This window comes from Haloferula sargassicola (assembly GCF_040362925.1).
In the GTDB taxonomy this organism is placed as follows: Bacteria; Verrucomicrobiota; Verrucomicrobiia; order Verrucomicrobiales; family Akkermansiaceae; genus Haloferula; species Haloferula sargassicola.
In genome coordinates, this window is sequence record NZ_BAABRI010000002.1 from 57672 (window position 1) to 115342 (window position 57671).

Consider the following 57671-nt stretch of genomic DNA (forward strand, 5'->3'; position numbering starts at 1 on the left):
TCGCCCCGCAGCCGCGAGCTGATCCGCAACTTCGGCGGTCAGTGGCTCCAGCTTCGCGACCTCAACCTCGCCCGCCCCTCGAACCGCTTCTACCGCGGCTTCGACCTCGCCCTGCGGGGCGACATGCGGCGCGAAACCGAGCTGCTGCTCGAGCACCTGATCCGCGACAACCGCCCGGTCACCGAGCTGCTCGACGCCGACTACACCTTCGTCAACGAGCGCCTCGCCCGGCATTATGGCATCGGCGGTGTCGAGGGCCGGAAGTTCCGCCGCGTCTCGCTCGAGGGCACCCACCGGCGCGGGCTGCTCGGGCAGGGATCGTTCCACCTGCTCACCTCGCTGCCGATCCGCACCTCGCCGGTCATGCGGGGAAAATACGTGCTCGAAAACCTCCTCGATACCGCCCCGCCGCCCCCGCCGCCGAACGTGCCGCAGCTGGAGTCGCCGCAGGGCGGAAAAAACCATCATCTCAGCCTCCGCGAGCAGATGGTGAAGCACCGCCAGGACCCCGCCTGCTCGGCCTGCCATGCGCTGATGGATCCGATCGGGTTCGGGCTGGAAAACTTCGACGCCGACGGCTCATGGCGGGACCAGGAAAACGGCAAGCCGCTCGATGTCAGCGGCGAGCTCGCGGACGGCCGCACCTTCAACGGTGCCGACGAACTCCGGCAGATCCTCGTTTCCGAGCACCGCGAGGACCTGATGCGCTCGGTGGCCTCGAAGCTGCTCACCTACGCCCTGGGCCGCGGCACCGATTGGTATGACAAGCCCGCGCTCGACCACATTCTCCAGCAAACCGAACAAGCCGGCGGCGGCCTGCGCTCCATGCTCCACGCCGTCGTCGAATCCGTCCCCTTCCAATATCGCCGGGGCGACGGGAACTAGATTGTAGATCGCAGATCGTAGATATTAGATAAAACTCCGCCGCAAAAAATCTTCAATCTTCAATCTTCAATCTTCAATCTTCAATCTTCAATCTACCATCTACTATCTACCATCTACCATCTACCATCTACCATCTTCTCCCATGAACTCGCGCCGACAATTCCTGAAAGGCGTCGCCGCCACGCTGGCGCTGCCTTCGCTCGATGCCTTCGGAGGCTCGCTTCCCGCCGCCGCTGCCCACCCGCGCCGGCTGGCCTTCGTTTACGTGCCGAATGGCGTGAACCTGAGCCGCTGGCTGCCGCCGGGTGAAACCTTGCAGTTCGCCGACTCGCTCGCGCCCTTGGCCGGGATGGAAAAGCACATCTCGTTGCTGCGTCATCTCGATCACGACAAGGCCCGCGCCAATGGCGACGGGGCCGGCGACCACGCGCGGGCGAACGCGACTTTCCTGACCGGCTGCCAGGCGCGGAAAACGGCGGGCGCCGACATCCGGGCCGGCATTTCCGTGGACCAGATCGCCGCCCGCCAGATCGGCCATGAAACGCGGCTGCCCTCGCTGGAGCTGACCACCGATCCCGCGCGGCGCTCCGGCCAGTGCGACTCCGGCTACTCCTGCGCCTATCAGTTCAATCTTTCCTGGCTGGATGAAGACACCCCCGCGCCCGCCGAGCGGGACCCGCGACTGGTTTTCGAGAAACTTTTCGGCTCCGGCAATGCCCGCGAGGACGCCGCCCGCCGGGTGCGGCGCAAGAGCATCCTGGATTTCGTCCGCGGCGATGCCAAACGGCTGCAGAGCCGGCTCGGCCCGACCGATCGCGGCAAGGTGGACGAATACCTGACCTCGGTGCGCTCGCTGGAGAAGCGGATCGAAAACGCCGAGAGGCACCGCCCGGCCAAGCCGCCGATTGAGCGGCCCGACGGCATCCCTGCGAGCTACGCCGAGCACATCCGGTTGCAGTTCGAGCTGATGGCGCTGGCTTTCCAGACCGACTCGACGCGCGTCTCGACCTTCCTGCTCGCCCACGACGGCTCGAACCGGCCCTTTCCCGAGCTGGGCATCGCCAACGGCCACCACGCCATTTCCCACCACCGCAACGATGCCGAGCTGCTCGACCAGATCGCCGTCATCGACCGCTTTTACGCCGAGCAGTTCGCGTGGTTCCTGCAGCGGCTGGAGGAAACGAAGGAGGGCGAGGGAAGTTTGCTCGACCACTCGATGATCGTCTATGGCAGCGGCATCGGCGATGGCAACCGCCACAACCACGATGACCTGCCCCTGCTCCTCGCGGGCGGCGGCGGGGGCTCGCTGAACCCGGGACGGATCGTCCGCGCCGGCGAAGGCACGCCGATGACCAACCTCCACCTCGCACTGCTCGACCGCATGGGCGTCCACGCCGAGCGAGTCGGCGACTCGAACGGCGTCCTCACGGGCATTTGACCCGTGGGGGGCGGCGGGCATCGACCGCCGGGCAGGGCGGGGGCAGTGCACCAGTTCTTCCAGCCGCTCCGAGGTCCCGAAACTTTGCCTTATAACCACTCTGACTCCTCAACCACCCACAGCTCCTCCACCCGCTCCGAAGTTATGAAACCAGGTCGGGGGCGGCGGGCATCGACCGCCGGGCTGGGCGGGGGCAGTGCATCAGTTCTTCCAGCCGCTCCGAGGTCCCGAAACTTTGCCTTATAACCACTCCGACTCCTCAACCACCCCACGCTCCTCCACCCGCTCCGAAGTTATGATACCAGGGCGGGGGGCGGCGGGCATCGACCGCCGGGCTGGGCGAGGGCAGTGCGTCAGTTCTTCCAGCCGCTCCGAGGTCCCGAAACTTTGCCTTATAACCACTCCGACTCCTCAATCACCCCACGCTCCTCCACCCATTCCGAGTTCCAGAAAACCCTGCCTTATAGAAACTCCCACCGACTCCTTGAACCCCCCCGCTCCACCCCCCTGCCCGGCGGTCGATGCCCGCCGCCCCCATTGATGCCCGCCGCCCCCATTGATGCCCGCTCCTCTCTCATGAAACCCATCCTGCTCCTGCTTGCCGGGCTGGCCTTCGCCCGCGCCGCCGAACGGCCGAACATCGTTTTCCTTTTCTCCGACGACCACGCGCTGCAGGCGATCAGCGCCTATGGCTCGAAAATGAACCGCACGCCGCAGATCGACCGTCTGGCGGAGCAGGGCGCGGTGTTTGAGAACTCCTTCTGCGCCAACTCGCTGTGCGGGCCGTCGCGAGCCTGCATCCTGACCGGCAAGCACAGCCACCTCAACGGCTTCCGGCGGAACTCGGACCGCTTCGATGGCGACCAGCCGACCTTTCCGAAAATGCTGCACGCGGCCGGCTACCAGACCGCGATCATCGGCAAGTGGCACCTGGTCAGCCACCCGCAGGGTTTCGACTACTGGGAGGTCCTGCCCGGCCAGGGAAACTACTACAACCCGGACTTCATCCAGATGGACGGCACGAAGAAGCGCTACACCGGCTACTCTCCCGACATCGTGACCGACCGCGCCACGAGCTGGCTGGACGGCCGGGATCCCGACAAGCCCTTCCTGCTGATGTGCCAGTTCAAGGCGCCCCACCGGAACTGGGCGCCGGCCCCGCGTTTCCTGGGAAACGAAGAGCCCGCCCGCGTGGCGAAGCCGGAGACCTTCGATGACAACTACGAGGGACGTAGTGGATTGCTGAAGGAGAACGAGATGTCGATCGTGCGCCACATGCACTGGGCCCACGACATGAAGTTCAAGGGCGGGAACCTGTTTCCCGATACCTTCGTGGACGGGATGGCCAATGGCGAATACCCGCGCATGACGCCGGAGCAGCGGAAGATCTGGGACGACTACTACGAGCCTCGTAACCAGAAGTTCATCGAGGACATGAAGGCGGGCCGGCTCACCGACGAGCAGGTGGCCGATTGGAAATACCAGCGTTTCATCGGCGACTACCTGAAGTGCGTGGCGGCGGTGGACGAGAATGTCGGCCGGGTGCTGGACTACCTCGACTCGCACGGTTTGGCGGAGAACACGATCGTGATCTACGCCTCCGACCAGGGATTCTACCTCGGCGAACACGGCTGGTTCGACAAGCGGTGGATGTTCGAGGAGTCGCTGAAAATGCCCTTCCTGATCCGCTGGCCGGGCGTGGTGAAGCCGGGGACTCGCTCGCAGGCGATGATCCAGAACATCGACTACGCCCCGACCTTTCTCGAGGCGGCGGGCGTCGAGGTGCCGGCCGACATCCAGGGGCGCAGCCTGCTGCCGGTGCTCGAGAACGCGGGCCGCGCGCCGTCGGGTTGGCGGGATGCCATCTACTACGCCTACTATGAGAACGCCGCGGTGCACGAGGTGCCGGTTCACGACGGCATCCGCACCGGACGCGCGAAGCTGATGTATTTCCCGCGAACACGGGAATGGCAGCTTTTCGATCTGGAAAAGGACCCGCACGAGATGCGGAGCGTGCATGCCGACCCGGAATACGCTCCGCTCCTCGCGGGGATGAAGAAGCGCTACTTCGACCTCAGGAAATTCTACCACGTGAACACGGCCACCATTCCCACCACCCGCGGCGACGAGCCGGGCTGGCGCGCGCGCAACCGTCGATTGAACGAGGACGCGAAGAAGGGCCCGTTCGACCTGGCCTTCATCGGCGACTCGATCACCGAGGGCTGGGAAGGCGCGGGCAAGAAGGTGTGGGACGAGCACTACGGCGCGCTCAAGGCGATCAACCTCGGCATCGGCGGCGACCGCACCGAGCACGTGCTGTGGCGGCTGGGCCAGGACCGGCAGATTGACGCGCGGCCGAAGGTCGCCGTGGTGATGATCGGGACCAACAACACCGGCCACCTCATGCAGGACCCGCAGGAGGTCGCGGACGGCGTGGAAAAGATTCTGGAGCTGATCCGTGGTGAGTCGCCGGAGACGAAGATCCTGCTGCTCGGGGTGTTTCCGCGCGGCGCGAAACCGATGGACAAAGGCCGGCTCAACAACGTCGCGATCAACCAGATCATCCGCCGTTTCGCTGATGGCGAAAAGGTCGACTACCTCGACCTCAGCGACGTGTTCCTCGACGAAAAGGGTGGCATTTCGAAGAGGATCATGCCGGACCGGCTGCATCTTTCCTCCAAAGGCTACCGGCTGTGGGCGGAGGCGATCGCGCCGAAGCTCAAGGAGATGGGCCTCTGAAAGACGGGGAAACGTCTTGCCGCGCCGCGGACGGACTGCGGGAATCGATCCTGCGATGCGTGTCCTCGTGGTCGAAGACTCCGAACGCCTGCGCAAGGCGGTGGCCAGGGCGCTGCGGCGCTGCGGATATGTGGTCGAGGAGGCCGACAACGGCGAGGACGGGCTGTGGCGGGCGGAGGAGCACGCCTACGATGCGGTGGTGCTGGACCTGATGCTGCCGAAGCTCGACGGCCTCGAGGTGCTGGCCCGCCTGCGGAATGGGGGCAAGCGGGTGCCGGTGTTGCTGTTGACCGCGCGCAACACGGTCGAGGACCGCGTGGCCGGCCTGCGCGGCGGCGCGGACGATTACCTGGGCAAACCCTTTGCGCTCGAAGAGCTGCTGGCGCGGGTGGACGCGATGTGCCGGCGGCATTTCGATCACCCCGCGACGGTGATCCACGCGGGTGACCTGGAGATCGATACCGATGCGCGCCGCGCCCGCCGGGGCGGCGACCGGCTGGAGCTCACGGCGCGCGAATACCGGCTGCTGCAGGTGCTGGCCCTGCAGCCGGGCAAGGTGCTGAGCCGCACGGAACTCGAGGAGCACCTCTACGACGATCTCGCCCCGCCGATGAGCAACGTGGTCGACGCCACCGTCTATCAGCTCCGTCGCAAGCTCGCCGCCGCCGGCAGCGGGCGGCCGCTCATCCACACCCGCCGCGGCCAGGGATACGTGCTGGAGGAGCTGCCATGAAATCGATCCGCAGACGGCTGACGGCGGGCTTCCTGGCGGGCTTCGGGCTGTTGTGGCTGGGCGCGGGCACGACCATCTACTATTCCTACCGTAGCGGCTTGATGGCGGGCATGGAGGCCGAGCTGCTGAACCTGTGCCGGCAGGTCAGGACGACGGTGGGCGGGCCGGGCCGCGGCTGGCGAGCGGAGCCGCCGATCGATCCGGAGGCGCTCGGGCCGGACGTGTTCTGGCAGGTCTGGGATGCCGAAGGGGCCGGGGTTTTCCGCTCGGGAAACCTCGCCGCCGACCTGCCGCGGTTGTCGGGAGACGGCGTCGAGCGGATGACTTTGGCGGACGGGACGCGGGTGATGATCGCCGGTCGCCAGTTCGGCGGCGGCGGTCGACGGGGGTTCGGCCGCGGGGCGATGGAGGTGACGGTGGCGAGACCGCTGGACGAGATCCGCGGCAAGCTCAACCGGCTGCTGGCCGGCCTGCTGGCGGTCGGCGCGGGCGGGGTGGCGGCCGGCTGGTGGTGCGTCAGTTTGTGGGTCCGCCGCGGCTTGGCACCGCTGGACCGGATCGCCGGGCAGGTGGCGGCGATCGATGTCAACGCGCTCAACGGCCGGTTCGCGGAGAGCGGGCTGCCGGCCGAGCTGCAGCCGATCGCCGGCCGGCTCGACGAGTTGATGGAGCGGCTGGGCGAGAGCTTCCGTCGCGAGCGCCGCTTCAGCGCTGACCTGGCCCACGAGATGCGCACGCCGGTGGCCGAGCTGCGGACGATCGCGGAATCGGCCGTGAAGTGGCCCGACGAGGGCGGCCCGGCGGCGTGGAGGGACGTGGTCGCCTCGGTGAAACGGATGGAGTCGGTGGTGCAGGCGATGCTGCAGCTGGCGCGGGTCGAGCGGGAGGCGGCGGCGGCGGAAACCCTCGGCCTGCGGGATCTGATCGAGGCCTTGTGGGCGGATCATCGCGCGTTGGCGGAGTCGCGCGGGGTGACCCTGCGGTTGGAATTTCCGACCGGCTTCGAGCTGACCGGCGACCGCGGGATGTGGTCGCACTTGCTGGGAAACCTGCTGGGCAATGCCGCCGAGTATGCCGACGCCCCGGGCGAGGTGGTGGTGGTGGCGGACAGCTCCCGGGTCATCGTGTCCAATCCGGCCCGGAAGCTGAAGCCGGAGGAGGTGGAGCGCCTGTTCGATCGATTCTGGCGCGGCGACGAGGCGCGGGGCGAGAGCGTCCACTGCGGGCTCGGCCTGTCTTTGGCGAGGGCCTGCGCGGAGGGCATGGGGCTGCGCCTGGTGGCGAGGCTCCGGGATGATGGCTGGTTGGAAATGCGGGCAGGCAAGTGAGCGGGCGGAAATTTCCCGTCGTCATCTTCCCGTCATCCGGCGTGAGCCAGGTTGGCTCGTGTCCGAGAGACACGACTTCAAAGCCACAACTCGAAACCATGAAAACGATCCTCATCACCCTCGGCCTGGCAGCGTTTTGCCTGGAAAATGTCGAAGCCCGCCACGGGCAAGCCTGGAGCCCGACCGGACCGACCGCCACCTGCCTCGCCAAGGGCGCCGGCAACGGAAACGGCAACCGCAACGGAAACGGAGTCCGCCAGTGCCCGCGCGATCCGGCCAAGCAGTGCGATGGCACCGGTCCGGGCCGCGGACGGTGCCGTGGCAACGGTCAAGGGCGTGGCCAAGGCCCGTGCCGCAACGGCGGCAATTGAGCGGTTTTTCGCAGCCGGGAAAAGCAAGCGGGCGGTGATCGGAAGATCCCCGCCCGCCGTGCGTTCAGGCGGCGCGCTTGCGGCGGCGCGGGCGGATCGGGCGCGGCTTGTCCGGGTGGTCGTCGCCATCGCGCTCCGGCTGCCACCAGCCAGGCTCGAGCGGCGGCAGGCCGTGGGCGGCGCGGGCGCGATCGCAGTCGGGATTGTGAATGCCGTTCTCCCACGAGGCGGCGAAGTCGCGGCAGGGCGTCGAGCGCGCCGGGTGGATGGTGCAGAAGACCGCCTCGCCGAGCGTGCCGCTGAGGGCGGTGCAGCGGGCGGGGCACGACAGGGTGCCGAGCATGGCGACGCGGTGCGGGGTGACCTGCGAGGTCATCTCCTCGGGCACGCCGCCAGGCTTGCCGGCCGTGGTTTCCGCCCAGTGGAACGACACGCGGAAGAACGCGCAGCAGGCGCCGCAGCTCATGCACGGGTTCGCCTGTTGGAGGGGGAGGATGGTCGGCGAAACGGCGTCCGGCATGGAGGTTGGCGCGCGACTCCCTAGCGGGTCCGCGGCGCGAAGCAAGCCTCACGCGCAGGCGGCAGGCCGGACATCGACACCCGCGGCGGCGAGCCACTGGCGCAGCCCGGCGTTCTGGTGGATGGCCGACACCGGCACCCGGGCCAGTGGGATGCCGTGGTGGAGGAAGAGTTCGTTGACGAGCTGGTCGCGCTGCTGGCGGCCCGGGCGCTCGTGCGAGGCGTCGTCGAGCTCGATCGCGCACCGCACGGCGCCGCTGGCATGGTCCATGACCACGAAATCGAGGTGCTTCTGGGAGACTTTGTTGAAGGCCGCGCGGCCACCTGAGGCCGGCTCGAAGACATCGGCCAGGCGGACCTTGACGCAGACCGTGCTGGCGGGGCCGACGACCGGCGCGAGGAGGTGGAAAAACTTCAGTTCGGCCGGCGTGAGGAGTCCCGGCACGTGGTAGTCGGAGGGCGCGAAGGCGGGCTCGGCCGGCGGCGGCGTGGCGGCGGGCGCCGGTTCGGACTTGCGTGATTTCCGGGAGCGGAGCAGGACGGCCGCCAGCCCCGCGAGCAGGGGCAGAAAGATCAGTCCTGCGAGCAGGCCGGCGGAAGGCGGCATGGCCGGCCGGCGGGGGGAAGTCGTGGCGATGGGTACCGGCGGCGGCGGCCGGGATGCCGGAGTTTCCGCCACCGCGGGCTGGATCAGCGATGGCAGGTGGACCAGCTCCTTGTTGACCTTTTCCAGCGAGGTTCCGGCGTCGGAGTGGGTGATCCACATGCCGCCGCGGCGCTCGACCTGGAGGACGCCGGGCAGGGCGGCGGGCCGGCCTTCCTGCCAGTCGCCCCAGGCGTTGGCAGCGCCGAGGGAGCGGTAGCCAGCGGCGGCGAGGGTCACCCGAAAGCGCGCGGCGATGCCATTGGCCTGGTCGTCGGCGCTCAGGGGATCGAACTCGATCTTGCGGTAGCCGAGGCCGCGCACCTCGAGCCAGCCGCGGTCGCCGGCGAGCGGAGCGCAGCAGAAGTTCTGCCCGTAGGGCCGGAGGAACTCAGTGAGGTGCTTGTCGGCCTGGCGGAACACCCGTTCGGTGTCCTCGGCGGACACAGGGGCGGGGGCCGCGACCGCCGCGGCGGCTTTTCTCAGCTCCTGAAACACGGAGCTGTCCGCGCGGGCGGCGGGGCCGAGCAGAAGGAGGACCAGGGGGAGGAGATGGGGGCGCATCGGGGGGGAGACGCCGTCAGCGTAACCCGGAACGCGGCCCGGCGCGCTGGCGCAATCGCGTGAGGGCGGACAGGCGCGGCATTTGACCGCAGGCGGGATCTGCCGAGCTTGGCTCATGCATGATCCGGTAATGTTGGGCTTGGGGCCGTTTTCCTGGCTGGAGCTCGCCTTGATGGTGGCGCTCGCCGCGGTGGCGTTCGCCTTTTGGCGGCTGACGCGGCACCAGGAGTGCGGCTTCGTCGGCGAGGCCGGCCCGGACATCACCGGGGGCCTGCGGGCGATGGCGGGATCGACCCACGGCCACCTGATCGAGGGCAATGCCGTGACGCTGATCCAGAACGAGGCGTTCTTCGACGAGATCGAGCAGGCGATCGATGCGGCGGAAAAGACCGTCCACTTCGAAACCTTCCTGTGGCACGCCGACGAGGCGGGCGAGCGGGTGACCCGGATGCTGGAGCGCGCGGCGCGGCGGGGCGTGACGGTGCGGGTGCTGATCGATGCCAGCGGCTCGGGCAAGCTACCGGTGAAGAATGACAAGCGGTTGGAGGAAGCGGGCGCGCGGGTGTGCCGCTTCCACCGGTGGCGCCTGGCGACGCTGGGGCGGCTGAACATCCGCGACCACCGGAAAATCCTGGTCGTCGATGGCCGCCTGGCCTTCGTGGGCGGGCACTGCGTTTCCAACAACTGGCTGAAGGACGAGCCGGACTTTCCGCGCTTCCGCGACATCACGGCGCGTATCCGCGGCCCGCTGGTGGCGAAGGTGCAGTCGTGCTTTTTCGAGAACTGGACCGAGCGGTCCGGGGAGGTGTTTGTGGATGAAACCACTTTCCCCGAGTTGGAGCCGGAGGGCGAGGTGACGGGCCACGTGGCCTACGTGCGCTGCGACCAGACGCCCGCGGCGGTGCAGGTGCTGCACCATCTGGCGGTGGGCTATGCCAGGAAGCGGATCTGGATCCAGAACCCGTATTTCATGCCGGACCGCCGCGGGGCGGACATGCTGATCCACGCGGCGAAGCGCGGGGTGGAGGTGCGGCTGATGGTGCCGGACCTGACCGCCACCGACTCGCCGGTGGTTTCGCGCGCGGGGCGGCGGCATTTCACCGAGCTGCTGAACGCCGGGGTGAAGATCTATCTCTATCAGAAGACCCTGCTCCACCAGAAGGTCCTCACGGTCGATGGCCTCTGGGCGGCGGTGGGATCGAGCAACTTCGATGACCGCTCGTTCGAGATCAACGACGAGATTACGATCGGCTACGCCGACGAACGCATCGCCCGGGAGCTGGAGGAGACCTTCGAGCGCGACCTCGAGGAGTGCAAGGTGGTGGACCTGGATTGGTGGAAAGGCCGGCCGCTGAAGGAGAAGGTGCTGACGCGGGTGCTGAGCGTCTTCGGCGAGCAGTTCTGAGGAGCCCGGCGGCCGTTTTTTCAGGAAACGACGGCCAGAGGAGCGGTGTTTTTCCACCCGCCGCGGGTGAAATCGGGGAAGTCCTGCGGCATGCCGTCCTCCGCCACGGACTTTTCGCTGAGCGGGCCGACGGCCGACCAGAAGCAGCCCTCGTAGACGTTCTGGTCGAGCGCCTCGCCCCGGCGCAGGCACTCGATGATGCGGCAGAGCATGAGGAAATCCATGCCGCCGTGGCCGCCCATGCGGCGGGCTTCCTCGCCGAGGCGGAGGTAGAGAGGGTGCTCGTATTTCGCGGCGATGGCCTCGAAATCATCGGACTCCGCCCACTCGTGGTAGCTGGCGGTGAGGCCCTCGACGGCGATGCGGTTGGGGAAGCCGGCGAGGGTCCCCTTGGTGCCCTGGATGAGGTTGTGCCGCGAATAGGGGCGCGGCGAGGTTTCATCCCACTGGACGAGGATGGTGCGGCCGAGCGTGGTCTTGATCAGCGAGGAGTTGAGGTCGCCGCCCTTGAACTCGAGCTTGGCGAACTCGGGCGTGGTGAGTTTTTCCGACTTCGCGGCGTAGAGGGCGCGGCCCCTCGCGGGGGTGGAGAAGGAAACCAACCGCCGGAACTGGTCCTCGGTGCGGGCGAGGTTCATGTACTGCGCCACGGGGCCGAGGCCGTGGGTCGGGTAGAGGTTGCCGTTGCGGCGGGCATACTCGTAGGTGCGCCAGCTGCCGGTGGAGTCGCCATTTTCCATCTGCCAGCGCAGCTCGTGGAGGTAGGCGGCCTCGCCATGGAGCAGCTCGCCGATCACGCCCTGGCGGACCATGTTCAGGTAGAGCAGCTCCTCGCGGCCGTAGTTGACGTTTTCCATCATCATGCAGTGGCGGCCGGTGGCTTCCGAGGCATCGACGATGGCCCACATGTCCTCGATCGTGGTGGCGATGGGGACCTCGCAGAAGGCGTGGGCACCGCCCTTCATGGCGCCGATGCTCATGGGTGCGTGGAGTTCCCACGGGGTGGCGATGAAGACGGCGTCGGGCTTCACTTCCGCGATCATGCGCCGCCAGGCATCCGGTCCGGCGTGGTAGATGGCGGGCTCGTGGCCCTTGGCACGGACCGCCTCGGCGGCGGCCTTGGCGCGGTCCTCGACCTGATCGCAGATGGCGGCGAACTCGACGCCATCGATGGTGGCGAGCTGCGCGGCATGGCCGGACCCGCGGGCACCCACGCCGATGATGGCGACCTTCACGCGGTCCATTTTCGGCGCGGCGAAGGCGCCCATGTAGCGGGCGCCGGAGGGGCGGGCGGGGAGCGATTCCGCGCGGGCGATCGCCCCGAGCGAAGCGCCCGCGGCACCGAGGGTTTTGAGGAAATGGCGGCGGCCGTGGGGCGGGGTCATGGAGGAAAGCTACGGCGGCTCCCCACCCGGACCTTCCACGGAAAAACCCCGCTACCGGATCGGGAAGTGGACCACGGTCGCGACCTCGGCCTCGCCGACTTGCTCCGGGTCGTTCTCGTAGATCTCGAACAGCGGCACGCCCCGCTTGAGGCGGAAGTGACCGGCCCGCGAGCGCATCATGCCGCTGGACCAGGCATTCCCGAGGTGCCGGTAGGGCCCGGTGTGGCGGATGCGATAGGTTTCGCCGGCGTCGATTTCCCCGCTTTCCCAGCCATCCGGCAGATTGGCGGGCGGCACCGGCAGCGGCAGCGCCATCAGGATCTCGCACCGGCCGCGGGACATGTCCCAGGTGTCGCAGAGCATCATCGGGCAGCCGGAGGGCTGAAGCTCGGACTCGGCCAGCCAGGCGCGGAGGACTTTCATGGCGGCGGCCGCCGTGTCGCCGACGGCGGCGATCTCGCACTCGTGCCGCACGCCGACATAGCGGGTGGTGGGAAAGCCGGCCGTGCCGTGAAATTCCAGCTTCGAGGGCACCGCTCCGAGCTCGATGAGGTCCTTCAGCATCTTCAGGCCACGCTCGAAGTCCGCGCCGACGAAGGTGGCCATCGATTTCGCCATGAAGAACAGGAAAAAGGGCAGCGAGCCGACCATCGACCACGTCACGCGGCTGCCGTCCTCATCCGGTTCGATCCGGAAGGAGGTGAGGTTTTTCGCGCGGAACGGCTTGAGGAAAACGAGGTCCATCTCGACTTCGGCGGGCGTTTCGCGGGTCACCGTGACCTCGCCGCAGCCGGTGATCTGTCCCTCCCAGCGGTAGAATTTGCCGTCGTCGGAGAAATCCAGTTTGGCGTCCGGCTCGGCGATCAGCCATGGCGACCAGGCCGGCCATTTCCGGAAGTCGTGGATCGCGGGCAGGATCTTCTCCGGCGGTGCTGCGATGGAGATGGAACGGCTGACATGGAACTTTGCCATGGTGGCGACCATGGGAGCGCCGCGGCGGAAGGTCGAGTGCCCAGCGCGTCCGTCAGCGGAATTGTTTCAGCTCCTCGCGGTAGCCGTAGCCGGCTTCGGAGAGGCGCTCGATCAGCTTTTCGCGGACGATGCCGTGGGTCTTGGTGAGATCGTCCAGGTCGGCGGCGTGGTTGCGCAGCTCGGTGTTGACCAGGCCGACGAGCAGATGCGGATCCATGCGCTGGTAGTCGGTGAGTCTCACGGGGCCCAAGCTGATGGCCGCGGCCCCGGTCGGCAAGGCCGCGGATCCCGGCGCGGGCTTTCATTTGGGAAAAATCCGCTCAACCGAAGATCACCCGCAGGTAGGCGAGGGCGGCCGCCGCGCAGATGATCAGCACGAAGGTCACCAGCAGGTTCGAAAACGAATCGGTGTTATTCACAGCCGAAAAATGAATGTGACGGACCTGTCACACAAGGGGGAATCCCGTCGTCAGGAAATTGTCACATTTCCCGCCCGGCGGCCTCCATGGAGGTGAAAACGCGGTCCGCTTCCGCGAAATGGATGCCGGCGGTGGTGCGGTTGGGGATCGCCCACGCGGTCAGCCCGGCCGCCTTGGCGGAGCGCACGCCGTTGAGTGAATCCTCGATGGCCAGGCCCCGGTCCGGCGCGATGCCGAGGCGGCGGATCGCCTCCAGCCACAGGTCGGGCTCGGGCTTGATGCGGGGGGCGTCGCCGCGGCAGACGACGGTGCCGAAGTAGCCCGCGAGTCCGAGTTTCTCCAGCCAGCCATCGACCCAGACGTGCGACGAGCTGGACACCACCGCCAGCCGGGTGCCGGCGGCCTGGAGGCGCCCGAGCAGCGGGACGACGCCGGGCATGGGGCCGGCCTGTTCGAGATCGCGGCGGATCTCGACCTGGCGGGCCTCGTCGAGCTGGTGCCAGTCGAAGCTTTTTCCGGTGAGGTCCTCGAGGTGGGCCTTCGGCGACCAGGTGTCGAAATCCGAGCCCACGCAGCGGACGTAGGTCGCCAGGGGGAGATCGTGGTCGTGGAGGCGGAAGGTGCGGAGCCACGCTTGGTAGATCGCCCACTCGGTATCGACCAGGATGCCGTCGAAATCGAACAAGACCGCTTCGAATCGCATGTGGGGCGAATGACCCGATCGGCGGCGCATGTCCAGCCCTGTCCGGTCGATGAGGTAGGCTCATTTAAGATGGTCTAACGGTCGCGCGCGATTCGCGTGCGGATGGGTGGACGGCGGGGTGCTTGGCATGCCGGGGGCTTTGGAACGGGATCGCATCCATTGGCTTGGAGGTTCCCGGAAGGCTTCGTTGCGCAGGCTAGGAAGGGGATGCTCCGCCGGCCGTCGGCAGAGCCCGGCGGTCGGAGCCGGCGGGCGCGGTCAGGATTTCGGCGGATGGGTCTGTGTGCGTGGAGCAGGCCCTGGGCACCGTCAGCGCGCCGGGCGAGGTGATGGCGAAAACCAAGGCCCTCCCCGGCGCGCCTCTTTTTCCCAGGAGGCGGGGGGGGCACCCGGGAGGGGGACTCGGCAAGGCCCGAAGCGGGCTCCATGCTCCGCCTCATGAGAGCCCTCTTCGGTTTCCTGCTGCTCGCCCTGGCCGCTCCGCTCGCCGCCGCGGACGACCGACCGATCGTCGATGACCGCGGCCAGAAAAAGGAGGACCGCGCGCGTCGCGAGCTGCCGACCTTGTGGATCGCCGGGGACTCCACGGTGAAGAGCAACGGCGCCCTGCGCGGCTGGGGCCAGGAGATCGGCGCCTTTTTCGACCCGGCGAAAATCAACGTCGTCAACCGCGCCATCGGCGGTCGCTCGTCGCGCACCTTTTACACCGAGGGTCGCTGGAACGAGATCCTCGGGCAGATCCGGCAGGGCGACTTCGTGGTCATCCAGTTCGGCCACAACGACGTCGGCCCGACCGATGCCCGCAGCAAGTTCCGCGGCTCCGTGAAGGGGATCGGCGACGAAACGGAGGAAGTCGAGAAGCCCGACGGCACCCTGGAGACCGTCCACAGCTATGGCTGGTATCTCAAGGAATACGCCCGCACCGCCAAGGCCAAGGGGGCCACCGTCATCCTCTGCTCGCCCGTTCCCCACAAGCGTTTCGATCGGAATGGCCACTACACCGGCGATTGGGAAGACTGGGCCCGGTGGGTCGGGGCTTGTGCGAAGGAGGAACAGGTCGAGTTCATCGACCTGGCGAAGCTGATCGGCAAAAAATACGAGCGCCTGGGCCTTGAGAAAGTCGAGCCCCTGTTCGCGGACAAGGGCACCCACACGACCGCGGAAGGGGCCAAGCTCAACGCCGAGATTCTCGTCGAGGCCCTCAAAAAGCTCCCCGGCAAGCCGCTCCGCCGCTCCTTCAACTAGCCTCGGGTCTGCATCGGTCTTTGCGAAAAAACTCCGGGAGGGCGGCGCAGGGAACGCCCGCGAGTGCGATCCCGGAGAGGTGTGAGATCGACCCTGGGCAGGGGCGAGGCCGGCCCTCAGGTGGGGTGCCAGGACACAGCGTCCCGTCGCAGACCCGCTCTCCGCAACCCCCTGAAGGGGGAACGACCGACAGCCTCCGACCCGCTCAAAGAACTCCGCCAGCATCTGCATGTTGTTCCCCCTTCAGGGGGTTGCACAGCCCGAGCGCCCCGTCGCCGACCCCCCCTCCGCAACCCCCTGAAGGGGGAACGACCGACAGCCCCCGACCCGCTCAAAGAACTCCGCCAGCATCCGCACGTAGTCCCCCCTTTAGGGGGTTGCACAGCCCGAGCGTCCCGTCGCCGACCCGCTCTCCGCAACCCCCTGAAGGGGGAACGACCTACAGCCCCCGACCCGCTCAAAGAACTCCGCCAGCATCCGCAGGTAGTCCCCCCTTCAGGGGGTTGCACAGCCCGAGCGCCCCATCATCAATCCCTTCTTCCCATCCTACCCCAGCCGTGTACCTCTGGCGGCATCTGACCCCCGCCAAGGGTGAGTTCGGTCCCGGGCAGGTGCGCGCTCGATCCAGACAGGTAATCATTCGTCCCCCAGTCAGGTGGGCTCCCGTCCCAAGCCCCAACGGGGCGCAGGGCAGAGGGTTCACCCCGTGGAAACCCCGCCCTTGGAAAATCCCAAGCCCGTAAGGGGCGTAGGAAGGCCCGCGCGATCGATCCCCGGTAGGTCCGCGTCCGGCCTCGGGCAGGTGCGCGTTCGACCCCAGGTAGGTCCGCGTCCGTCCCCAGTCAGGTGCGCGTTCGATCCCAGGTAGGTGCGCGTTCGACCCCAGGCAGGTGCGCGTCCGACCCCAGGTAGGTCCGCGTCCGTCCCCAGTCAGGTGCGCGTTCGATCTCAGGTAGGTGCGCGTTCGATCTCAGGTAGGTGCGCGTTCGATCTCAGGTAGGTGCGTGTTCGATCCCAGGTAGGTGCGCGTCCAACCCCAGGTAGGTGCGCGTTCGATCCAGAGTAGGTGCGCGTTCGATCCAGGGGAGGTGCGTTCGATCCAGGGTAGGTGCGCGTTCGATCCAGGGTAGGTGCGCGTTCGATCCAGAGTAGGTGCGCGTTCGATCCAGAGTAGGTGGGAGTCGGCCAAAATCGGTCTCCATGCCTCGCCCAACCGTTTCGATCCCGCGCAAGGCACCCGCCGCCGCCCTCCCGGGCCGTCTTCCATCCGCTCCCGTCACCTCTCCCCACCTCAGGCTGGCGCGTCCCGCCGGCACCCCCGCCGCCACCGTTCCCTCCACGGACACTCCTCCCCGCCGGCCCGGCCTCCCTCCCGCCCGCACTTTCCATTTGCCAACTGGAATCTCATATCTCAAATATGCAATATGCCGCAGGCGAAACTGGAAGCGTTTGATGAGATGGCGGTGGCCTTGGCGGGGTTCGGGAGGGCCCTGTCGCACCCGGCGCGGATTGCGATCCTGCGCTTCATGGCCTCACGCGGTGAAGCTCCGTGCCTCGACATCGTGGCCGCGCTTCCCTTGTCCCAGCCGGCCACCTCCCGGCACATCTCGGAGCTGACCAAGGCCGGCCTGCTGCAGGCCCGGCCCCACGGGAGCCACATCTACTACCGCCTCGAACGCAGCGCGCTGGAGGCCTTTTGCCGGGCCATGTCCGCCACGCTCCGGCCGTGAAACGCAGCGGCACCCCGCCCGGCAAGCCAACCTTTTCCCACCACGCATCCTCACCATGAAAGCCATCCGCATCGTCATCATCGGCGGCGTCGCCGGAGGTGCCTCGGCCGCCGCCCGCGCCCGCCGGCACAGCGAAAGCGCCCGCATCACCGTCATCGAGCGCGGGCCCGACGTCTCCTTCGCCAACTGCGGCCTGCCCTACCACATCGGCGGCGAAATCGAGGACCGCGGCGAGCTGGCCCTCCAGACGCCCGAGTCCCTGCGCCAGCTCCTCAACCTCGAGGTAATCACCCTGACCGAGGCCATCGCCATCGACCCGCAAGCCCGCCAGGTGACCCTGCGCTCGGTCGCCGATGGGAGCGAGTCGGTGATCGGCTACGACGAGCTGATCCTCTCGCCCGGCGCCAGCCCGCTGCGACCGCCACTGCCGGGGATCGACCACGACAAAATCCTCACCCTGCGCAACCTCCAGGACATGGACCGCATCAAGGCGGAGGTCGAAAAAGTCGATTCGGTGGCCGTCATCGGTGCCGGCTTCATCGGCCTGGAGATGGCCGAGCAGCTCATTCGCCTCGGGAAAAAAGTCTCGCTGGTCGAGTTGTTGCCGCAGGTCCTCCCGCAGCTCGATGCCGAGGTGGTCCGCCCCCTCCAGCGCGAGCTGGTCGCGCAGGGCGTCGAGCTTTTCCTCGGCGATGGCATCGATGGTTTCGAGGACCGAAACGGCCGTCCCGCCGCCTTGTTGAAGAGCGGCCGGGTGCTGGAAACGGGGCTCGTCCTCCTTTCCATCGGCGTCCGTCCGGAAAGCACGCTCGGCCGTGAGGCCGGCATCGAGCTGGGGCCGCGCGGGCACATCCGCGTCGATGCCTACCAGCGCACCAGCGCGCCGCACGTCTATGCCGTGGGCGATGTCTGCGAGTCGCCCGACCCCTTGCTCGGCGGGCACGTGGCGATCGCGCTCGGCGGCCCCGCCAACCGCCAGGGCCGGACCGCGGCCGACCACATTTTCCTCGGGGAGAGGGCGCTGCCCTTCCGCGGATCGATCGGCACCTCGATCGTCCGCGTGTTCGGGAAAACGGCCGGCATCGCCGGTGCCAGCGAGCGTCGCCTGCAAACGGCCGGCCTGCCCTACCGCACGGTCACCGTCAACGGGCCTTCCCACGCCTCCTATTTCCCCGGGGCGGAAACGATCACCCTCAAGCTCCTATGGTCGCCCGAGGACGGCCGCGTGCTCGGCGCGCAGGCGGTGGGCGGCGAGGGCGTGGACAAGCGCCTCGACGTCATGGCCACTGCCATCCACGGCCGCATGACCATCGACGACCTCGTCCACCTCGAGTTCGCCTATGCGCCGCCCTTCAACAGCGCCAAGGATGTGATCAACACCGCCGGCTTCGCCGCCACCAACCTGCGCGACGGCCTGCTGGTCGCGGTCGATTCGCTGGCCGATGCCGAAGGCCAGCCGATCATCGATGTCCGCCCGCCCGCCAGTGCCGCGGCCCTGCCGGTGCCTGGTGCCGTCAACATCCCGCTGCCCGCCTTGCGCTCTCGGCTGGAGGAAATCGACAAGAGCCGCCCGGTTTTCACCGTCTGCCAGATGGGCAAGACCAGCTACTTCGCCGCCCGCATCCTGGCCAACCACGGCTACGATGCCCGTAGTATTTTGGGCGGCGCCCACCACCAGGCTCCGCGCGAGGGGGACTGACAAGCGAACGACGGCCAGACGGGCAGCGGCCCGCCGGGCAGGATGCGGAGGCGGTGGGCAGGTGCCGGGGGCGGCGGGCAGGGTGCCGGGGCGGCGGGCAGGGTGCCGGGGCGGCGGGCATCGACCGCCGGGCAGGGTTGTGGCAGCGGGCGTGCCGGGAGAGCGGGTTCGAGTCCCTGAAAGCGATGGCTTCCCAGGTCACCAAGCCCGTCCACCTAACCCTCACCGTCGCCGCCCCGCCCGGCGGTCAATGCCCGCCGCCCCCCTTGTGGGCAGCGACCCGCCCTAGAGTTGCCATCGCTTCCAGGGTCCCATCGCTTCGCCCCGTCCTTTTCCAAGATTCTCCGACCGGCGGGCACCGCGTCGGGGGCGGCGGGCATCGACCGCCGGGCAGGGATTTTGCAGCGGGCGTGTTGGGAGAGTGGGTTCGAGTCCCTGAAAGCGATGGCTTCCCAGGTCACCAAGCCCGTCCACCTGTCCCTCTCCGTGGCCGCCCCGCCCGGCGGTCAATGCCCGCCGCCCCCCTGTGGGCAGCGACCGCCCTAGAGTTGCCATGGCTTGCAAGGTCTCCCATCGCTTCGCCCCGTCCTTTTCCAAGATTCTTCGACCGGCGGGCACCGCGTCGGGGGCGGCGGGCATCGACCGCCGGGCAGGGATTTTGCAGCGGGCGTGCCGGGAGAGTGGGTTCGAGTCCCTGAAAGCGATGGCTTCCCAGGTCACCAAGCCCGTCCACCTGTCCCTCTCCGTGGCCGCCCCGCCCGGCGGTCAATGCCCGCCGCCCCCCTGTGGGCAGCGACCGACCTAGAGTTGCCATGGCTTGCAAGGTCTCCCATCGCTTCGCCCCGTCCTTTTCCAAGATTCTCCGCCCGGCGGGCACCGCGTCGGGGGCGGCGGGCATCGACCGCCGGGCAGGGGTTTTGCAGCGGGCGTGCCGGGAGAGCGGGTTCGAGTCCCTGAAAGCGATCGCTCCCCGGATCACCAAGCCCGTCCACCTGTCCCTCACCGTGGCCGCCCTGCCCGGCGGTCAATGCCCGCCGCCCCCGCCAGGCGCGGCGCCCATTCCGCCTGGCCCGCCGCTGGTTCTGCCTCAGGGTTCTTCGATCCACTTGATCGCCTCGGCGAAATCCTTGGCCGGGGCGGTTTCGCCGGAGCCTGCAGGGCTTTCGATCAGCTTGAAGTCGAGGCCCTCATGCTCCCACTCCGCCGCCAGCCGCGTGGCCTCGGGCAGGTCGTCATCGTCCTTGGCCACGATCGCCACCCATTTCACATAGGCTAGCGGACGATTCAGAAAGTTCCGCTTGGCCATGCCGGGAAAGCCGCCGCCGTCATTGCCGGTCAGCGGCATCGCCTGGACCGAGCCCTGGCTGATGACGGCCGTGAACTCGGCCGGAAAAATCGCCGCCGTCAGCATGGCGGCATGGGCTGCCGGGCCGGATCCGCCGATGATACGGCGCGCCGGGTCGAGCTTGTAGGTGGCCGCCACGGTGGTGATGGCATCGACCGCCAGCATGGCGCGACGCAGCATCGGCTGGTCGTCGCCGGCCTGGTCGATGCTCAAGCCGATGAGGTGACGCGCGTCCATTTCCGGCCGCCAGGCTTCGGGGATGTCGCCCTCGCTGCCGCTCGGCAGGTGGAGGTAGAGGCCGAACTCCTGGCTGCCATCGTAGTCGCCGGGAACGTAGAGCCGATACGTGGCCTGCTGGTCGCCGCGGGCGATCCAGTCGTCCGCCTTGCCGGGATTTTGCTCCGGGAAGGCGCCTTCTTTCAGCGCCTCGAACACGCGCTGCGGCGTGCCGGTGGCGAAATACTCCGCGGTATCGTCGTGGAGCGGCTGGTCGATGGGCTGGCCGACCCGGTATCCCGTCGGAGGCGGCGGCGGCAGGTCCGGCTCCGGTTCGGCCGGCGGGGTGTCCGGAGTTTCATCCATCGGCGGCTCGGCTTCCTCCTCGGGCGGCGCGTTCTGCTCCGCCACCCAGTCCTGATCCGCCTGGGAAAGCTTCGACAAGGGGTAGGTCACCTCCTTTTCACCCATCTTGAAGACGACGTGGGTGCCGTCGCTGGAAATGTATTCGGCCTCGAGGGTGCGGCCGTCCGCGTTGGTCCAAGTCCGGGCCATCGCGCCGCCGAGCATCGCCAGGCCCGCCAAGGCGGCGAAAAAGCAGGGTTTCATGCCCTACCCATACGGTGCGGCCCCGCGGGCCGCCACCCGAAATCCGCCATCGTCCGCGCGGATTTCGTCAGCGTGGCCGCGCGCTCAGTGGCGGAGGTGGAGGCGCTTGCGCTGGGCGGCCAGCCAGTCCGCCCCCAGCTCCTGCAGCGGCTTGCCGGTCCATTTTTTCCACAGCTCCTCGTCGTAGCGGCCCTCGCGGCAGGCGGCGTTCATTTCGGGGATGATCCGCGGGTCGTAGGTTTCCGCGATGTAGTGGAAAAAGTTGGCCGTGATCCGGTAGCTGCCGTCGTAGCGGGCGGAGCCGATGTTGCCCTCGGTGATCTCGGCGCCCTTGCTTTCCGGCTCGTAGAGGAACCAGCGGACGTAGTCGGCGATGCCCTCGGTAACCCACACCGGGGTGTCCTTCGGGTGGCGGTTGACCTGCCGGGCGTAGCCGTAGTTCTGCACCACGTGGACCATTTCGTGAACCACGCAGCCCTTGGCCTCCCGGTCCTTTTCGCGGCGGAAAAAGTCGGCGCTGAGCGACAGGCCGTCGCCCGCGGCGTAGGCCGGGACGCCGTCGGGCATGTCGGACTTGAAGGTCAGGCTGAACTTTTCCGGCCCCTCGTAGCCCTTGCTCGGCAGCATGGCGTTGAGCTTCGGGTACCACTCCTCGCACATCGGGATAAGCTCTTTTTCCACCCACGGCACCATGTCGGGCGCCTGCGAGGCATCGACCACGAACTGATACTTGCCGTCCTTCGTCTCGTACTCGCGGACGACCTTCTTGTTCGAGTGCAGGCGCAGCGTTTCCTTGGCACCGGCGGCGACCACGTCGATCTCGGAAAAGAAGGTGTTGCTCGTGGCGCCGGCCTTCACCGGCGGGGCGATGTCGAACAGCAGGTAGCGGAAACGCCCGACGCCGCGGCTGCGTTCACCGCCGATCTCGACGCCTACCCGGCCGCCTTTTCCCTGGCTGGCGGAGCGGGTGTCGACGGTCGCCAGCAGCGTCCAGCCGAACTGCTTCGGGTCGCTGCCCGCAGGCGGCGCGATCTTGAAAGCGCCGGCCGTGCCGGTGGATCCGTAGAGCCGGTAGAGCTGGTCGGCCCGCTCGCGCGGGTGGCAGGAGTAGCTGCCGACCGACTCGATCTCGGTGGTTTCGCCGAGGTCGGCGACGAGCTTTCCGCCCGTGGTGCCGCTGAGGAAAAAATTCGCCCGCGGGTCGTCCTCGTTCTGCGGCACGGTGCCATCCGCCAGCACGGCGGTGTCGGCGGAAAAGTTGTCCTGCTCTCCGTCGACCAGCTTCCAGCGGGCTTCGGCGCCGGCGTCATTGATGGCGGGTGCGGGGATCTTCTCGAAGATGAAACCCTCGGCACTGGCCTCCATTTTCACCTCGGCCGCGGCCTGGCACCATGTGGTGGTGGCGAGCAGGAACAACGAAGCCGCGGGCCATCCGCGGCGGAGTGAATGGAGCGTTTTGGACATCGCAGTGGCCGCATACCGCCGGCTCCGGCCGGATCTTTCCGCGAAGACCGGCAGGGAAGACGGGATCGGGATTCGACAGCGGGGCGGCTTGGCGGACACCGAAAGAAAACCGATCTCGGCGGGATGGCGCTGCGACACGCGGGGGCTCACTCTTTTACCCCGAGATCCGGCTGGCCGAGGGCCTGGATCTCCTCGGGCTTGCAGAACTCGTCGAGGTTCTTGCGTTTTCCCGCCCAGGAAATGGAGCGCAAGAGGATGGCGCGATAGTTGGGGCGCTCGAAGGTAGTGTAGAGGTGGCCGGGGATGCAGACGACGGCGCGGTAGTCGCCCTTTTCGTAGGTCCACATCTGCGCCTGCTTGCGGGGGTGGCCGTCTTCGGTGTCGCTCTTGGCCAACACGGTGACGTCGGTCGAAATACTGAGGTCATAGTAGATTTCGTCGTCCATCGCGAAGTTCTTCGCGCCCGCAATGATCGGGTGGGTGCGGCCGCTGTCCTTGACGTATTCCAGCTCCATCGGGCCCTCCCGCCACTTGGTTTCACCGTGGACCCAGGCGCCGCCGACCACCGATTTCCACCATTCGGTGTCGGCTCCAACCACGGCCGTGTGGATGACCACGATCCCGCCGCCGCGGGCGGTGAAGGCGGCCACGTTGGCCTTTTCCTCGTCGCTGGCATTGGCTCCGTCCTGCGCATACATCACCAGCACGTCGGTCTTCGCAAACTGCTCGGCGGTCGGCCAGGCCTTGGCGCCATCGGTGACGGCACCGCGCTCGGCCAGCAGGACCTTCCAGTCGTTGAGGAAACGCTCGTGCTCGTGGGCCCCGGGGCCGTGCGTTTTTTCCCCGCCGCGGATGAAGACGCGCAGCGGCTCGGCGTGGACGACGAGGGCGAGGGCCAGGAAAAGGAGGAGCTTCATGGGTCGCGGGGATACTCGCCTTTCCGCCGCGCTTTTTCGAGGACTTCCCCCGCGGGTTGAAGTCGCGCGCCACCTCGAGCCCTCGATGCAGCTCCCCGTCATCCCGCGGATGGAGCCTGCCGTGGAGCGCCCGCCGGGACCATCGATCCGCTGCCGCAGCGTTGGCCGGGATGCTCGGGAACTTACGAGCCAAGCAACGCTTCTTCGCAAAATTCCGGCTCAATTCCGTTGACTTGACTGATTAGTCAACTACGGCTCCGCCCATGCCACCAGTGAGCCAGGCGCGGATGAAATTGCTCGAGGCGATGCTCGAGGCGATGTGGGAGCGCAGCTACGCGGCGATCTCGGTGGATGCCATCTGCGAGCGCGCCGGCGTGCGCAAGGGCAGCTTCTACCACTTCTTCCCCTCGAAGTGCGCGCTGGCGGTGGCCGCGCTGGAGCACAAGTGGCAGACCGAGGCCTCGACCTGCCTCGACGAGATGTTCGGCAGCGGCTTGCCGCCGCTGGAACGGCTCAGCCGGGTGGTCGATCACTGGTATGAAAAAGCCAGGGCAAGCCAGCTGGAGCACGGCCGGGTACTAGGCTGCCCGTACTTCAGCATCGCCTGTGAGACCGCCGGCGTGGAGCCGGAGCTGGCCGCCATGGCGCGCAAGATCCTCGATGGTTTCCAGGACCGGCTGGAGCGGACCCTGGCCGAGGCGCGCGACCGCGGCGACCTCGTGCTCGACGATCCCGCTGCCACCGCCGCATGCCTGTTTTCCCTGCTCGAGGGCGCCTCGACCCAGGCCCGGATCCACGACGATCCGGAGCGCGTGCGCCACCTCGCCCCGGCCATCGGCGGCCTGCTGGGCATTGATTTTCCGCCGGTCACTCCGGCCACCGCCTGATCTTTCCAATCATCCTTGTCATGTCCTCATCCCGAACTCCTCTGGCCTGGCTCGCGATCCTCGCGCTGCTGGGCGTCACCACCTACTTCGGCCTCAAGGCGCTGCGCGACGCGAAGCCGGAAGAAGCCGGCGCGGGTGCCGGTGGCTACCCGCCGAGCACCGTGATTTTCCGCCCGGCGGAGAAAAAGAAGGTCGTCGAAATCCTCGAAGTCACCGGTTCGCTGCGAGCCGTGCGCCGGTCCGAAGTGGCCGCCCGCGAGTCCGCCGCCGTGTCGGCGCTGGAGGTCGACGAGGGTGATCTGGTCAAGGAAGGCCAGGTCATCGCGCGGCTCGATCCGAGGCGGATGGAAGCCCAGCTGCAGGAGGCGGAGGCGACGCTGACCGCCGCCCGCGCCGAGCTGGCCCAGCGCGAGGCCGAGAACGAGCGGGCCGTGCGCGACGAGGAAATGATGCGCGGTCTGTGGGACGAGCGCGCCGTGGCGGAGCGCGAGTATCTCGACAGCGTGCGGGAAATGAAGGTCGCCGATGCGCGCGCCAACGCCGCCCATGAGGCGATCGAGGCTGCCCAGAAGCGGCTCGAACTGCTGCAGGTCCGCCAGGGCGACCTGGACGTGAAGGCGCCATTCGACGGCCAGGTCGTCGCCCGCCACGCCGAGCTCGGGGAGTGGCTGGCGGAGGGCACGCCGGTGGTGACCATGATTTCCACCGGCGAGGTCGAGGCGTGGCTGCAGTTGCCCGAGCGCTACGTCGGCCTGCTGCGTGAAGCCTCGCCGGAGTCGGTCGAGATCCACATCGCCGGCCGCCCGGGCTCGATCCGCGCCGACCGCATGTCGCTGGTGCCGGATGTCGATGGCCGCTCGCGCCGTTTCGTGCTGATCGCCCACATTCCGGATACCGAAGGTGCCCTGACGCCCGGGGCCTCGGTCCACGCCAGCGTGCCGCTAGGGCGCCCCGAGGAAAGGCTGGTCGTCGCCTCCGATGCCGTGATGCAGGGCTACGACGGCAATTTCGTGTGGACCACCGAGTCCGCTGGCGAAGGCCCGCCGATGCCGAAACGCGTGCCGGTCGAGGTCGCCTTCGAGCGCGATGGCGAGGCCGTGCTGTCCAAGGCCGAGCTCGAAGCCGGTGCGCCGGTCATCGTCGAGGGCAATGAACGCCTTTTCCCCGGCACCCCGCTCGATCCGCATCCGTGGTCCGAGACCCGCGCCGAAACGTCCGCAGCCCAAGCTCCGAAGCCGTGAAGTCCCTCATCGAATTCCTGCTCAAGCAGCCCATCACCATCGCGGTGGGTACGATGCTTGCCGTATTTACCGGCGTGCTCGCGATCACCCGCGTGCCGGTGCGGATGACGCCCGAGGTGTCGTCCGTGGTCATCGCCGTCACCACCAACTGGGAGAACGCCTCGGCCGAGGAGATCGAGTCCGACATCGTGGAGGAACAAGAGCGCGTGCTCGGCGAGGTCACCGGTTTGTCCTCGATGATCTCCACCAGCGCCGCCGGCCAGGGGACGATCCGCCTCGAGTTCGAGACCGGTACGGATATCGGCCAGGCCGAAAAGGAAGTGCTGCAGAAGCTCGACGAAGTCCCGGGGTATCCCGAGGCCGTGCTCCAGCCAGTGGTCGAGGACGTCGACCCCGAGTCGGCCGACTACATCGCGTGGATCGGTCTGTTCTCGACCGACCCGGCGTTCAGCACCTCGAAGCTCTACGATTTCATGGACCGCACCATGAAGCCGCAGTTCGAGCGCATCCCCGGCATCAGCCAGGTGCAGGTGCGCGGCGCGACGGCGTCCGAGCTGCAGATCGTGATCGACCCCGTGGCGCTGGCCCAGCGGGGGATCACCTTCGCCCAGTTGCGGCAGGGGATTTCCGCGGCCAATGCCAACTTCTCCGGCGGCAAGATCGAGCAAGGGAAGCGCGACTTCCGGATCCGCGCGACGGGTCGCTTCGACACGCCGGAGGCGGCGGCGGAAATGATCATCTTCCGCGACGAGGCGGGACCCGTCTATCTGGGCGACGTGTCCACGATCCGCAACGCGTGGAAGGAGCCGACCTCCTGGGTCCGTTCGCGCGGGCAGCGCGGGGCCTTCTTCAATTTCCAGCTCCAGCGCGGAGCCAACCTGCTGGAAACCATGCAGCTGCTCAACGACCAGGTGGCCGACTTCAACAAGCCCGGCGGCCTGCTCGAGGAAAAGGCGCGCCAGCTGGGGCTCGATGGCACCCTCGAGCTCGTGCAAACCTATGACTCGTCGACTTATGTCGAGGATGCCTTCGAGTTGGTGCGGTCGAACCTCGTTCTCGGCGGCGTGCTGGCGACGATCACGCTGCTGTTCTTCCTGCGCAGCCTGCGCGCGGTGGGGATCATCGCGATCGCGATTCCGGTCTCCACCATCGCCTCCTTCACCGTGCTGGTGCTGCTCGGGCGCTCGATCAACATCATCTCGCTCGCCGGTCTCGCCTTCGCAGTGGGCATGGTGGTCGACAACGCCATCGTGGTCATCGAGAACATCTTCCGCCACCTGGAGATGGGCAAGAAGCCCTTCGACGCCGCGCGCGACGGCACCATCGAGGTCGGCGGTGCGGTGCTCGCCTCAACGCTTACGACGGTCGTCGTTTTCGCGCCGATCCTGATGATCCAGGAGCAGGCGGGCCAGCTGTTCCGCGACATCGCGCTGGCCCTGATGGCGGCCGTCAGCTTGTCGTTCGTCGTTTCCCTCACCGTGATCCCGACCGCCGCCGGCAAGTGGCTGACGGGGCCGAACAAGGACGGCGGCCCCTCGGCCTTCGACAAGACCTTCGGCTCGCGCTTCTTCCGCATCCTCGGCGCACCGTTCCGCCCGGTGGAGCTGATGTTTGAAAAGATGCCCGACTGGTCGGCGGGCGCGGTTTCGTGGATCACGGCCACCTGGGCGCGGCGGCTGACGGTCATCGGCACCTTCGCCGTGGTCACCATCGTCGGCACGCGCGTGCTGCTGCCGCCGCTCGACTACCTGCCGCAGGGGAACCGCAACCTGGTGTTCGGCCTCCTTTTCCCACCGCCGGGCTACAACCTCGACGCGCTCTCGAAGATGGGCCAGCGCATCGAGGAGAACATCAAGCCGCTGTGGGACGCCACCGAGGACAAGTATCAGATCGAGACCCGGCTCAACGGCGGCGACCCCTCGCCGGTGGATCACCGCCAGCCGGTGCCGCTGATGGATGGCTCGGGGGAAACGGTGATCCCGCCCGCGCTCGAGAACTACTTCCTCGTTTCCTTCGAGGGCCGCATGTTCCACGGCGGCATTTCGGCGGACAAGAAGAAGGTCGCCGACCTGATCCCCGCCTTCCAGCAGGCCACCTCGGGCGTGACCACGCCGGACACCTTCGCGATCGCGCTGCAAATGCCGCTCTTCCGCGTGGGCGGGTCCACCGGGTCGGCGGTGCAGGTCGATTTCCGCGGCGCGAACCTCGACGCCGTCTCCGGCGCCGCCGCCGCCACCATGGGCGCGCTGCGCCAGCAGATGCCCGCTGGCTCCACGGTGAAAAGCGAGCCGCCGAACTTCCTCTTTCCCATCGATGAAATGCGCATCGTGCCGAACGACGAGCGACTGCGCGAGCTGGACATGACCCGCTCCGACCTCGGCATGGCGATCCAGGCCGGCGGCGATGGCATGCTGCTGTTCCGCGACTACGAGCAGAACGGCGAGCTGAAGGACATCAAGATCCTCATCGAGAAAGAAGAAGGCGAGCAGCCGCTCGACAAGCTGCTCGACATGCCGCTCGCCACGCCCAGCGGCGCCATCGTCGATCTGCGCTCGATCGCCAGCCTGCAGCGAGTCCGCGGGCCCGACCAGATCCGCCACGTCGACCGCCAGCGCGCCGTCACCATCGAGCTCACCCCGCCGGCCGGCGAGCCGCTGGAAACGGTGATCGACGACGTGAACCACATCATCGACGGCATGCGCAGCTCCGGCGCGATTCCGCCGGGCGTGAGCGTCAGCCTGGCCGGCTCGGCGGGTCAGCTGGCGGAGATCCGTCAGGCCCTGCTCGGCGATGGCACCGTGCTCGGCACCCTCGCCAGCTCCATGGCGCTGGCCTTCGTCGTCATCTACCTGCTGATGGTCATCCTGTTCCAGAGCTGGTCGTACCCGCTGGTCATCATGCTGAGCGTCCCGCTGGCCACCTTCGGCGGTTTCCTCGGGCTGGCGATGGTTCACAGCTGGAGCAAGCTCGACCGCTACATGCCGGTGCAGAATCTCGACATGCTGACCATCCTCGGTTTCGTGATCCTCGCCGGCGTGGTGGTGAACAACGCCATCCTCATCGTCCACCAGGCGCTCAATTTCGAATCCGAGGGCTACAAGCCGCTCGACGCCGTGGTGGAAAGCGTGCGCAGCCGCGTGCGCCCGATCCTGATGTCCACGCTGACCTCCGTCGGCGGCATGCTGCCGCTGGTGCTGATGCCCGGCTCCGGCTCGGAGCTCTACCGCGGCCTCGGCGCGGTGGTCGTGGGCGGCCTGACGGTCAGCACCATCTTCACCCTGTTCCTCGTGCCCGCCGTGCTCAGCGTGATCTTCGCGCTGAAGGAAACCGATGCCGCTCCCGCGGAAAGCCCGGCCGGCCCGCCGGTCGAAGCCTGAAATCCCTCCTGCCACCGTGAAATCTACGATTGTTCCCGTACTTGCCACCCTGTGGATCGCCGGCTGCGCCGTCGGTCCGGACTTCGAGGTGCCGCCGGAGAAAATGGAGGCCTCCTTCAAGCACGCCGGCTTCACCGAGCCCCCGGCCGCCGGCTCGTGGTGGTCGATGTTCGGCGATGCCGAGCTGGCGCGCCTGATGAAGGCGGCCGATGAAAACAACCCCGGAGGCCGCGCCGCCCTGGCCCGCTACGACCAGGCCCGCGCCGCGCTCGGCTTGTCGGCGGCCGATGCGTTTCCCGCCATCACCGGCGATGCCTACGCCCGTCGCCAGGGCGACAGCTCGAACAGCAACTTCTCCGCCGGCACCTACAACGACTACCGCGCGGCGCTGAACCTGTCGTGGGAGATCGACCTGTGGGGTCGCGTGCGCCGCCAGATCGGCGTCGCCGCCGCGCAGGCCCAGGCGGCCCGCTACGATTACCAGGGCGCCATCCTCTCGCTGCGCGGCGAGGTGGCGCGGGCCTACGTTTCCCTTCGTTTCACCGAGGCGGAAATCGGGCTGCTCGAGGAGACCGCCACGCTGCGGGAAAAGGCCAGCGGCCTGATGAAGAGCCGCTTCGAGGGCGGTGCCAGCAGCCGCATCGACTACGAACGCTCGGTCACCGAGCACCAGAGCGTGCTCGCCGAGCTGGAGCAGCTCCGCTCCCAGCGGACGAAGTACGAGAACGCGCTGGCCTACCTCACCGGCCGGAATGCCTCCGGCTTCCAGCTGGCCTCGACCGGCCGCGTCCCGCGCATTCCCGGGCCGGTCGCCGCGGTGCCGTCCGAGCTGCTGCGCCGTCGGCCCGACCTCGCCGCCGCCGAGCGCCGGCTGGCCGCGGCCAGCGAAGGCATCGGCCTGACCATCGCCAGCTACCTGCCGCGCCTCACGCTCAATGGCAGCACCGGCGTGCGCTCGCTCAACAGCAGCGACCTCTTCAACTCCGGCTCCAAGCTGTGGACGCTGGGCCCGGAGCTGAGCGTGCCGATCTTCCAGGGTGGCCAGTTGCTGTCCGATCGCAAACGCGCCGAAGCGGTCTATCGCGAAGCCCTCGAACAGTACCGCGACACCCTCCTGACCGCCGTGCGGGAAGCCGAAGACTCGCTGGCCGATGCCCACCATCTGGCCAAGGCCGCCTCCGCCCGCAGCACCGGCGCCCGCAGCGCCGACAAGGCCGCCGAGCTGACCCGCAAGCGCTACGAGCGCGGCATCACCGACTACTTCGAAGTCGTCGATGCCGAACGCACCGCCCTGGCCGAAAAGCGCGCCGCCTTGTCGGTCGATCTCGCCCGCGCCCTCGCCGCCACCCGCCTCATCCAGGCCCTCGGCGGCGGCTGGCAGCGGTGAAAGCAGGATCTCGATCCGTTCTTCGAGTGCGCAGTGGCGCAGCGAACCGATTTATCGCAGGGGCCCAGAGGAAAGGCATCAGTCCGCTGAGTTAGGATGAGCCAACGAGAGCTATACTCGCTCCGCATCCGACTCCCACCTCTTCGTTTTCCTCTATTTTCTCTGAGCGTCTGAGCGTCTGAGCGTCTGAGCGTCTGAGCGTCTGAGCGTCTGAGCCTCTGAGCCTCTGAGCCTCTGAGCCTCTGAGCCTCTGAGCCTCTGAGCCTCTGAGCCTTTGTGCCTTTGTGCCTTTGTGCCTTTGTGCCTTTGTGCCTTTGTGCCTCTGTGCCTCTGTGCCTCTGTGCCTCTGTGCCTCTGTGCCTCTGTGCCTCTGTGCCTCTGTGCCTCTGTGCCTCTGTGCCTCTGTGCCTCTGTGCCTCTGTGCAAACCGGGTTCATGCCACCTGGGAATCGCGTCCACCATCTCAGCGAGCGACTTCCTTGCGCCCCGGAGGGGCCCCCGGACATTAGCCGGTGGTGCAAGCCACCGGACTCCGGCCCCGCGCGAACCCCGCCCCGAAGGGGTGGTGGAATCGCCTCACCCAAAACACCGGTATCGCCTGCGGCGCGGGATCGATCGCGGCCCGCCATCTCAGCGAGCGACTTCCTTACGCCCCGGAGGGGCCCCGGACATGAGCCGGTGGTGCAAGCCACCGGACTCCGGCCCCGCGCGAACCCCGCCCCGAAGGGGTGGTGGAATCGCCTCACCCAAAACACCGGTATCGCCTGCGGCGCGGGATCGATCGCGGCCCACTATCTCAGCGAGCGACTCCCTTGCGCCCCGGAGGGGCCCACGGACATGAGCCGGTGGTGTAAGCCACCGGACTCCGTCGCCCTCGGTCCCACCTTGACGCCTCAGCTGCTCCTCCAGCCCGCAGGCCACGCCAAAATGATCCGACCGTTTGCAGGCGCGCGCCCTTTGTCTTGCCTGAGGTTTTAGGCCGGCCGATCGCCGAGAGGAAGTTGTCGCACTCATGGCTTGCTCTATCCGCATATTTTGCGCATAGCGCGAAGCGAACCTTGAAAGATTCTTATGCCCTACGCCAATCTATCCGCCGAGTTGAGTGATGCCGCCCTGCAAGAGGTGAAAACGAAGATCGCCGAGATCCAGGCCTTGCTGCCGTTCCTGATCGGACTCACCCCGGACGAGCGCCGGACCTTGCCGAAGATGACCACCCGCACGCGCTACTTCACCGCCGAGGCGCTGGAAGCCGCCCGGAACCATCCGAACCTGGTGCCTCCGTACGTCGACCTCGCCGAGCTGGAGCGGGACATGGGGCTCTTCGACCAGCTCGCCCAGATCCTCGCCCCGGTGGCCGCCCTTTCCCAACAACTGGACGACACCACCCTGGCGGCCGGCAGCGAGGCCTTCACCACCGCGCTGACGCTCTACAACACCTACAAGCGCGCGGCAAAAGACGGCGCCCCCGGTGCCCAGGCCCTGGCCGACTCCCTCTCCGCCCGCTTCGAGCAATCCACCCGGCCCCAGCCCACCCCTTGACCCCCACCTCGGAGGTGGGGGGTGGCACTCCGGAGGTGCCCTCCCCCACCTCCACCCTCCGCCACCGCAGCTCCGAACCGCGCCGTCCCAGCTCCGAACCGCGCCGTCCCAGCTCCGAACCGCGCCGTCCCAGCTCCGAACCGCGCCGTCCCAGCTCCGAACCGCGCCGTCCCAGCTCCGAACCGCGCCGTCCCAGCTCCGAACCGCGCCCTCCCGGCTCCGAACCGCGCCGTCCCGGCTCCGAACCGCACGGGTCCGCCTTCGGGCTGCAGGGTCGCTGCTACGAAATGCCAGGTTTCGCCTTTTCAAGGGGTTATCCTGATTCGAGGTATCACCTGGATACTCCGACTCCAGTTCCTCTCCCGGCCCATCGCGCTGTCCAGCTCGGTGGGATCCGTTCCCCTGACCGCTCGGGCTCTTCGCAAGACTCTGAATGGCAGCGGACAGCAGACCGAGGCGAGGCGCTGGTCTCGGACATTGACGCTCACGCAACGAACCGCTACCCCAGTGGAACCCTCAATCCGGGATATCCCCTATCGCTTTTCCCGGGATACCACGAGTCGAGGTAATACACTGTTCGACAAAATGAACCTTCGCGAATTCGTGATCGCAGCACTTGTTGGCAGCATGGGGTTCTTAGCCGCGGCAGAAGATCCAGAGCGGATCCCAATGCCGAAGACTCTTGAGCATACGGTCGCATTCTATGAGGCCGGAGGTGCCGGTCCCAAGCACAACAGGTATAAGTATGCCGACGGACTTTGGATCGATATCGCGCCGCTCGAAGATTCGACAGTGGTCAATTACTTCGGAGCGTATCCATCCTTGAGCCTGTTCGCCAAACGGGTCGATCAGCTTCTCACGTCCCAAAAGGAGCTGACCAACGATCTCGTTCCACAAGGCCCTGGCGCGAATAGTTCTCGGTATATTTTCGGCCAAGTGGAGCGGCATTCGATCGGTCGATTTCGTGGGTATAGCTTCATGGCGCAATACACCCAGGGTCCCGGCGATCACTCCCTGAAGAACGAAGACCTGTATTGGTCGCTTCATGGACTGATTTACTCGGAATCAGGGGAGAAGTTGTATGTGGTTCGCGGAGGCGTTGAGATCTCGCACAAGGTATTGGAGTCAGAGCGCCCCTATTCGGCCGGAGACCACGAACGGTCGAAGGAGGAGAGTCAAGCTCTCGACAAACTTGATCGGGCTGGCTTTAGCCCGGCGACCGACAAGCTTCACGCGCGGATCGCAGCAGTAATAAAAATGTTCGAACCCCAAAGATAGCTTCGGGCGGTCGCCCCGAAGTTATCGGTTGTTGAACGGGCCCAGGCGGGTTGGATGGGCGGTGTGGCTATCGCTCTTGCGGTTTCAATCCGCGTCTGTGGGTCAACGACTTGCCGTGATCGGGCGGCGGCGGATGGCCGTTTGACGACCTCCGCGGGGGCCGCAGGGCGAACCGCTCCGGGATTCGCCCGCGCCGGGAGAAGTGCGAGTCGCCGGCGGAGCGGGGTTTCCGGAAACACGGCGAAGCATGGGCGCTTTTACGGTGAAAGCCGTCGTTCGCAGCCGCTACTTCGGAGTGATCGGGAATTCGGTGCGTTTGTGGCAACTGCTGCATCACCTCCGGCGCTTGGCCTTCAAAGGGTGGAACCGCCGCAGCCAGCGGCGCAGCTTCACCTGGGCGGAGTTTGCCGAGGCCTGGGAGCGGTGGAAGATGCCGCGGCCGAAGATCTTGGAAACCCCCTTGCCCTGGAGCTGGCGGGAGGCTCGACAAGCCGGGAGAGCATGAGTAAACGATGAAGTCAGAAACCGAAACCAACGGCGTCGCGGAATCGAAGCGCGTCCATCCGAGGCGCCCGGTGCGGTAGTTCCGCACGCCGGGATCTGCGAGGGGGGCGCCGGATGACCGGCGTCCCTACCTCAATGGGCAAAAATTCATGAGATCGATAGTCGGTGCTCTGACCCTAACGCTGGTGGCCTGCCAGAGCCCCCCTGATGGTGGAGCGTATCAGAAGGCGACGTCAGGGCTGTTCGGGAAGAGTGCGAAGGAGGTGGAGCTTATGATGGGGCAACCAGCAGATGCATGGACAGCAAAGCCTGGCGGACCGTTTCCTGAGGTTACCCGAGTTCTAAGCTACTACACCGAAGACTCCGATGGAGCTATCCGACGACAAGATTACTGGATTGGGAGCAACGGTGTGTATTCCGCGCCGAACTGGAGCAAAGATGAGCGGATTCTATCCCCACAGATTGCAGAAGACCGAAGGAAGATCGAGGCCTTTCGTTCTGACCAACAAGAAGCCCAACAAGTCGGAGATGGCGACACCTGACAGCGGGCTTGTTGCAGAGCTGTTTTCGTGGTTCCATCCGGCAACGGGAATACTGCCACCGCCATGAGGGGCGGTGCGCCATTCCTCAGACGTTGGGCAAAAAATGATCGATCTACCAAAGCGCCTCAAATTCGCGGAAGCACTTCGGCAGCTCCTTGCTGGAACGATCACTAATATCGAGTTTGATCGTAGAGATTTCGAGGATACGGCGGATGCTGGAATCTATGCGATCTGGCATTCGATCTGGCTGTGCTACGATGATTTTCTCGTTCACCCACTCAAGATTACTGACGGGCAGAAGCTCGATTTTGAACGGTGCATTCTATTCCTCCATTCCGAAGTTGAATATGAGTGGCCGGATTCCGAACCATACTTCAGGCGGGCAGCGAAGGCGCTTAGTGATATTCTCCAGAGGCTATGCGGGAACTATCCGAAAGATTGTCGGCCCGAATTCGACTTTGGGGTGTGGCCGTTTTCGCGGAGAGAGGATTTTGAATTTGCCCTCGAGCATCCGAGGTTACTCGCAAAGAAAGCCCAACCCAAAGATAGCTTCGGGCGGTAGCCCCGAAGCTATCGGTTGTTGAACGGGCCCAGGCGGGTTGGATGGGCGGTGTGGCTATCGCTCTTGCGGTTTCAATCCGCGTCGGTGGGTCAAGGACTTGCCGTGATCGGGCGGCGGCGGATGGCCGTTTGACGGCCTCCGCGGGGGCCGCGGGGCGAATCGCTCCGGGATTCGCCCGCGCCGGGAGAGGTGCGAGTCGCCGGTGGAGCGGGGTTTCCGGAAACGCGGCGAAGCATGGGCGCTTTTACGGTGAAAGCCGTCGTTCGCAGCCGCACGTTCCCACGGCACGGCTTGCGGCGGTGCTTGGGTGAAGCTGGGGAGGATGAGGGTCATGGCCGCACGGTGGTTCGGATCGATGGTGGGCGGCATCGGGGAGCTTGAGCCCGCGAAGGTAGTTGCGGTGGGCCTGGGTCCAGTGGGTCTTGCCGTTGTAGCGGTAGCCGAGGCGGCGGAGCAGCGCGAGCAGGCGTGTCTTGGCGCGGCAGAGGTCGTCGACGGCGCCGGTGCGGGCGCGGCAGAGGTCGCGGATGGCTTCGTCGAGCGCGTCGGGGATATGGACGGCGACGAGGTCGTTGGCACGCAGCGAGCGGGCGAGCTTGGCGGCATCCCGCTTGTCGGTTTTCACGCGATCGCCGGAGCGCGTGGGGATGAGCGAGGGGGCGATGACCTCGCAACGCACGCCCATCTGCCGGAGCCTGCGGGCAATCCAGAAGCCGCAGCCGCTGGCCTCGTAACAGACGTGGAGGTCGAGGAGCTTGCGGCCCTGCTGTTTGGCGATGCGACGCACGGCGCGCTCCAGCGCATGCTGGGAGGTGGTGACCGATCCATAGAGACGGGGTTCCGCCTCGCGGGAGGCCTCCAGGATCGCGATGATCGTTTGTTCTTTATGGACGTCGAGTCCGAGGTAGAGTGTGCGGGTCGTGTCTGAGTTCGTTTTCATTCGCTCTAATCGATTGATGTTGGATAGGTCGCCGCGACCTCGTGTCGGGGCGATAGCCCACGGATTGAACCAGCCACGACACCTCCTTTCCCACCTTCAACCCACCCCGGAGGCGCCCGACTGCCTCAAGTCGCACCATAGGGTCTGGCAGAAACCATGAACAATTTATTCAAGATAATCGCGGTTACATGGGCTACCGTTGGCGTTGTGCTCTGTTCGGAGGAGATCGCTCTCCCGCTTGGTTCTGCGGATGTCCGGGGATTGTCCGACATAGCTGGCAACGTCAGAATCGTAATTAAGTCTCCCCGGGGAGGAATTGAATCGGTGAGTATCTCTGCTTTTGGTCGCGAGATATCCATTCCGGACAAAGAATTTGATAAGATTCGAGGGGAGCTCTATTCTGAGGTCTCAATTTCACATGAGGGAGGATATAAAGAATTTGGGGGGCACACGATTTACTTTTTCCTTCGCTACTTTGATTCATTCGGCGATCCGTTCGAAGGGGCACGGCTTCAAAGGCAAACAATCTGCATTGTGGTTCCCAAGACGCGACCGGTGAGGGTGACCAAAGAGCGAATGGAAATCAGCAGTATAAGAAAATAGGTCGAACCCCAAAGATAGCTTCGGGCGGTAGCCCCGAAGTTATCGGTTGTTGAACGGGCCCAGGCGGGTTGGGCGGGCGGTGTGGCTATCGCTCTTGCGGTTTCAATCCGCGTCTGTGGGTCAACGACTTGCCGTGATCGGGTGGCGGCGGATGGCCGTTTGACGACCTCCGCGGGGGCCGCGGGGCGAATCGCTCCGGGATTCGCCCGCGCCGGGAGAGGTGCGAGTCGCCGGTGGAGCGGGGTTTCCGGAAACGCGGCGAAGCATGGGCGCTTTTACGGTGAAAGCCGTCGTTCGCAGCCACTACTTCGGAGTGATCGGGAACTCGGTGCGTTTGTGACAACTGCTGCACCAGGTCCGGCGCTTGGCCTTCAAATGGTGGAACCGCCGCAGCCAGCAGCGCAGCTTCACCTGGGCGGAGTTTGCCGAGGCCTGGGAGCGGTGGAAGATGCCGCGGCCGAAGATTGTGGAAACCCCGTTACCCTGGAGCTGGCGGGAGGCTCGACAAGCCGGGAGAGCATGAGTAAACGATGAAGTCAGAAACAGAAACCAACGGCGTCGCGGAATCGAAGCGCGTCCATCCGAGGAGCCCGGTGCGGTCATTCCGCACGCCGGGATCTGCGAGGGGGGCGCCGGATGACCGGCGTCCCTACCTCAATCGGCTGAAAATGAACAAGGTCATTTGCGGCATCACATTGGCCATGCTGATTGGCCTGAGCGCGTGGCACCTCTTTTTGCGAGGAGGTCGGGTGATTGCAGTAGGCCCCGATGGCGCGCCGATCGAAGGTGCTGAAGTCTGGGTAAGTTATGTTTCGGCGCCAGCCCTTCTGCAAGGAGTGACTGATGCCAAGGGGCGCGCTGAGATTCCGCCTAAGAGGGTTCGTCGCGGCGGTTGGCACTCAATCATCGTGACGTGGGATGACCCGCAGGGGATTCGATACCTCGGTCAGAACTCTGAGGGCGATCCAAAGTTCCCACTGACGATCCCACTCACAAAGCGACCGTGAACTTCGCCCAGCAGCGGCGAATCCAACAATGCCGAACAAGCCGAAGCAGGGCGACCTCTCACAGCGGCCTTGTTGCGTTGCACTTTTGGTGGTTCCATCCGGCAACGAGAATCGGAGCGCCGCCATGGGTGTCGGGGCCGCCTGTTCTCAGACGTTGTGCCAAGATATAATGCCTGACGACTGGCCATTCGACGAAGCGCGTAACGTTGCCTGCTTCACAACGCACGCAGTTCTGGGCGGATCTCCGATCTTGGAGGTTTACCACGATTACGAGGATGGTGCTTGGCAGTTCCACGCCGCAGACACAGGCGAACCTGCCCTCGTCGCACTCGAAGAGATCTACGAGCGCGATCCGTCGATTGGCGACCTACACGACCTAGAGTGTGGATGGCGGGCTATCCGCGCTAATCCGGGCGATTCATGGAACCGTTCATTGAGCCATCCTTATCCCACATACGCGAAGCACGGCTTTTACCTCGATAACGCTGCTGAACTGGCGAAGATTTTTCCAGACACCTTCTCGATCCCGCCGGAGGACGAACGCATGGGGATCAAGGAAGGCGATTTCGTGAAGCTGATGTTCTCATTCATCCCAGAGGGACAGGAACCAAAGGACTACGATTGCGAACGCATGTGGGTAATCGCGAAGGAGGATTGTGACGGACACTGGAAGGGTATTCTGGACAACGATCCGCAGTTCCACGAAGCAGTTTCAAGCGGAGCAGAGCTGTGCTTCCACCCCGACCACATCATCGCAATCGAAAGACTAACAAAGGCATACAAGGCAGCGCTGGACAACCCGAGGATTCGCAAGGGTGGCGACAAACCTCAATCTGAATCGGAGCCGCGCCCCCGGTAGCGCGTGCCAGCCCTTCGACGACAAAATGCCTGATATCCACCATCGATACCTCCCAATTGGTGTGGGAGCGGTGATCACGCTTGCATTGATTGGGGGAGCGGTTGCTGTTCTGCTCAGCGTGAAGACAACGAACTGCGGAGGGAACACTGCAGCGCTGAGTGCATGTCGTTCCGCCGGAGAGCGCCTCTGGTCTGCATTGTATGAGGAAAGGCTTCCCCTCGACCCAGCGACGATGTCCAAGTCCGATCGAGAGTCTTTTTCCAGTCTGAGTGGACTGAGTTGGCTAGGGAGTGGAACCGTGCTCGTCGCCCGGCAGTTGACGGGAGAAGACCGTCAGTTGGTGGCTGTTTGCGACAAAGCCTTCGACAACGTCCCCGAGAAGCGGTTGGGAAGAGCTCCATTCACCCATGCAGTAGCGTTCGCGGATGGTACCACCGCACTCCTATCGGAAGCGGAGTATGCCAGGCTCGATCTGTCTGGTTTCCTCGATGTAAGGAAGCTGGGAACGGAGAATGTCGAACGAGTTGGCGCACTCATCCCCGCTGCTCCCTCCGAGTCGGAGCTTGAGGCCAAGTGAGCAACCTGTATTTTAAATCCTGCTGTCGCTCCCAGTAACGGGTACCCGGCTTTCGACGTACGACAATTCGCGCCTAGATCAGCTTGTGGATCTTCACGTGAAAATCAGGTCCCGGATCGAGCAAATGAGAGAAAGATTGGAGGCCTGAAAAACCGATGAAGCTCTACAAGTCTGAAAAAATGAAAGCCCGAGAGGATGCCCGAAAACGATCCTTCAACCTGAAAACGGGTCTTTCAATCCTGCTTCTCATGATGGTGGGCCCGACTTTTGCCGACGAGCCTGCGGAGCTGAGGTTCAAGCAGGACATTGTCATGCCAAAGTTGACCTTTGAAGACCTTCTCGAATTGTTCGCGAAATTCACCGGCAAACCCGTAGTGGTATCCTCCGAGGCGGTGCTCAAGATCCAGACTTCCTTGGTTTTGCCGGCACCCTACAGCGCCGAGCAGGTGAGAACCGTGGTCAAGGCTCTGGTCGTGCTGGAGGGTTTTCGTCTGACCGAGCACGAGGAGGAATTTCATCTCGATAGGATGCTGACGGACGCCCAATGTGAAGCGATCAACAAAGCGTTGGGTAGGGAGCGACTCAAGGAAGTGGCACCTCTGCCCCGCCGGCGGGTCGTGATGGGCAGACCGCAAGCCAAAGACTGGGTTGTCGTGCGCCCGGTCGAAGAGGAGAAATGAGCGACGGCCTGTGGGAGTGGGTTCGCGGCAAAAGGCGGATTATTTGGAATCGTTTGTGGGAGTGAATCTCAGCTGTGGGCCTGGATCGGCGTCATGAAGATCGATTGCCTCCCGAGGGATGCCGAACCGACGGGATTGTGCCCAACAAAAAGCCCGCCGCCGGGGTTCCGGGGCGGGCTGGAGGATGGGTGAGGGGCCGCGTCAGGGCGTTTCGGCGCCGAGGGCTTTGCCGAAGACTTCCACTTCGATGTAGTGGTTCATGTCGTCGGAGGTGTTGCCGTTCGAGTAGAGGCGGACGTAGCGGCCCTTGGTGCCCTGGCCGTCGATGACCTTGCCGAAGCGGGTTTCGACGTAGGGGCGGTCGGAGCCCTGGCCCATGCCGGCGGAGTTGTCGTAGTCGTTGTTGAAGACGGTGGTGACGCCTTCCTTGAACTCGGGGTCGTCGGAGATCTGGACGATGACGTCGTTGTAGGCGCGCTTCTGGGAGTGGAAGTGCCAGACGTAAACGGCGTTGATGTCGGCTTCCTGTTCGAGGTCGATCTGGACCCACTGGAGGCCGTTGACGATTTCGACGAAGTAGCCTTCGCCGGCCTGCTTTTCGCCATCGGTGATGAGGTCGAGCGAGCCGATGAGCGGGTAGTCATCGCTGGAGGTGACGGTTTTCCCGGCGGAAAGCAGCTCGGTGCCCTCGGGGACGAGGAAGGTGGGGGCCTCGGTGGGGGCCTGTTCGAGGTTGGGGACCTTGATCGGCTTGGGCGTGCCCTCGATGAGTTCGGGCGGCAGCTGGGTGACGAGCGGGACGCCGCCGGGAGTGCCGCCGGGCGAGGAGGCGGAGCCGGAGTCGGCGGAGGTGTCATCGCCACCGCCGCAGGAGGCGAGGGCGAGGGCGAGCGGAGCGGCGAAGAGGAGCTTCAGTGGTTTCATACGGACAGGTGTTCGGGAGTGAGTTCGATGCGTTGTTTCTCGATGGCGGACGGGTTGACCCAGTAGATCGGGGCCTCGCTTTCGAAGGCGTGGCGGGCGTCGCAGTTGAGGCTCGCCTCGCCGCGGACGGAGGCAAAGAAGTTTTCGAGGTGGGGCTGGTGGGGCGGTTTGTTGAGCTCGCCGGGGAGTTGGTAGACTTCCGGGGCGGCGGATTCGTAGGACTTGATGGCATCGCCGCCATCGGACTTGGGCGGGGCGGCGGCAGCTCCTTTTTTCAGGAAACCGCGGGCCACGAGCTCGTCCCATGAGGGGGCGGAGGACTCGCGGTAGATGTTGGTGTAGGCGGAGCGCTCGGAGATGTCGATGGTGGCCTCGGTGCCCATGAAGGACTCGAAGTAGCCGCCGCCGGCGCTGGTGGTGGTGAGGACCTGGTAGAAGGCGCGGACGAGGCCCTGCGGCGTGTCGTAGTCGAAGAGGACCATGACGTTGTCGAAGTGTTCGCGCTCCTTGAAGAAGGAGTGGGCGCCGGTGGCGTAGAGGGCGGTGGGGGAGGTGCCGAGGAACCAGTTGTAGATGTCGATCTGGTGCGCGCCGAGGTCGGAGATGGGTCCGCCGGAGAGGTCGCGGTAGGTGCGCCAGTTCATGAACTGGTGCATGTTTTTGAAGCCGTACTTGTGGAGGGTTTCCTCGGGGATGGTGAGCTTGGGATTGTAGCCGATGTCCTGCGAGGAGGTGACGGCGCGGTTCCACTGGCCGTTGATGTTGACGATCTGGCCGCAGATCTTTTTCCGCTCGATGAGCTCGTGGAGGGTGTAGAGGTAGCGCGGGTTCGAGCGGCGCTGGTGGCCGATCTGGCAGAGCTTGCCGGTGCGCTCCATGGCGCGGACCATCTCGCGGGCGCCATCGATGGTGTTCGACATCATCTTCTCGCAGTAGACGTTGATGCCGGATTCGAGGCATTTCACGGTGTGCGGCGAGTGCCAGAAGTCGGGCGTGGCGACGATGGCGGCGTCGAGGCCCTTCTCGGTGGCGAGCATCTCGTCGATGTCGGTGTAGCCCTTGGGCAGCGATCCCTGGCGGGCGCGGCACTTGGCCATGGCGGCCTTGAGGTTGTAGTCCCAGATGTCGCAGACGGCCTGGAAATGGAGGCCGGGAATGTTCTGCATGGCCTCGAACAGGACCTTGCCCTGCTTGCCGAAGCCGACGAGCGCGACGTTGACCTGGTTGTTCGGGCTCTCGGCGGCCTTGAGAATGGCGGGCGCACCGAGGACCAGGCCCGCCCCGGCGGAGCGGACGAGGAAATTGCGGCGGTTGAGGGGTGCGTTCATGTTACCACTTCTTGAGGATGCGGACGCGATCGTAGCGGACCAGGGCGAGGGCGGCGACGATGAGGATCATGTGCGCGGCGAGCCAGGCGACGCCGGAGTCCTCGCGGATGAGGATCAGGCCCCAGGTGAGGCTGATGTAAAGCAGGCCGAGGGCGAACAGCGAGAGCCGGCTGGCGACGCCGAGCAGGATGGTGAGGCCGAGCAGGATCAGGGCCGGGCCGAGCACCTTGTCGTAGATTTTCAGCGCCCACTCGGCCATCAGCGGCTCGTGGGCGAACTTGTCGTAGAGCGCGGCGGGCACGCCGTGGTAATGGTCGGCGGCGTAGCTCTTGGTGGCGGCGGCATCGGTGAGGCCGTAGCTGTTGGGCTGGCCGTCGATTTCCACGGCGGTCTCGGACATCTTGGTGCCGGCGTATTTTTCAAGGCCGGTCTGGATGGCCCTCACCGCCAGCCAGAGGCGGGCGAGGATGGCACCGAGGGCGAGGGCGAGGGTGTCGGACTTTGGTTCGTCGTCTTTCATGTGGCAGCTGTGACGGCGATCCTACGCACCCCTTGCGCGAAGTCTCTCACCGAAGGTGGCAAGTTCTGTCACTCGCCCGGGCGACCCACCCGCAGCTCGAGGGCATTGATCGAGGCGCGGTCGCCGGCGGCCAGGGTGAGATCGACGAACACCCGCCCGAAGCGATCCGGCCGGATTCCGGAAACGACGGCCAGCCCGCCGGAGCCGCGGCCGGTGCTGACGGAGGCGAGCTTTGCCCCCGCGCCGAAGACGCGGAACTCGGTGACCGACTCGTCGTTTCCGCCGCTGCCGAAGAACCGCAGGGTGCAGGGCAGCGCGGGATCGAGGCCCTCGATGACGAAGGAGCCGGCCAGGTCGTCGCTGGCCTGTTCCCAGCGGTTGTCGGCGGTGGAAAAAAACGAATCGCCGGTGGCGGCGGGGTCGGCGAGGGCTCCGAGCAGGTCGGGATCCGGCCGTGGATCGCCCTCCGTGCTGGTGCGGAAGTCGCCGGTAAGGGTGATCGAGAGCGCGAGCGGCTGGCCGGTGGTATCGACGAGCCCGGCGACATGCTGGCCGGCGAGCAGGGTGTGATCGGGCGGCGCGGGCTGCCAGTGGTTCCAGCGGAGTTCGCCGGCGGCCGGGGTGGCGCCGGCCGGGCCGAAGTCGAACACCATGGCGGTGCCGGCCTTGGGCGAGCGGGAGGCGTCGAACTCGCCGCGGTTCGGCGGCAGCACGGCTTCGAGGGCCGGGCGGACGATCTTCAGCCACTCGGCGTAGCCGTCGCGGTTGAGGTGGATGGGATCGACGTAGATCTGCCGCAGCCGCTCTTCAGACAGGCCATTGAAGAATGCAGGCAGCTCGACGAAGTGGCCGTGCGGGTCCTTTTCGAGCTCCTGGCGGATCAGGTGGTTGGAGGTTTCGCGCGCTTCGGTGGTGGAGCTGTTGGCGAGGGTGCGGGTGGCCCCGAGGAAAAGAAACGGTGTTTCCGGCAGGCGCTGGCGCAGCAGCTGGTGGAAGGCGAGGAAGTCGGCGTGGACCTGCTCGGCGGACTGGCCGTTGGAGAGGTCGTTGGTTCCGGCCCACATGACGACGGCCGAGGGTTTGTAAGGAAACACGATAAAGGGCGCGGCCTCGTCCATTTCCCGCAACCACGAGCCACCCCAGCCGCGCTGGACGATGCGGTAATCGCCGAAGTCCCGCGTCAGCGACTCCCAGCGGCGGATGCTGGAGCTGCCGATGAAAACGACGGCGCCGGGCTCGGGCGGGTCGGCCTGGTCATCGTGGACCCAGCCGGCGAGCGGGGCGGGCGGTTCGGCGGCGAGGAGCGGGGCGGCGAGGAGGGGCAGGAAACGAAGCATGGCCGGGCAGATTTCGAACCCGCCCGGGGAGCGACGCGCCGCCTTACTTGAGCTGCTTTTCGATGGCGGCGATGACCTCCGGGTCGTCGGGCTTGGTCCGGGGATCGAAACGCGCCACGGCCTCGCCGTCTTTCGAAATGATGAACTTGCCGAAGTTCCACGAGACATCGCCGGGGAACAGGCCCTTCTCGTGGGTCAGCGTGGCGTAGAGCGGGTGCTGGTCCTGGCCGCGGACGTGGACCTTTTCCATGAGCGGGAAAGTCACGTCATACTTGGTCTTGCAGAAAGTCTTGATCTCATCGGCGGTGCCCGGCTCCTGGCTGGCGAAGTCGTTGCACGGGAAGCCGAGGATCACGAAACCGCGGTCCTTGTATTTTTCGTAGATCTTCTCGAGGGCTTCGTACTGCGGCGTGAGGCCGCACTTCGAGGCGGTGTTGACCACCATCACCACCTTGCCCTTGTAGTCGGCCAGCGAGGTCGCCTTGCCGTCGATGGTGTTGAAGGGGATCTCGGTGAGATCCGCGGCGGCGGCGGGCAACGCAAGCGCCGCCACGAGACTGAGAAGTCGTTTCATCGGGGCCAAGCGTAGGCGCAATCCCGCCGGGCGCAAGGTGGGGTCCTCACGAGCTACCGCCACTCGCGCAGCGCCCGGCCGACGGCGACCGGCAGGCTGACCGGGCCGTCGCCACCGAGGCGGAGGTCGATTTCCTCCAGCCGCTGGATCAGGTCGCGCACCTCATCGCGGCGCGCCGGGCCACCGGCGGCGGGGCAGAAATGCGTGCGGCAGCCGAACGGGCGGCCCTCGTAGATGCGGCAGCGGGCGCTGGCGGGATCGAGGAATGGGCAGGCGCCGTCGGCCGACAGGTCGAGCGATTTCCGCCCGGCGGCACGCCAGGCGCGGGCGGCCACCAGAGCCTCGCCGCGGGTCAGGTAGGGCGTATGGCCCACCAGCCGGAAGCGGCAGCAATCGGCCCGCCCGGTGCAGTCGCGCACGAGCGGCCGGCGGCTCCAGGTTTCATAAACCTCGCGCACGTCGTGGATGGCCTGCTGGATGGCGGGATCGCGTTTCATCCTCCGCCGCCGGGCTAGCCGGCACCGCGTGGCCGGGCAAGTCCCGGTCGTTTCCGGGCACGAAAAAGCCGCCCCGGACGGATCCGGCGCGGCTGGGATATCGGATCGGAGCGTTGGCCGCGATCAGGGCTCGGTGCTGGCCTGCTCGGCCGGCTGCTCGCTCTGCTTCTTCAGCTGGGCCTGCAGGGAGTTGAGCGCCTTGTCGCTCTCCTGGAGCTTGGCTTCGAGCTGCTGCTGGCGCTCGGCGGCCTGCTTGAGCTGGCCCTTGGTTTGCTCGAGTTCGCGCAGGACGACTTCGCTGCGGTGCTTGGCGGCATCCATCTCGCGGGTGGCCTGGCTGGCTTCCTCCACGGCCTTGCTCAGCGCGGCCTGCTGCTTGTCGGAGGCTTCCTTCATGGCCACCTCGGACTGCTTCGATTGCTCGGACTGCTGTTGGCGGAGCTGCTCGACTTCCTTGCGCGCGGCGGCCAGCTGGTGGTCGCGCTGGTCGAGCTCCTTCTTCAGGGAAATGCGGGCTGCGGCGCCGGCCTCGATCTCCTTCGAGGACTTCCCGGCCTGGGCCTTGAGCGCTTCGTTTTCCTGGCTCAGCGCGGCGAGCTGGCGCGGCTCCTTCATCGAGTCGCGCAAACCGGCGAGTTCGCCTTCCAGCGCGTTGAATTCCTCCATCGTCTTGTTCAGCCGATCGCGGAACTGCCCGAGCCGCTCGTGCGCCTCACGGCCGATGGCCAGTTTCTGGTCGAGCTGCTCGGCCTTCGATTTCCACTCGGCGGCCAGTTGCTCGTGGGACTTGCTGCGTTTTTCCCACTCGGCGGCGCGTTGCTGGCTCTGCTGAAGCTGCTTTTTCAGTTCGGCGATCTGCTTTTCCTGCTCGCCGACCTGCTTCCGGCTGCCGGCCAGATCAGCCAGCGCGTGGTCGCGCTCGGTCACCGCCTGGGTGACCTGCTGCTTGGCGTGGTTCAGCGTGTCGGCCAGCGAGTCGAAGCTGGCGAGGAGCGTCTTCTGACTGGTGTCAGCGGCTTGGCTCCCCTCGTCGTTCGCCATCGCGAACGGGGAGAAGGTGGTGGAAAACAGGGTGAGTAAGAGTGCGGTGCGGGTGTAGTGTCTCATGATTCCGAAAGGTTAAGATAACCGAAGCGTGTTTACGGTCTAACTACTCGCGCTGCAAAAACAAACGTTCACCGTTTTTGGAATGCGGGTGAACGAGGGCGTTTCGCGGGCTGCCGGTGTCTTGTTATCAGACTCTTACAAAGGTGGTTCGGGAGAAAAATCGCGGCCCGCCGAGGCCGGAAACCAAGGCTCTTCCGGTCGTCACGCAGGCTCGCGACGCGCGGGATTCCCGATTCCGCGGGGCTCTGCGGGGTTTCCTCCGAACCCCGAGGTCGATATCGATTCCTCATGCACGACGCGCTGAGCCCTTCCCGAAGAGCCCGACCGCGAAAAGGCCAACGCGCTGCTTGTCGCGATTCGGGAGGAGTTCGGTGGGTGAGGCGCCGATGTTTCCAGCGCCCCACCCGAGGTCCGATCAGCGGAACCCGCCGGAGACGGCGTAGGTTTCTCCGGTGATCCACGAGGCATCCGACGAGGCGAGGAAGGACGCCAGCGGCGCGATGTCCTCGGGCTGGCCGATGCGGCGCAGCGGCGTGATGGCCGCCAGTCCGTCCGCCATCTCGCCGGTGGAAAAATCGGCCGAGCCTTCGGTCGAAACCATTCCCGGACTGATCGCATTCACGCGGATCCCGCGCGGGCCGAGTTCGGCGGCCAGCGCGCGGGTGGCGGCATCGACAGCGCCCTTGGTGGCGCTGTAGATCGCGTTGTTCGCGAAGCCCTTGGTGGCGACGACCGAGCTGATGTGGATCACGCTGCCGCCTTCTTCCGGAAAGTGCCGGACCGCCTCCTTGGTGGTGAGCAGCAGGCCGAGGACATTGGTGTCGAAGTTCCGGTAAAACTGTTCCGGCGTCAGTTCTTCCAAGGTCTCAAACTGATAGACGCCGGCGTTGTTGACGACGATGTCGAGTTTTCCGAAAGCCTTCGCGCTTTCCTCAACCAGTCGGCTGACCTCGTCGGGCTTCGCGATGTTCGCCTGGATGGCGAGGGCCTTGCCTCCGGCCCCGGTGATGGCGGCCACCGTGCGGTCCGCACCGGCTTGGTCGGTCGCGTAGTTCACGATGACCGACGCGCCGTCGGCGGCGAGTTGCTTGGCGATGGCGGCACCGATGCCTTTGGAAGCTCCGGTGACGAGGGCGGCCTTTCCGGCCAGTTTTGATTGCGTGTTCATGCGGTTGGTTTGGTCTGATGTTTATGGTTACAGTAAAAGTAACAATTATAAGCAAATGAAAGGGTCAGGATTTCAGCTTGCGGATGATCTGGCCGAGGGAAATGCCGGCGAGCGAGGCTTCGAGTGCCTGTTGGGGCTTGGACAACGCGAACTCGAGCGCGGCCTTGATGTTGCAGCTCACGTAGCAAGCGTTCTGCGGTTGGTAGTGGTGGATGGCGAACGCGGGCGGTGCTTCGACCGCCTTGTAGATGTCGAGCAGGGTGATGTCTTTCGGCTTGCGGGCGAGGCGGCAGGAACCGGCCTTGCCGGTCGTGGTGTGGATGAGTCCGGCTTTCGAGAGCTTCGCCAGCGTGCGGCGGAGGAAACTCGGGCTGGTGTTGACGCTGGCGGCCAGCCTGGACGAGGTCGCCTCCATGTCCGGCTGACAGCCGAGCCCTGCAAGCAGGTGGACGGCGATCGAGAACTGGGTGTTGGCGGCCATGATTTGTGACTCTATTTGTCACAGAAAAACCGGCCCGCAAGGGAAACGTCCGGAAAAATTTCGTTCGAACCGAGAACGATTCGACAGCCGGACCCGTGTAGCTGTGGATCTCCAGCGTTTCGCTTTCCTACATCGAAGGAAGATTCGGCTGCTCCGCGGCTTCCGAAAGGTCTCCGTGGACTCCGCGGCTGATGATGTCGGTGGTGGCTTCCTCGAGGTACTTTTCGAGGAGCTTCGAAAGCTCCAGATACTCCGGCCAAAGAACGCGGTCGAGGTGGGATCGTGAGACATTGAGCATGACGGTCGAGTAGCGCTGACGCGGCAAGCGGTAGGGTTTGAGCCCGTGGCGACGGACGAGAGCAAGGAAGAGTTTGCGCTTCCAGGGATCGGGCAGGCTGAACTGATATTCCGCGGGTGGCTCGGGCACGGAGCCGAGCTGGGCGTTCAGCCGGTCCATGGCCGACTGCGCGGCCTGCTTTTCTCCGGCAACGTCGGTGCCGTGGAAGAGAGCTTCGACCTTGAGGAGCTTGGCGATGATTTCGTCGTGGGTCAAGGGAGGGAGGAGGGTTGCCTTCAGAGCCGTGGGTCGACCGGTTCGCTTTCCATCGCGAGGACGGCGAGGACGCATTCGTGGACTTCGCGCAGGGGGCGGCGGGCGGTGAAGCGCGTCAGGGCTTCGAGGCCGAGGGCGAACTCGCGTTCGGCCATCGAGCGCTTGTGGCCGAGGCCGCGTTGCTTGAGGCGCTCGAGGTTTTCCGGGGCGTCGTACTCGGGGCCGTAGATGATCCGGAGATACTCGCGGCCGCGGCATTTCACGGCGGGCTGCACGAGGCCGCGCCGGCCGCGGACGACGAAGTCGAGCGGCTTGACCACCATGCCCTCGCCGCCGGCTTCGGTCATGCCCTCCCACCAGCGGATGGCTTCGGCGACCTGGTCGGGGTCGTCGAGCGTGACGCGCCGCCAGCGGGTGGCGGGGAAAAGCTGGCCATCGGCGGCTTGGAGACGCTCGGCGAGGGCCATGTGCCAGGGGTGGTCGCGATCGGTGAAGGTGGCGCCTTCCCCGGCGAGGAAGTGGAAGGGCGCGAGGCGGAGGTCGTCGAGGCCGACGACGTCCCAGCAGTAGTGGCGGTAGGCGGCGCGGTAGCGGTCGATGCGGTCGGCGCGCGGGGCGACCCGGGTTTGCAGGGCGGCGAGGGCGGTGCGGGATTCGGCTTCGAGATGGGGCGCTTGCGCGGCTTCGGCGAGATGGTGGTCGAGCGCGGCGGCGTGGGCGCTGGCGGCGGAGCCGACGGCGGCATACTGCGTCTCTAGTAGGTCGCGGGCCTTCATCGACCACGGCATCAGCTCGGTGTCGAGGCAGAGCCAGTCGGTTCCGAGTTCGTCCCAGAGGCCGGAGGTTTCGAGGGCGGTGGCGAGACGCTCGAGCAGCCCGTTTTGCAGGGACTCGTCCTTGAAGAAGGGTCGGCCGGTGCGGGTGTAGATGATCCCGCGGGCGGGGTGGCGCAGGCCGAAGCGGTCGATCGCCACCTGCGGCTCGCGGCAGACGGCGGCGATGGCTCGCGAGCCCATGTGCTTTTCCTCGCAGACGACTTCGGCGACGCCTTGCTGGCGGAAGTAGTCGAAGGCCTCCTCGGGGCGCTCCAGCCAACCGTCGAGCGCGCTGGTGGCGCAGGGCGACATGGTCGGCGGCAGGTGGATGAGCCAGCGCGGATCGACGGCGAAGCGGCTCATCACCTCGATGGCGGCGAGGAGGTTCTCCTCGCGCACGGTGACGGCGGGCTTGAGCGCGGTGTGGACCTGGCGCTTGCCGAGGAGGTCGTCGAGATCAAGGAGGCGGTCGTGGGCGAGCTGGGCCTCGGTTTCGGCGTCCGTCCGCAGCGGCCGGGCGGGCTCGGCATACTGCCGCTCCGCGGAAATGGAGATCGTTTCCAGCTCGGGATAGCGCAGGGCGGTGAGCGCGCCGCCGAAGCAGCAGCCGGTGTCGATGTTGACCGTGTGGTTCAGCCAGCGCGGCTCGGCGAAGGGAGTGTGGCCGTAAACGACGAGCGCCTTGCCGCGGTAGTCGCGGGCCCAGTCGAGGCGCTCGGGCAGACCGTATTCGTCGCGCTCGCCGGTGGTGTCGCCGTAGAGGCAGAACTCGCGGATGCGGCCGGAACCGCGGCCCTGCATGTCCTCGCGGATGCCGGCGTGGGCGACGACGAGGCGGCCGGCGTCGAAGACGTAGTGGCTGACGAGTCCGTCGAGGAAAGCGATGAGGTCGCGGGTGTCGAGCGGGTCCGTTTCAAGCTGGGCGATGGTGTCGGCGAGGCCGTGGGTCGGCTGGACCTTCTTGCCATTGAGCCAACGGAGGAACTTCACGTCGTGGTTGCCCGGGACGCAGAAGGCGGTGCCGGCGGCGACCGAGGCCATGACGAGGCGCAGGACGTTCGGCGAGTCCGGGCCGCGGTCGACGAGATCGCCGACGAAGATCAGGCGGCGACCGTCGGGGTGGCGGGAGGTGTTTTCCTCGAAGACGTAGCCGAGGCGGTCGAGCAAAGTACGGAGTTCGCCGTAGCAGCCGTGGACATCGCCGATGAGGTCGAAGGGCCCGGTTTCGTGCTTGAGATTGTTCCACAGCGGCTCGCGGACGATGTCGGTGACAGCATCGACTTCTTCAGGGCCGCGGAGATGGGTGACATGGCGGAAACCCTCGCGCTTGAGGTTTTTCAGGCCGCGGCGGAACTGCTTGAACTGCCGCGGAAGGACGTGCGGGCCGAAGTCGCGATCGGGGCGGGCCGCGTTGCGCTCGGCGCAGTTTTTTCATCGATGCGGAAGACGATGGCGGCCGGCAGGAAGTGGAATTCGCGGGCGATGGCGACCAGCTTGGCGCGGTCCTCGGGGTTGAGGTTGGTGGCATCGACCACGCTGAGGCGGCCGAGCTTGAGGCGCTGGCGGAGGATGAAATGGAGCAGCTCGAAGGCCTCGGCGGTGACGGATTGGTCGTTCGTGTCGTCGGAAACGAGGCCGCGGCAGGTGTCGGACGAGACGATCTCGGTCTCGCGGAAGTGCTTGCGGGCAAACGACGACTTTCCCGATCCGGACGGGCCGATCAGAAGGACGAGGGAGAGCTCGGGGAGGCGGAGGGTCACTTGGTCAAGCTAGGCGGTTTGGGCGCGGGTTCTTGGAGTTTTTTGGAACAACGAAAGGGTCGAAATGGACGAAAACTGAAGTCGCTTCGGCCGTGCGGCGCGGTCATGACGAGTGTGATCCGGTGAGTGATCCGCTTTCCGGGAATCATGATCAGGTCCGGGGCGGTATCGTCTAATTTGCAAAGGGCATCAATCAGCCGCGATGGCCTCGGCATCCGGTTCGGTGTCGATCTCGGTCCTGACGGCTCTGGCAACCAGCTCATCAAGGGTGATGCCCAGTCGAGCGGCCTTGGCTTGCGCTTCGAGCAGGATGGCGTCGGGTAATTCGAGTTCGAAGATCACGGTCGGAACAGTGTGAGCGTCGGAGGAATCGGAGTCAATCCACCCGCCGGAAAACGGCCATCTGGCTGGGGGCGCCGTGGTCGGGGTGTTCTTCGCCGAGGGGTTCGAGCGCGACTTCGTATCCGTGGTCCGCGGCGACTTGGCGGGCCCAGGTTTCGAACTCGGCGCGGGTCCATTCGAAGCGGTGGTCGGCGTGGCGGAGGGCGCCGGGCGCCATGTTTTCGAAGAGGACGTTGTACTCGCGGTTCGGGGTGGTGACCAGGACGTGGCGCGGGGCGGCGTGGGCGAAGACGACCTGCTCAAGCGCTTCGAGGCGGTCGGGGTCGAGGTGCTCGATGACTTCCACCAGCGCGGCGGCGTCGAAGCCGGCGAGGCGGGAGTCGCGGTAGATGAGAGAACCGAGGACGAGCTGGGCGCGGTCGCGCTTCGAGGCGGGCAGGCGGTCGAGCTTGTCGCGGGCGATGCCGAGCGCGCGGCTGGAGACGTCCATGCCGAGGACGCGCGGGATGGCGGTGTGCTTGACGAGCCGGCGGACGAGCTTGCCCTCGCCGCAGCCGAGATCGACGACCGACTGCGGCTGCATGGCTTCGAGTCGGGCGGCGACCGCATCGAGGCGCTGCTCGTGCAGCGAAACGCGGCGCTCTTTTTCCGCGGGCGGCTCGTCGGGCTCATCCGAGTCGTCGATTTCCGGCGCGAGCCGGTCGAGGGCCTCGTGGGTGAGGCGCTGCTGGTATTTCAGGTAGCGGCGGACGATCCACTCGCACTCGGGGTGGTCGCCGAGCCAGCCTTCGCCCTTGGCGAGGAGCTTGTCGATTTCCTCGCGGCCGACCCAGTAGTGCTTGTCGCGGTCGAGCGCGGGGATGAGGACGAAGAGGTGTCGCAGCACCTGGTGGAGCGGTTTTTCGGCGCGCAGCCGGAGCGTGGCGTGGCGGCCCTCGCCCCAGTCGGGAAACGCCGGCTCGAGCGGCAGGCGGGTGATTTCCACGGAGTAGCCGAGCGGCGCGAAGAAGCGCTGGAGCAGCTCGTCGGGGGCCTGGATGACGGGCAGGATGAGTTCGAGGTCGAGCGGGCGATCGACGAGTTCGGGTCGCTTGGTGCAGCGGCCGTTGAGGGCGGTGCCGAAGGTGCGCGAAAGGGCGGTGGCGAGGAAAGAGGAGGCGGTGTAGGGGCGGTCGTTGACGTACTGACCGAGCGACCAACCGCCCTGGCGGCCGCCGGTGGAACGGACGAGCCCGACGGGATCGACATCGACCGACAACACGGCGGTGCATTCGTTTTCCTCCGCCCTCGGGTAAAACACGGTGGCGGTGCCGAAGGGCAGCGTGGTCTCGTGGACGCGGGCCGGATGCTTGTGCAGCAGATGGCCGAGGTCGGTGGCGTCGGGGGTGCGGTTGGTGAGGGAAAGGAGCATGCGCTATCGAGTGCCCAAGGGCATCGGCTGGGACGAGCTGGTGGGGCCGTGGATTTGCAGGATGTCCGGGCCGCCCTGAGGATCGGGCACGAAGCGGGCGCGGTCGATCGAAAGCTGGCGGGGGTTTGCGCGGGTGGAGCTCTGGTGGCGGTGATAGACGATGAAGAGCTCCTTTCCGTCGGGTGAGGTGGTGAAGCAGTGGTGGCCGCTGCCGTGGGCGTAGCGGGTGGATTTCATGACCGGGTTGTTGCGGAACTTCGTCCATGGTCCGAGCGGGTGGTCGGAGGTGGCGTAGCCCACGGAGTATTCGGTGCTCAGGAAATGACTGCCGGAGTAGGTGAGGTAGTAGGTGCCCTCGTGCTTGAGGATTTCCGGACCCTCGGTGACGGCGCCGCGGTGGCGTTCCCAAGGCTGGTCGGGCATCACCATGCGCCGCAGCGATGACGGATCGACGCTCGTCATGTCATCCTGGAGCCGACCGCCCCAGATCTCGTTCCCCTCGCCGAAGGTCACGTAGTAGAAATAGCGGCTGCCGTCATCGTCCTCGAACACGTGGCCGTCGATGCGGATGCTCGCCGGCTCCATGGGGGCTTCGATTTCCTGCCGGAAAGGTCCGCGAGGCGTCTTCGCGGTGGCGACGCACATCCGTTCCTCCGCCGCGTAGTAGAGGAAAAAGGTGCCGTCTTTTTCGACGATGTCGGGCGCCCAGAACTTCGAGTCGCCCCAGGTGTCATCGGCCTCGAGGGCGAAACCTTCGTCGTTCCAATCGACTAGATTCCGCGAGGTGAAGAGCCGGATTCCCTGCTTCCGATCGCGCAGCGTGTAAGTCGCATAGGCATAGTAGGTGCCTTGGTGGAAAAGGACGACGGGGTCGGCGGCTCCGGCCAGCACCGGGTTGGTGTAGCTGCGGCGAAGGCGGGGGGCATGATAAGGCTGGATGGTGAGGTTCCGAAACGCCGCCTCGCCATCGAGCGCGCGAAGGGCGAGCCCGCCTCGGGTGAAGGCTTCGTCGATGCCGTCGAACACCGGCCAGGTCTCGGCGGTGATGGGCTTCGCATCGGCGAACACCTTGACCTGGTCACCGTCGGCCTGGATCCGCAGGTGAAGCCAGGTGGTCTTTGCCACGTCGATGGCTTGGGAAGCGATGGGTTGCCAATCAGGATCGTTGGCACCCCAGACGAGCTGCCTTTCCGCGGCATCAATGCCGACGTAGTCGCCGCGGAAGGCGCCGACGCCGAAATCCCGGCCGCGGAACACCACGCCGGCCTGGGCGTCGGTCCGGATCTCGAGGTCGAGCTGGAAATCGGTGAGCTGCAATCCGTCGATCGAGACCATCGGGCCTTCCCCGCCGCTGACGGTCAGTGCGTCGCCATCCGTCTTCCAGTCGCCGCCGTGGGTGACCCACGGGGCGGCGGGATAGCGGCTCATGTCGGCCCGGATTTCCTTGGCCGGCGCGGTGGCCGTGACCATCAGGAAAAGGCCGGCAGCGATTCGTGGGAGCATGGTCGGCGGATCGTCAGCGGGCACCCGAGGGCATCGGCTGGGGCGAGCTGGTGGGGCCGTGGATTTGCAGGATGTCCGGCCCGCCGTCGGGGTCGGGCACGAAGCGGACGCGGTCGATCGACAGCGCGCGGGGCTCGGTTTCCTTCAGCGTGTGGTGACGGTGGTAGACGATGAACCTCTCCTTGCCATCCGGCGAGTCCGTGAAGCAATGGTGGGCGGTGCCGTGGGCGTATTCGGTCGATTTCATCACCGGGTTGAACTCGTACTTTTTCCACGGGCCCAGCGGACTGTCGGAGGTGGCGTAGCCGACCGCATACTCGGGGTTCTCGAAATGGCTGCCGGAGTAGGTGAGGTAGTAGATGCCCTGGTGCTTGAGCATTTCCGGGCCCTCGGTCACCGGCCACTGATGGCGCTCCCACGGCTGGTCGGGTCGGACCATGCAGCGCAGCGAGGCGGCATCGACGCTGACCATGTCGTCGTTCAGCTTGCCGCCCCAGATCTCGTTCCCTTCGGCGAAGTGCACGTAGTAGAAGTAGCGCTGGCCGTCGTCGTCCTCGAAGATGTGGCCGTCGATCTTGATGCTGTCGGGCTCGATCGGCTGCTGCTTTTCCTGGCGGAACGGCCCCATCGGCGTCTTCGCGGTGGCCACGCACATGCGTTCATCGGCGGCGTAGTAGAGGAAAAAGGTGCCGTCCTTTTCGACGATGTCCGGTGCCCAGAAGCGCGAGTCGCCCCAGCTGTCCGCGTTTTTCAGCACGAAGCCCTCGTCCTTCCAGTCGACGAGATTTCCCGAGGTATAAAGCCGGATGCCGCGCGGCATGTTCGGGAAGTCGGGCGAGTAAGTCGTATAAGCGTAGTATTTGCCCTCGTGGTGCAGCACCACAGGGTCGGCGCAACCGGCCTGGACCGGGTTGGTGTAGGTGCGGCCCGTGGATTTCTTTTGAAACGGAGCGATCCGCAGGTTGCGGAACGAGGCGGGGCCATCGAGGGCGCGGAGGGCGATGCCGCCCTTGGCGAAGGCGCCATCGACGCCGTCGAAGACCGGCCAGGTTTCCGAGCTGACGGGCTGGTCATCGATGAAGATCTCCATGTCCTCGCCGGTGGCCTGGATGCGGAGGTGATACCACTCGCCGGACTTCACGGGAAACGGACGGTGGGCGATGGCCCGCCAGTCGGGATCGACCGCACCCCAGACCACCACGTTTTTCCCTGCCGTGATGCCGGCGTAGTAGCCGCGGAAGTCATCGATGCCCTCGCCGAACCCGGTGCCGCGAAAGACCACGCCGGCCTGGGCGCCATCGGCATCGGCGCGGAGTTCGACTTCGAGCACGAAGTCATCGACCGCGAGCCCCGACAGCACCGCCTTCGGGCCTTGGCCGGAACTCAAGGTGAGCGCGCCATCGTCGGTGGTCCATTCGCCGCCGAGCAGGCTCCAGCGATCGGGCGAGGGGTCGGTCAGCGGATCCTCGAACGCGGGCGTTTGGGCAAGGGTGCCGAGAGTCAGGATGAAGAAGGCGGAAAGGAGAGGACGCATGGGTTCAAGGCGGGGATGCTCCTTGAACGTGTCATGAATGCGAAGTTCTTTCGGCATGAAACGATTCCTTCGCTCCGTGGATTTCCGAAGCCGCTCAGATCGCTTCCGGCGCGGACCATGGCGTGCTATGCGGGGCTCACTTCATGAGACCCAAGATCGTCCTCGCCTTATCCGCCTTCGTTTTCCTTCACCCCGCCTCGGCCGACACCCGGCTCAGCGATTACGTCCGCCCGATGGTGGGCACGCAGGGGGAAGGCAACACCTTTCCCGGGCCCTCCGCACCCTTCGGCATGGTGCAGCTCAGCCCGGACACCGACCCGATCACGTGGGCGACGGCCTCGGGTTACGAATACACCGACCCCTCGATCATGGGCTTTTCGATGACCCACCTTTCCGGCACGGGGATTCCGGAGTTGGGGGACTTCCTGTTCGTCCCGCAGACCGGCGAGCCGAAACTGGATCCCGGTCCGAAGGACAAGCCCGACGAGGGCTACCGCTCGCGCTTTTCGCATGACCAGGAGACGGCCTCGGCCGGCTACTACCAGGTCAAGCTGCTCGACAGCGGCGTCAACGCCGAGATGACCGCCGGCCTGCGCTCGGGCATGCTGCGGTTCACCTTCCCGGAGGGGCAGTCGTCGATCCTCACCGACCTCCACCACTTCCTCACGGGCGATCATTTCAAAATGATCTGGTCCCACCTGCGGGTCGAGGACGGGTCGACCATCACCGGCATGCACCTCGTCGATGGCTGGGCCAAGGAGCGCCAGATCTTCTTCGCGGCGAAGTTCTCGCGGCCCTTCGACTCCTACAAGGTCTACAGCGACGGCAAGGAGGTGAAGTACGACAGTTATAAGACTTACCGTTTCCGCAGCTCCCGCGAGGTGTTTGGAAACAACCTGCGCTTCCTCGCCGAGTACGACACCAAGGCGGACGAGGTGATCCAGGTGAAGATCGGCATTTCCCCGGTCAGCGTGGAGAACGCGATGGCCAACCTGGACGGCGAGATTCCGGAATGGGACTTCGACGGATTGATGGAAAAAACCAAGTCCGCCTGGGACGCGGAGCTGGCCAAGCTGCAGCTCACCGAGGGCAGCCAGGAGCAGAAGGAGACCTTCTACACCGCGCTCTATCATTGCTTCATGGCGCCGACGCTCTATCAGGACGCGAATGGCGAGTACCGCGGGCTCGATCGCGAGGTGCACCAGGCCGAAGGCTTTACCAACCACACGGTGTTCTCGCTGTGGGACACCTTTCGTGCGACGCACCCGCTGTTCTGCCTGATCCAGCCGAAGCGCAACGTGGACATGATCAACTCGATGCTCGCGCACTACGACCAGAGCGCCGACCACATGCTGCCGATCTGGTCGCTGCAGAGCGGGGAAACGTGGTGCATGATCGGCTACCACTCGGTGCCGGTGATCGTGGACGCGATGGTCAAGGGCCTGGAGGGCTTCGACAAGGAGCATGCCTACGAGGCCGTGATGGCGACCGCGACGCATCCGGAGTACGATGGGATCGCCGCCTACGAAAAGCTCGGCTACGTGCCGTTCGACCTCGAGAACGAGTCGGTCTCCAAGACCCTGGAGTATGCCTATGACGACTACTGCGTGGCGCGCATGGCGGAGCTGTTCGGGAAGGAGGACGACCAGGCGCGCTTCGAAAAACGGGCGGCCTCCTACAAGAACCTTTACGATCCCGAGACCGGCCTGATGCGTGGCAAGGACTCCACGGGCAAGTGGCGGGAAGACTTCAATCCCCACGAGTATGTCCAAATGGGCGACTTCACCGAGGGCACCAGCTGGCAGTACACCTGGCACGTGCAGCAGGACGTCGAAGGCCTGGCCGAGCTGATGGGCGGCAAGGAGGCGTTCGTGGCCAAGCTCGACCAGCTGTTCACCTTCCACGATGATGAGACGACCGACATGGAGGACGTGCAGGGCCGGATCGGCGAGTACTGGCATGGCAACGAGCCCGCCCACCACGTGCTCTACATGTATGCCGTGGCCGGCCAGCCATGGAAGGGGCAGGAAAAGATCCGCCACATCCTGAAGACGCAGTATGGCAACCGGCCCGACGCCCTCACCGGAAACGACGACTGCGGGCAGATGTCGGCCTGGTATCTGTTTTCCTCCCTCGGCTTCTATCCGATGTGCCCGGCCAGCGACTCCTATGTCTTTGGCAGCCCCTCGATCGAGCATGCGGTGATGGATCTCGGAAACGGCAGGAAGCTCGATATCAAGGCCGAGAACCAAGGCGATGCGAACGTTTACATCCAATCGGTGGAGGTCAACGGCAAGCCATGGACCGACGTCCGCCTGCCCTATGCCGAGATCAAGGACGGCGGCAACATTGTCTATCACATGGGTCCGGCGCCCTCGCAATGGGGTGCCGGCGATCGCGTGAAGTGACCTTGCTGCCCCGTGCGGAATGCCCGATGGAGGATCGGCGGCGCAACGCCGGTTCTCCGTCCCGGGCCGGGATCGCCGGGAAAGGCCCGTTTGAGGG

Annotated in this window: 50 protein-coding genes and 1 pseudogene (1 of these 51 only partly in view); 26 read left to right on the forward strand and 25 right to left on the reverse strand. The window is 65.9% G+C overall.

The window, feature by feature from the left end:
• From ABXH26_RS01785 to ABXH26_RS01810, 6 genes are all read left to right on the forward strand, one after another.
• Positions 1-885: the final stretch of a DUF1592 domain-containing protein gene (locus ABXH26_RS01785; protein WP_353565313.1), read on the forward strand. The gene continues 1389 nt to the left of window position 1, outside the view; the window shows 885 of its 2274 coding nt (coding positions 1390-2274); the start codon falls outside the window, past its left edge; the stop codon is at positions 883-885.
• A gap of 142 nt (positions 886-1027) precedes the next feature.
• Entirely contained in the window at positions 1028-2323 is a 1296-nt protein-coding gene (locus ABXH26_RS01790) for a DUF1552 domain-containing protein (RefSeq protein ID WP_353565314.1), read from the forward strand.
• A 576-nt stretch (positions 2324-2899) separates the two neighbouring features.
• Positions 2900-5062 carry a sulfatase/phosphatase domain-containing protein gene (locus tag ABXH26_RS01795; RefSeq protein WP_353565315.1) on the forward strand — a complete coding sequence of 721 codons (2163 nt, stop codon included), beginning with the start codon at positions 2900-2902 and terminating at the stop codon, positions 5060-5062.
• Between the two features lie 55 nt (positions 5063-5117).
• Positions 5118-5795, forward strand: coding sequence for a response regulator transcription factor (locus ABXH26_RS01800; protein ID WP_353565316.1), 678 nt, complete (start codon positions 5118-5120; stop codon positions 5793-5795).
• Entirely contained in the window at positions 5792-7123 is a 1332-nt protein-coding gene (locus ABXH26_RS01805) for an ATP-binding protein (protein ID WP_353565317.1), read from the forward strand. The genes ABXH26_RS01800 and ABXH26_RS01805 overlap by 4 nt, the downstream gene beginning before the upstream one ends.
• 98 nt (positions 7124-7221) lie before the next feature.
• Entirely contained in the window at positions 7222-7494 is a 273-nt protein-coding gene (locus tag ABXH26_RS01810; protein ID WP_353565318.1) for a hypothetical protein, read from the forward strand.
• Between the two features lie 64 nt (positions 7495-7558).
• Here the strand turns inward: ABXH26_RS01810 and ABXH26_RS01815 are convergent, their stop codons facing one another.
• Both ABXH26_RS01815 and ABXH26_RS01820 read right to left on the reverse strand, forming a co-directional pair.
• On the reverse strand, positions 7559-8014 hold the full coding sequence (locus ABXH26_RS01815) for a YkgJ family cysteine cluster protein (protein WP_353565319.1): 456 nt from the start codon (positions 8012-8014) through the stop codon (positions 7559-7561).
• Positions 8015-8062: 48 nt separating this feature from the next.
• Positions 8063-9220: a DUF2726 domain-containing protein gene (locus tag ABXH26_RS01820; RefSeq protein ID WP_353565320.1), complete on the reverse strand. Its 1158-nt coding sequence runs from the start codon at positions 9218-9220 to the stop codon at positions 8063-8065.
• A 115-nt stretch (positions 9221-9335) separates the two neighbouring features.
• Between ABXH26_RS01820 and ABXH26_RS01825 the strand changes: the two genes are divergently transcribed.
• Complete coding sequence (locus tag ABXH26_RS01825; RefSeq protein ID WP_353565321.1) at positions 9336-10625, forward strand: phospholipase D-like domain-containing protein; 1290 nt, start codon at positions 9336-9338, stop codon at positions 10623-10625.
• Between the two features lie 20 nt (positions 10626-10645).
• Here ABXH26_RS01825 and ABXH26_RS01830 read toward each other — a convergent pair whose 3' ends face one another.
• The 4 genes from ABXH26_RS01830 to ABXH26_RS01845 all read right to left on the reverse strand — a co-directional run bounded on the left by ABXH26_RS01830 (position 10646) and on the right by ABXH26_RS01845 (position 14104).
• Positions 10646-12010 carry a Gfo/Idh/MocA family protein gene (locus tag ABXH26_RS01830; protein WP_353565322.1) on the reverse strand — a complete coding sequence of 455 codons (1365 nt, stop codon included), beginning with the start codon at positions 12008-12010 and terminating at the stop codon, positions 10646-10648.
• A 51-nt stretch (positions 12011-12061) separates the two neighbouring features.
• Positions 12062-12982, reverse strand: coding sequence for an SRPBCC family protein (locus tag ABXH26_RS01835; protein ID WP_353565323.1), 921 nt, complete (start codon positions 12980-12982; stop codon positions 12062-12064).
• Between the two features lie 52 nt (positions 12983-13034).
• The gene (locus ABXH26_RS01840; RefSeq protein ID WP_353565324.1) at positions 13035-13223 is read right to left on the reverse strand and encodes a DUF4250 domain-containing protein; all 189 of its coding nucleotides are present in this window, start codon (positions 13221-13223) and stop codon (positions 13035-13037) included.
• Between the two features lie 239 nt (positions 13224-13462).
• Complete coding sequence (locus ABXH26_RS01845) at positions 13463-14104, reverse strand: HAD family hydrolase (protein WP_353565325.1); 642 nt, start codon at positions 14102-14104, stop codon at positions 13463-13465.
• Positions 14105-14542: 438 nt separating this feature from the next.
• On the opposite strand from ABXH26_RS01845, the gene ABXH26_RS01850 reads away from it, so the two are divergent.
• The 3 genes from ABXH26_RS01850 to ABXH26_RS01860 all read left to right on the forward strand — a co-directional run bounded on the left by ABXH26_RS01850 (position 14543) and on the right by ABXH26_RS01860 (position 18778).
• Entirely contained in the window at positions 14543-15349 is an 807-nt protein-coding gene (locus ABXH26_RS01850; RefSeq protein WP_353565326.1) for a rhamnogalacturonan acetylesterase, read from the forward strand.
• Positions 15350-16773: 1424 nt separating this feature from the next.
• The gene (locus tag ABXH26_RS01855) at positions 16774-17079 is read left to right on the forward strand and encodes an ArsR/SmtB family transcription factor (protein ID WP_353565327.1); all 306 of its coding nucleotides are present in this window, start codon (positions 16774-16776) and stop codon (positions 17077-17079) included.
• A 55-nt stretch (positions 17080-17134) separates the two neighbouring features.
• Positions 17135-18778: an FAD-dependent oxidoreductase gene (locus ABXH26_RS01860; RefSeq protein WP_353565328.1), complete on the forward strand. Its 1644-nt coding sequence runs from the start codon at positions 17135-17137 to the stop codon at positions 18776-18778.
• A 1087-nt stretch (positions 18779-19865) separates the two neighbouring features.
• On the opposite strand, the gene ABXH26_RS01865 is transcribed toward ABXH26_RS01860, so the two are convergent.
• The 3 genes from ABXH26_RS01865 to ABXH26_RS01875 form a co-directional block, all read right to left on the reverse strand.
• On the reverse strand, positions 19866-20948 hold the full coding sequence (locus ABXH26_RS01865) for a hypothetical protein (RefSeq protein WP_353565329.1): 1083 nt from the start codon (positions 20946-20948) through the stop codon (positions 19866-19868).
• Positions 20949-21032: 84 nt separating this feature from the next.
• Entirely contained in the window at positions 21033-22412 is a 1380-nt protein-coding gene (locus ABXH26_RS01870; protein WP_353565330.1) for a basic secretory protein-like protein, read from the reverse strand.
• A gap of 146 nt (positions 22413-22558) precedes the next feature.
• A complete protein-coding gene (locus ABXH26_RS01875) occupies positions 22559-23329 on the reverse strand; it encodes a ThuA domain-containing protein (RefSeq protein ID WP_353565331.1) in 771 nt (256 codons plus the stop codon).
• Between the two features lie 263 nt (positions 23330-23592).
• Here ABXH26_RS01875 and ABXH26_RS01880 point away from each other — a divergent pair, with 263 nt between their 5' ends.
• From ABXH26_RS01880 to ABXH26_RS01920, 9 genes are all read left to right on the forward strand, one after another.
• A complete protein-coding gene (locus ABXH26_RS01880; protein WP_353565332.1) occupies positions 23593-24216 on the forward strand; it encodes a TetR/AcrR family transcriptional regulator in 624 nt (207 codons plus the stop codon).
• Positions 24217-24236: 20 nt separating this feature from the next.
• Positions 24237-25457: an efflux RND transporter periplasmic adaptor subunit gene (locus ABXH26_RS01885; RefSeq protein ID WP_353565333.1), complete on the forward strand. Its 1221-nt coding sequence runs from the start codon at positions 24237-24239 to the stop codon at positions 25455-25457.
• A complete protein-coding gene (locus ABXH26_RS01890; RefSeq protein ID WP_353565334.1) occupies positions 25454-28834 on the forward strand; it encodes an efflux RND transporter permease subunit in 3381 nt (1126 codons plus the stop codon). Before ABXH26_RS01885 ends, ABXH26_RS01890 begins: the two co-directional genes overlap by 4 nt.
• Positions 28835-28850: 16 nt before the next feature.
• Positions 28851-30221 (forward strand): efflux transporter outer membrane subunit, encoded by a 1371-nt coding sequence (locus tag ABXH26_RS01895; protein WP_353565335.1) that lies wholly within the window; start codon positions 28851-28853, stop codon positions 30219-30221.
• 1071 nt (positions 30222-31292) lie between these two features.
• A complete protein-coding gene (locus ABXH26_RS01900; protein WP_353565336.1) occupies positions 31293-31760 on the forward strand; it encodes a hypothetical protein in 468 nt (155 codons plus the stop codon).
• Positions 31761-32345: 585 nt separating this feature from the next.
• Positions 32346-33038: a hypothetical protein gene (locus ABXH26_RS01905; protein ID WP_353565337.1), complete on the forward strand. Its 693-nt coding sequence runs from the start codon at positions 32346-32348 to the stop codon at positions 33036-33038.
• 262 nt (positions 33039-33300) lie between these two features.
• Positions 33301-33543, forward strand: coding sequence for a hypothetical protein (locus ABXH26_RS01910; RefSeq protein ID WP_353565338.1), 243 nt, complete (start codon positions 33301-33303; stop codon positions 33541-33543).
• Positions 33544-33691: 148 nt separating this feature from the next.
• Positions 33692-34084, forward strand: a complete 393-nt coding sequence (locus ABXH26_RS01915) for a hypothetical protein (protein ID WP_353565339.1) — start codon at positions 33692-33694, stop codon at positions 34082-34084.
• A gap of 103 nt (positions 34085-34187) precedes the next feature.
• Complete coding sequence (locus ABXH26_RS01920; RefSeq protein ID WP_353565340.1) at positions 34188-34646, forward strand: hypothetical protein; 459 nt, start codon at positions 34188-34190, stop codon at positions 34644-34646.
• 244 nt (positions 34647-34890) lie between these two features.
• On the opposite strand, the gene ABXH26_RS01925 is transcribed toward ABXH26_RS01920, so the two are convergent.
• Entirely contained in the window at positions 34891-35586 is a 696-nt protein-coding gene (locus tag ABXH26_RS01925) for an IS110 family transposase (protein ID WP_353565341.1), read from the reverse strand.
• 156 nt (positions 35587-35742) lie between these two features.
• Between ABXH26_RS01925 and ABXH26_RS01930 the strand changes: the two genes are divergently transcribed.
• The 6 genes from ABXH26_RS01930 (at position 35743) to ABXH26_RS01955 (ending at position 39312) form a co-directional block, all read left to right on the forward strand.
• Complete coding sequence (locus tag ABXH26_RS01930) at positions 35743-36189, forward strand: hypothetical protein (RefSeq protein ID WP_353565342.1); 447 nt, start codon at positions 35743-35745, stop codon at positions 36187-36189.
• A 364-nt stretch (positions 36190-36553) separates the two neighbouring features.
• Positions 36554-36712: a hypothetical protein gene (locus ABXH26_RS01935; RefSeq protein WP_353565343.1), complete on the forward strand. Its 159-nt coding sequence runs from the start codon at positions 36554-36556 to the stop codon at positions 36710-36712.
• Between the two features lie 145 nt (positions 36713-36857).
• Complete coding sequence (locus ABXH26_RS01940; RefSeq protein WP_353565344.1) at positions 36858-37196, forward strand: hypothetical protein; 339 nt, start codon at positions 36858-36860, stop codon at positions 37194-37196.
• A gap of 169 nt (positions 37197-37365) precedes the next feature.
• Positions 37366-38055 (forward strand): DUF2314 domain-containing protein, encoded by a 690-nt coding sequence (locus ABXH26_RS01945; protein WP_353565345.1) that lies wholly within the window; start codon positions 37366-37368, stop codon positions 38053-38055.
• A gap of 25 nt (positions 38056-38080) precedes the next feature.
• Positions 38081-38632: a hypothetical protein gene (locus ABXH26_RS01950; protein WP_353565346.1), complete on the forward strand. Its 552-nt coding sequence runs from the start codon at positions 38081-38083 to the stop codon at positions 38630-38632.
• Between the two features lie 155 nt (positions 38633-38787).
• Positions 38788-39312: a hypothetical protein gene (locus ABXH26_RS01955; RefSeq protein WP_353565347.1), complete on the forward strand. Its 525-nt coding sequence runs from the start codon at positions 38788-38790 to the stop codon at positions 39310-39312.
• Between the two features lie 201 nt (positions 39313-39513).
• Here ABXH26_RS01955 and ABXH26_RS01960 read toward each other — a convergent pair whose 3' ends face one another.
• From ABXH26_RS01960 to ABXH26_RS02030, 15 genes and pseudogenes are all read right to left on the reverse strand, one after another.
• On the reverse strand, positions 39514-40236 hold the full coding sequence (locus tag ABXH26_RS01960; protein WP_353565348.1) for a hypothetical protein: 723 nt from the start codon (positions 40234-40236) through the stop codon (positions 39514-39516).
• On the reverse strand, positions 40233-41564 hold the full coding sequence (locus tag ABXH26_RS01965) for a Gfo/Idh/MocA family oxidoreductase (protein ID WP_353565349.1): 1332 nt from the start codon (positions 41562-41564) through the stop codon (positions 40233-40235). The genes ABXH26_RS01960 and ABXH26_RS01965 overlap by 4 nt, the downstream gene beginning before the upstream one ends.
• Before the next feature lies 1 nt (position 41565).
• The gene (locus ABXH26_RS01970; protein ID WP_353565350.1) at positions 41566-42084 is read right to left on the reverse strand and encodes a hypothetical protein; all 519 of its coding nucleotides are present in this window, start codon (positions 42082-42084) and stop codon (positions 41566-41568) included.
• A 68-nt stretch (positions 42085-42152) separates the two neighbouring features.
• Positions 42153-43421, reverse strand: coding sequence for a GDSL-type esterase/lipase family protein (locus tag ABXH26_RS01975; RefSeq protein ID WP_353565351.1), 1269 nt, complete (start codon positions 43419-43421; stop codon positions 42153-42155).
• Between the two features lie 43 nt (positions 43422-43464).
• Entirely contained in the window at positions 43465-43995 is a 531-nt protein-coding gene (locus tag ABXH26_RS01980) for a glutathione peroxidase (protein WP_353565352.1), read from the reverse strand.
• A gap of 53 nt (positions 43996-44048) precedes the next feature.
• The gene (locus ABXH26_RS01985; RefSeq protein WP_353565353.1) at positions 44049-44492 is read right to left on the reverse strand and encodes a YkgJ family cysteine cluster protein; all 444 of its coding nucleotides are present in this window, start codon (positions 44490-44492) and stop codon (positions 44049-44051) included.
• Between the two features lie 123 nt (positions 44493-44615).
• Entirely contained in the window at positions 44616-45599 is a 984-nt protein-coding gene (locus ABXH26_RS01990; protein WP_353565354.1) for a coiled-coil domain-containing protein, read from the reverse strand.
• Positions 45600-46014: 415 nt separating this feature from the next.
• Entirely contained in the window at positions 46015-46767 is a 753-nt protein-coding gene (locus ABXH26_RS01995; RefSeq protein ID WP_353565355.1) for an SDR family NAD(P)-dependent oxidoreductase, read from the reverse strand.
• Positions 46768-46831: 64 nt separating this feature from the next.
• Positions 46832-47248, reverse strand: coding sequence for an Rrf2 family transcriptional regulator (locus tag ABXH26_RS02000; protein WP_353565356.1), 417 nt, complete (start codon positions 47246-47248; stop codon positions 46832-46834).
• A gap of 127 nt (positions 47249-47375) precedes the next feature.
• The gene (locus ABXH26_RS02005; RefSeq protein ID WP_353565357.1) at positions 47376-47801 is read right to left on the reverse strand and encodes a hypothetical protein; all 426 of its coding nucleotides are present in this window, start codon (positions 47799-47801) and stop codon (positions 47376-47378) included.
• Between the two features lie 20 nt (positions 47802-47821).
• Positions 47822-50376 (reverse strand): annotated as a pseudogene (locus tag ABXH26_RS02010) (polynucleotide kinase-phosphatase).
• Between the two features lie 189 nt (positions 50377-50565).
• The gene (locus ABXH26_RS02015; protein WP_353565358.1) at positions 50566-50718 is read right to left on the reverse strand and encodes a hypothetical protein; all 153 of its coding nucleotides are present in this window, start codon (positions 50716-50718) and stop codon (positions 50566-50568) included.
• Between the two features lie 34 nt (positions 50719-50752).
• Complete coding sequence (locus tag ABXH26_RS02020) at positions 50753-52129, reverse strand: 3' terminal RNA ribose 2'-O-methyltransferase Hen1 (protein WP_353565359.1); 1377 nt, start codon at positions 52127-52129, stop codon at positions 50753-50755.
• 3 nt (positions 52130-52132) lie between these two features.
• Complete coding sequence (locus tag ABXH26_RS02025; protein ID WP_353565360.1) at positions 52133-53632, reverse strand: family 43 glycosylhydrolase; 1500 nt, start codon at positions 53630-53632, stop codon at positions 52133-52135.
• Between the two features lie 13 nt (positions 53633-53645).
• A complete protein-coding gene (locus ABXH26_RS02030) occupies positions 53646-55166 on the reverse strand; it encodes a family 43 glycosylhydrolase (RefSeq protein WP_353565361.1) in 1521 nt (506 codons plus the stop codon).
• 143 nt (positions 55167-55309) lie between these two features.
• On the opposite strand from ABXH26_RS02030, the gene ABXH26_RS02035 reads away from it, so the two are divergent.
• Entirely contained in the window at positions 55310-57574 is a 2265-nt protein-coding gene (locus ABXH26_RS02035; protein ID WP_353565362.1) for a GH92 family glycosyl hydrolase, read from the forward strand.
• Positions 57575-57671 lie beyond the last annotated feature (97 nt).

Coding starts and splice junctions, on each gene's coding strand:
- ABXH26_RS01790 (WP_353565314.1), top strand. CDS start 1,028: ATGAACTCGCGCCGACAATTCCTGAAAGGCGTCGCCGCCACGCTGGCG.
- ABXH26_RS01795 (WP_353565315.1), top strand. CDS start 2,900: ATGAAACCCATCCTGCTCCTGCTTGCCGGGCTGGCCTTCGCCCGCGCC.
- ABXH26_RS01800 (WP_353565316.1), top strand. CDS start 5,118: ATGCGTGTCCTCGTGGTCGAAGACTCCGAACGCCTGCGCAAGGCGGTG.
- ABXH26_RS01805 (WP_353565317.1), top strand. CDS start 5,792: ATGAAATCGATCCGCAGACGGCTGACGGCGGGCTTCCTGGCGGGCTTC.
- ABXH26_RS01810 (WP_353565318.1), top strand. CDS start 7,222: ATGAAAACGATCCTCATCACCCTCGGCCTGGCAGCGTTTTGCCTGGAA.
- ABXH26_RS01815 (WP_353565319.1), bottom strand. CDS start 8,014: ATGCCGGACGCCGTTTCGCCGACCATCCTCCCCCTCCAACAGGCGAAC.
- ABXH26_RS01820 (WP_353565320.1), bottom strand. CDS start 9,220: ATGCGCCCCCATCTCCTCCCCCTGGTCCTCCTTCTGCTCGGCCCCGCC.
- ABXH26_RS01825 (WP_353565321.1), top strand. CDS start 9,336: ATGCATGATCCGGTAATGTTGGGCTTGGGGCCGTTTTCCTGGCTGGAG.
- ABXH26_RS01830 (WP_353565322.1), bottom strand. CDS start 12,010: ATGACCCCGCCCCACGGCCGCCGCCATTTCCTCAAAACCCTCGGTGCC.
- ABXH26_RS01835 (WP_353565323.1), bottom strand. CDS start 12,982: ATGGCAAAGTTCCATGTCAGCCGTTCCATCTCCATCGCAGCACCGCCG.
- ABXH26_RS01845 (WP_353565325.1), bottom strand. CDS start 14,104: ATGCGATTCGAAGCGGTCTTGTTCGATTTCGACGGCATCCTGGTCGAT.
- ABXH26_RS01850 (WP_353565326.1), top strand. CDS start 14,543: ATGAGAGCCCTCTTCGGTTTCCTGCTGCTCGCCCTGGCCGCTCCGCTC.
- ABXH26_RS01855 (WP_353565327.1), top strand. CDS start 16,774: ATGCCGCAGGCGAAACTGGAAGCGTTTGATGAGATGGCGGTGGCCTTG.
- ABXH26_RS01860 (WP_353565328.1), top strand. CDS start 17,135: ATGAAAGCCATCCGCATCGTCATCATCGGCGGCGTCGCCGGAGGTGCC.
- ABXH26_RS01865 (WP_353565329.1), bottom strand. CDS start 20,948: ATGAAACCCTGCTTTTTCGCCGCCTTGGCGGGCCTGGCGATGCTCGGC.
- ABXH26_RS01870 (WP_353565330.1), bottom strand. CDS start 22,412: ATGTCCAAAACGCTCCATTCACTCCGCCGCGGATGGCCCGCGGCTTCG.
- ABXH26_RS01875 (WP_353565331.1), bottom strand. CDS start 23,329: ATGAAGCTCCTCCTTTTCCTGGCCCTCGCCCTCGTCGTCCACGCCGAG.
- ABXH26_RS01880 (WP_353565332.1), top strand. CDS start 23,593: ATGCCACCAGTGAGCCAGGCGCGGATGAAATTGCTCGAGGCGATGCTC.
- ABXH26_RS01885 (WP_353565333.1), top strand. CDS start 24,237: ATGTCCTCATCCCGAACTCCTCTGGCCTGGCTCGCGATCCTCGCGCTG.
- ABXH26_RS01900 (WP_353565336.1), top strand. CDS start 31,293: ATGCCCTACGCCAATCTATCCGCCGAGTTGAGTGATGCCGCCCTGCAA.
- ABXH26_RS01905 (WP_353565337.1), top strand. CDS start 32,346: ATGAACCTTCGCGAATTCGTGATCGCAGCACTTGTTGGCAGCATGGGG.
- ABXH26_RS01915 (WP_353565339.1), top strand. CDS start 33,692: ATGAGATCGATAGTCGGTGCTCTGACCCTAACGCTGGTGGCCTGCCAG.
- ABXH26_RS01920 (WP_353565340.1), top strand. CDS start 34,188: ATGATCGATCTACCAAAGCGCCTCAAATTCGCGGAAGCACTTCGGCAG.
- ABXH26_RS01925 (WP_353565341.1), bottom strand. CDS start 35,586: ATGAAAACGAACTCAGACACGACCCGCACACTCTACCTCGGACTCGAC.
- ABXH26_RS01930 (WP_353565342.1), top strand. CDS start 35,743: ATGAACAATTTATTCAAGATAATCGCGGTTACATGGGCTACCGTTGGC.
- ABXH26_RS01940 (WP_353565344.1), top strand. CDS start 36,858: ATGAACAAGGTCATTTGCGGCATCACATTGGCCATGCTGATTGGCCTG.
- ABXH26_RS01945 (WP_353565345.1), top strand. CDS start 37,366: ATGCCTGACGACTGGCCATTCGACGAAGCGCGTAACGTTGCCTGCTTC.
- ABXH26_RS01950 (WP_353565346.1), top strand. CDS start 38,081: ATGCCTGATATCCACCATCGATACCTCCCAATTGGTGTGGGAGCGGTG.
- ABXH26_RS01955 (WP_353565347.1), top strand. CDS start 38,788: ATGAAGCTCTACAAGTCTGAAAAAATGAAAGCCCGAGAGGATGCCCGA.
- ABXH26_RS01960 (WP_353565348.1), bottom strand. CDS start 40,236: ATGAAACCACTGAAGCTCCTCTTCGCCGCTCCGCTCGCCCTCGCCCTC.
- ABXH26_RS01965 (WP_353565349.1), bottom strand. CDS start 41,564: ATGAACGCACCCCTCAACCGCCGCAATTTCCTCGTCCGCTCCGCCGGG.
- ABXH26_RS01970 (WP_353565350.1), bottom strand. CDS start 42,084: ATGAAAGACGACGAACCAAAGTCCGACACCCTCGCCCTCGCCCTCGGT.
- ABXH26_RS01975 (WP_353565351.1), bottom strand. CDS start 43,421: ATGCTTCGTTTCCTGCCCCTCCTCGCCGCCCCGCTCCTCGCCGCCGAA.
- ABXH26_RS01980 (WP_353565352.1), bottom strand. CDS start 43,995: ATGAAACGACTTCTCAGTCTCGTGGCGGCGCTTGCGTTGCCCGCCGCC.
- ABXH26_RS01985 (WP_353565353.1), bottom strand. CDS start 44,492: ATGAAACGCGATCCCGCCATCCAGCAGGCCATCCACGACGTGCGCGAG.
- ABXH26_RS01990 (WP_353565354.1), bottom strand. CDS start 45,599: ATGAGACACTACACCCGCACCGCACTCTTACTCACCCTGTTTTCCACC.
- ABXH26_RS01995 (WP_353565355.1), bottom strand. CDS start 46,767: ATGAACACGCAATCAAAACTGGCCGGAAAGGCCGCCCTCGTCACCGGA.
- ABXH26_RS02000 (WP_353565356.1), bottom strand. CDS start 47,248: ATGGCCGCCAACACCCAGTTCTCGATCGCCGTCCACCTGCTTGCAGGG.
- ABXH26_RS02020 (WP_353565359.1), bottom strand. CDS start 52,129: ATGCTCCTTTCCCTCACCAACCGCACCCCCGACGCCACCGACCTCGGC.
- ABXH26_RS02025 (WP_353565360.1), bottom strand. CDS start 53,632: ATGCTCCCACGAATCGCTGCCGGCCTTTTCCTGATGGTCACGGCCACC.
- ABXH26_RS02030 (WP_353565361.1), bottom strand. CDS start 55,166: ATGCGTCCTCTCCTTTCCGCCTTCTTCATCCTGACTCTCGGCACCCTT.
- ABXH26_RS02035 (WP_353565362.1), top strand. CDS start 55,310: ATGAGACCCAAGATCGTCCTCGCCTTATCCGCCTTCGTTTTCCTTCAC.